The sequence below is a fragment of the Micromonospora sp. NPDC048887 genome, assembly GCF_040649715.1.
In the GTDB taxonomy this organism is placed as follows: Bacteria; Actinomycetota; Actinomycetes; order Mycobacteriales; family Micromonosporaceae; genus Micromonospora.
Genome location: NZ_JBEZGA010000002.1, coordinates 126,402 through 181,146, shown reverse-complemented (window position 1 = coordinate 181,146; position 54,745 = coordinate 126,402). Strand labels below are relative to the sequence as shown.

The 54,745-nt window shown below is 73.3% G+C and carries 57 protein-coding genes and 2 tRNA genes (1 of these 59 running past the window's edge); 28 read left to right on the top strand and 31 right to left on the bottom strand.

Going from position 1 to position 54,745, the window contains the following annotated elements:
- Positions 1-331, bottom strand: partial view of an STAS domain-containing protein gene (locus AB0C17_RS04020; RefSeq protein ID WP_354872311.1) — the 5' portion only. Its footprint begins 29 nt before the window's first position; only the first 331 of its 360 coding nucleotides appear in the window; its start codon is at positions 329-331; its stop codon lies beyond the left edge, outside the window.
- A 418-nt stretch (positions 332-749) separates the two neighbouring features.
- Here AB0C17_RS04020 and AB0C17_RS04015 point away from each other — a divergent pair, with 418 nt between their 5' ends.
- The 3 genes from AB0C17_RS04015 to AB0C17_RS04005 all read left to right on the top strand — a co-directional run bounded on the left by AB0C17_RS04015 (position 750) and on the right by AB0C17_RS04005 (position 2,648).
- Complete coding sequence (locus AB0C17_RS04015) at positions 750-1,154, top strand: hypothetical protein (protein WP_357390347.1); 405 nt, start codon at positions 750-752, stop codon at positions 1,152-1,154.
- Between the two features lie 160 nt (positions 1,155-1,314).
- Complete coding sequence (locus AB0C17_RS04010; protein WP_357476512.1) at positions 1,315-1,989, top strand: BON domain-containing protein; 675 nt, start codon at positions 1,315-1,317, stop codon at positions 1,987-1,989.
- 107 nt (positions 1,990-2,096) lie between these two features.
- The gene (locus AB0C17_RS04005) at positions 2,097-2,648 is read left to right on the top strand and encodes a thioredoxin domain-containing protein (protein WP_357391177.1); all 552 of its coding nucleotides are present in this window, start codon (positions 2,097-2,099) and stop codon (positions 2,646-2,648) included.
- Between the two features lie 6 nt (positions 2,649-2,654).
- Here AB0C17_RS04005 and AB0C17_RS04000 read toward each other — a convergent pair whose 3' ends face one another.
- On the bottom strand, positions 2,655-5,423 hold the full coding sequence (locus AB0C17_RS04000; protein WP_357391179.1) for a LuxR C-terminal-related transcriptional regulator: 2,769 nt from the start codon (positions 5,421-5,423) through the stop codon (positions 2,655-2,657).
- Between the two features lie 151 nt (positions 5,424-5,574).
- Between AB0C17_RS04000 and AB0C17_RS03995 the strand changes: the two genes are divergently transcribed.
- The 5 genes from AB0C17_RS03995 (at position 5,575) to serS (ending at position 11,227) form a co-directional block, all read left to right on the top strand.
- Complete coding sequence (locus tag AB0C17_RS03995) at positions 5,575-6,018, top strand: hypothetical protein (protein ID WP_357476509.1); 444 nt, start codon at positions 5,575-5,577, stop codon at positions 6,016-6,018.
- Entirely contained in the window at positions 6,015-7,151 is a 1,137-nt protein-coding gene (locus tag AB0C17_RS03990; protein WP_357476507.1) for an alcohol dehydrogenase catalytic domain-containing protein, read from the top strand. The genes AB0C17_RS03995 and AB0C17_RS03990 overlap by 4 nt, the downstream gene beginning before the upstream one ends.
- A gap of 31 nt (positions 7,152-7,182) precedes the next feature.
- Positions 7,183-8,358: a saccharopine dehydrogenase NADP-binding domain-containing protein gene (locus AB0C17_RS03985; RefSeq protein WP_357391185.1), complete on the top strand. Its 1,176-nt coding sequence runs from the start codon at positions 7,183-7,185 to the stop codon at positions 8,356-8,358.
- Between the two features lie 31 nt (positions 8,359-8,389).
- The gene (locus tag AB0C17_RS03980; protein ID WP_357476505.1) at positions 8,390-9,526 is read left to right on the top strand and encodes a MerR family transcriptional regulator; all 1,137 of its coding nucleotides are present in this window, start codon (positions 8,390-8,392) and stop codon (positions 9,524-9,526) included.
- 417 nt (positions 9,527-9,943) lie between these two features.
- Positions 9,944-11,227, top strand: coding sequence for a serine--tRNA ligase (serS, locus tag AB0C17_RS03975; protein ID WP_357476503.1), 1,284 nt, complete (start codon positions 9,944-9,946; stop codon positions 11,225-11,227).
- Here serS and AB0C17_RS03970 read toward each other — a convergent pair.
- Genes AB0C17_RS03970 through AB0C17_RS03955 form a run of 4 tightly spaced genes read right to left on the bottom strand, consistent with a single transcriptional unit; the run spans position 11,214 to position 15,838 of the window.
- Positions 11,214-12,158, bottom strand: coding sequence for a cytochrome c biogenesis CcdA family protein (locus AB0C17_RS03970; protein ID WP_357476501.1), 945 nt, complete (start codon positions 12,156-12,158; stop codon positions 11,214-11,216). The two genes, serS and AB0C17_RS03970, sit on opposite strands and share 14 nt — an antisense overlap.
- Entirely contained in the window at positions 12,155-12,745 is a 591-nt protein-coding gene (locus AB0C17_RS03965) for a redoxin family protein (protein ID WP_357476499.1), read from the bottom strand. The genes AB0C17_RS03970 and AB0C17_RS03965 overlap by 4 nt, the downstream gene beginning before the upstream one ends.
- A gap of 16 nt (positions 12,746-12,761) precedes the next feature.
- On the bottom strand, positions 12,762-14,228 hold the full coding sequence (locus tag AB0C17_RS03960; RefSeq protein WP_357388538.1) for an NADH-ubiquinone oxidoreductase-F iron-sulfur binding region domain-containing protein: 1,467 nt from the start codon (positions 14,226-14,228) through the stop codon (positions 12,762-12,764).
- Complete coding sequence (locus tag AB0C17_RS03955) at positions 14,225-15,838, bottom strand: hypothetical protein (protein WP_357470528.1); 1,614 nt, start codon at positions 15,836-15,838, stop codon at positions 14,225-14,227. The genes AB0C17_RS03960 and AB0C17_RS03955 overlap by 4 nt, the downstream gene beginning before the upstream one ends.
- Positions 15,839-16,129: 291 nt before the next feature.
- Here AB0C17_RS03955 and AB0C17_RS03950 point away from each other — a divergent pair, with 291 nt between their 5' ends.
- Together AB0C17_RS03950 and AB0C17_RS03945 are read left to right on the top strand one after the other, a co-directional pair.
- Positions 16,130-17,575, top strand: a complete 1,446-nt coding sequence (locus AB0C17_RS03950) for an alpha-amylase family protein (protein ID WP_357476497.1) — start codon at positions 16,130-16,132, stop codon at positions 17,573-17,575.
- Between the two features lie 73 nt (positions 17,576-17,648).
- On the top strand, positions 17,649-18,539 hold the full coding sequence (locus AB0C17_RS03945) for a L,D-transpeptidase (protein ID WP_357476495.1): 891 nt from the start codon (positions 17,649-17,651) through the stop codon (positions 18,537-18,539).
- A gap of 40 nt (positions 18,540-18,579) precedes the next feature.
- Here the strand turns inward: AB0C17_RS03945 and AB0C17_RS03940 are convergent, their stop codons facing one another.
- A complete protein-coding gene (locus AB0C17_RS03940; protein ID WP_357476493.1) occupies positions 18,580-19,323 on the bottom strand; it encodes a 3-oxoacyl-ACP reductase family protein in 744 nt (247 codons plus the stop codon).
- Positions 19,324-19,460: 137 nt separating this feature from the next.
- On the opposite strand from AB0C17_RS03940, the gene AB0C17_RS03935 reads away from it, so the two are divergent.
- The 3 genes from AB0C17_RS03935 to AB0C17_RS03925 all read left to right on the top strand — a co-directional run bounded on the left by AB0C17_RS03935 (position 19,461) and on the right by AB0C17_RS03925 (position 21,032).
- Positions 19,461-20,312 carry an alpha/beta fold hydrolase gene (locus AB0C17_RS03935; RefSeq protein ID WP_357470541.1) on the top strand — a complete coding sequence of 284 codons (852 nt, stop codon included), beginning with the start codon at positions 19,461-19,463 and terminating at the stop codon, positions 20,310-20,312.
- 94 nt (positions 20,313-20,406) lie between these two features.
- Positions 20,407-20,616 (top strand): type II toxin-antitoxin system VapB family antitoxin, encoded by a 210-nt coding sequence (locus AB0C17_RS03930; RefSeq protein ID WP_357388550.1) that lies wholly within the window; start codon positions 20,407-20,409, stop codon positions 20,614-20,616.
- Entirely contained in the window at positions 20,613-21,032 is a 420-nt protein-coding gene (locus AB0C17_RS03925; protein WP_357476491.1) for a PIN domain nuclease, read from the top strand. Before AB0C17_RS03930 ends, AB0C17_RS03925 begins: the two co-directional genes overlap by 4 nt.
- A gap of 13 nt (positions 21,033-21,045) precedes the next feature.
- On the opposite strand, the gene AB0C17_RS03920 is transcribed toward AB0C17_RS03925, so the two are convergent.
- The 4 genes from AB0C17_RS03920 to AB0C17_RS03905 all read right to left on the bottom strand — a co-directional run bounded on the left by AB0C17_RS03920 (position 21,046) and on the right by AB0C17_RS03905 (position 22,379).
- Positions 21,046-21,456: a PIN domain-containing protein gene (locus tag AB0C17_RS03920; RefSeq protein ID WP_357388554.1), complete on the bottom strand. Its 411-nt coding sequence runs from the start codon at positions 21,454-21,456 to the stop codon at positions 21,046-21,048.
- Positions 21,453-21,737, bottom strand: coding sequence for a hypothetical protein (locus AB0C17_RS03915; RefSeq protein WP_357470550.1), 285 nt, complete (start codon positions 21,735-21,737; stop codon positions 21,453-21,455). The genes AB0C17_RS03920 and AB0C17_RS03915 overlap by 4 nt, the downstream gene beginning before the upstream one ends.
- 76 nt (positions 21,738-21,813) lie before the next feature.
- Positions 21,814-22,068, bottom strand: coding sequence for a hypothetical protein (locus tag AB0C17_RS03910; RefSeq protein ID WP_357476489.1), 255 nt, complete (start codon positions 22,066-22,068; stop codon positions 21,814-21,816).
- The gene (locus AB0C17_RS03905) at positions 22,065-22,379 is read right to left on the bottom strand and encodes a DivIVA domain-containing protein (RefSeq protein ID WP_184687305.1); all 315 of its coding nucleotides are present in this window, start codon (positions 22,377-22,379) and stop codon (positions 22,065-22,067) included. The genes AB0C17_RS03910 and AB0C17_RS03905 overlap by 4 nt, the downstream gene beginning before the upstream one ends.
- Before the next feature lie 366 nt (positions 22,380-22,745).
- Here AB0C17_RS03905 and AB0C17_RS03900 point away from each other — a divergent pair, with 366 nt between their 5' ends.
- Both AB0C17_RS03900 and AB0C17_RS03895 read left to right on the top strand, forming a co-directional pair.
- Positions 22,746-23,624: a helix-turn-helix transcriptional regulator gene (locus AB0C17_RS03900; protein WP_357388560.1), complete on the top strand. Its 879-nt coding sequence runs from the start codon at positions 22,746-22,748 to the stop codon at positions 23,622-23,624.
- Positions 23,617-23,817, top strand: a complete 201-nt coding sequence (locus tag AB0C17_RS03895) for a DUF397 domain-containing protein (RefSeq protein ID WP_357388562.1) — start codon at positions 23,617-23,619, stop codon at positions 23,815-23,817. The genes AB0C17_RS03900 and AB0C17_RS03895 overlap by 8 nt, the downstream gene beginning before the upstream one ends.
- Positions 23,818-23,872: 55 nt before the next feature.
- On the opposite strand, the gene AB0C17_RS03890 is transcribed toward AB0C17_RS03895, so the two are convergent.
- Positions 23,873-24,154 (bottom strand): type II toxin-antitoxin system RelE/ParE family toxin, encoded by a 282-nt coding sequence (locus AB0C17_RS03890; RefSeq protein WP_357388564.1) that lies wholly within the window; start codon positions 24,152-24,154, stop codon positions 23,873-23,875.
- Entirely contained in the window at positions 24,151-24,420 is a 270-nt protein-coding gene (locus AB0C17_RS03885; protein WP_174361730.1) for a type II toxin-antitoxin system prevent-host-death family antitoxin, read from the bottom strand. The genes AB0C17_RS03890 and AB0C17_RS03885 overlap by 4 nt, the downstream gene beginning before the upstream one ends.
- Before the next feature lie 93 nt (positions 24,421-24,513).
- On the opposite strand from AB0C17_RS03885, the gene AB0C17_RS03880 reads away from it, so the two are divergent.
- Entirely contained in the window at positions 24,514-25,653 is a 1,140-nt protein-coding gene (locus tag AB0C17_RS03880) for a site-2 protease family protein (RefSeq protein ID WP_357476487.1), read from the top strand.
- Between the two features lie 2 nt (positions 25,654-25,655).
- Here AB0C17_RS03880 and AB0C17_RS03875 read toward each other — a convergent pair whose 3' ends face one another.
- On the bottom strand, positions 25,656-26,882 hold the full coding sequence (locus AB0C17_RS03875; protein WP_357470553.1) for an FAD-binding protein: 1,227 nt from the start codon (positions 26,880-26,882) through the stop codon (positions 25,656-25,658).
- A 67-nt stretch (positions 26,883-26,949) separates the two neighbouring features.
- On the opposite strand from AB0C17_RS03875, the gene AB0C17_RS03870 reads away from it, so the two are divergent.
- Positions 26,950-27,378, top strand: coding sequence for a hypothetical protein (locus tag AB0C17_RS03870; protein WP_357470556.1), 429 nt, complete (start codon positions 26,950-26,952; stop codon positions 27,376-27,378).
- Positions 27,379-27,552: 174 nt separating this feature from the next.
- On the opposite strand, the gene AB0C17_RS03865 is transcribed toward AB0C17_RS03870, so the two are convergent.
- Positions 27,553-28,482, bottom strand: a complete 930-nt coding sequence (locus tag AB0C17_RS03865) for an LLM class F420-dependent oxidoreductase (protein WP_357388573.1) — start codon at positions 28,480-28,482, stop codon at positions 27,553-27,555.
- Between the two features lie 87 nt (positions 28,483-28,569).
- Between AB0C17_RS03865 and AB0C17_RS03860 the strand changes: the two genes are divergently transcribed.
- Both AB0C17_RS03860 and AB0C17_RS03855 read left to right on the top strand, forming a co-directional pair.
- Positions 28,570-28,878, top strand: coding sequence for a metalloregulator ArsR/SmtB family transcription factor (locus AB0C17_RS03860; protein WP_357388575.1), 309 nt, complete (start codon positions 28,570-28,572; stop codon positions 28,876-28,878).
- Positions 28,879-28,881: 3 nt separating this feature from the next.
- Entirely contained in the window at positions 28,882-29,403 is a 522-nt protein-coding gene (locus AB0C17_RS03855) for an SRPBCC family protein (protein ID WP_357388577.1), read from the top strand.
- Positions 29,404-29,424: 21 nt separating this feature from the next.
- Here the strand turns inward: AB0C17_RS03855 and AB0C17_RS03850 are convergent, their stop codons facing one another.
- Together AB0C17_RS03850 and AB0C17_RS03845 are read right to left on the bottom strand one after the other, a co-directional pair.
- On the bottom strand, positions 29,425-29,982 hold the full coding sequence (locus AB0C17_RS03850) for a Uma2 family endonuclease (RefSeq protein WP_357476485.1): 558 nt from the start codon (positions 29,980-29,982) through the stop codon (positions 29,425-29,427).
- Between the two features lie 47 nt (positions 29,983-30,029).
- Positions 30,030-30,413, bottom strand: coding sequence for a hypothetical protein (locus AB0C17_RS03845; protein WP_357470559.1), 384 nt, complete (start codon positions 30,411-30,413; stop codon positions 30,030-30,032).
- A gap of 124 nt (positions 30,414-30,537) precedes the next feature.
- On the opposite strand from AB0C17_RS03845, the gene AB0C17_RS03840 reads away from it, so the two are divergent.
- Positions 30,538-31,494, top strand: coding sequence for an ATP-binding cassette domain-containing protein (locus tag AB0C17_RS03840; RefSeq protein ID WP_357388583.1), 957 nt, complete (start codon positions 30,538-30,540; stop codon positions 31,492-31,494).
- Positions 31,491-32,315, top strand: coding sequence for an ABC transporter permease (locus AB0C17_RS03835; protein WP_357388585.1), 825 nt, complete (start codon positions 31,491-31,493; stop codon positions 32,313-32,315). Before AB0C17_RS03840 ends, AB0C17_RS03835 begins: the two co-directional genes overlap by 4 nt.
- Positions 32,316-32,348: 33 nt before the next feature.
- On the opposite strand, the gene AB0C17_RS03830 is transcribed toward AB0C17_RS03835, so the two are convergent.
- Positions 32,349-35,492: a BTAD domain-containing putative transcriptional regulator gene (locus tag AB0C17_RS03830; protein ID WP_357388587.1), complete on the bottom strand. Its 3,144-nt coding sequence runs from the start codon at positions 35,490-35,492 to the stop codon at positions 32,349-32,351.
- Positions 35,493-35,551: 59 nt separating this feature from the next.
- On the opposite strand from AB0C17_RS03830, the gene AB0C17_RS03825 reads away from it, so the two are divergent.
- On the top strand, positions 35,552-36,235 hold the full coding sequence (locus tag AB0C17_RS03825) for a hypothetical protein (protein ID WP_357388672.1): 684 nt from the start codon (positions 35,552-35,554) through the stop codon (positions 36,233-36,235).
- 38 nt (positions 36,236-36,273) lie between these two features.
- Here the strand turns inward: AB0C17_RS03825 and AB0C17_RS03820 are convergent, their stop codons facing one another.
- The gene (locus AB0C17_RS03820) at positions 36,274-37,044 is read right to left on the bottom strand and encodes a GNAT family N-acetyltransferase (RefSeq protein ID WP_357476482.1); all 771 of its coding nucleotides are present in this window, start codon (positions 37,042-37,044) and stop codon (positions 36,274-36,276) included.
- Between the two features lie 52 nt (positions 37,045-37,096).
- Between AB0C17_RS03820 and AB0C17_RS03815 the strand changes: the two genes are divergently transcribed.
- On the top strand, positions 37,097-37,564 hold the full coding sequence (locus tag AB0C17_RS03815; protein ID WP_357388591.1) for an SRPBCC family protein: 468 nt from the start codon (positions 37,097-37,099) through the stop codon (positions 37,562-37,564).
- A 33-nt stretch (positions 37,565-37,597) separates the two neighbouring features.
- Here the strand turns inward: AB0C17_RS03815 and AB0C17_RS03810 are convergent, their stop codons facing one another.
- Positions 37,598-38,185, bottom strand: coding sequence for a GNAT family N-acetyltransferase (locus AB0C17_RS03810; RefSeq protein WP_357388593.1), 588 nt, complete (start codon positions 38,183-38,185; stop codon positions 37,598-37,600).
- Positions 38,186-38,363: 178 nt separating this feature from the next.
- Here AB0C17_RS03810 and AB0C17_RS03805 point away from each other — a divergent pair, with 178 nt between their 5' ends.
- Positions 38,364-39,155 (top strand): AAC(3) family N-acetyltransferase, encoded by a 792-nt coding sequence (locus AB0C17_RS03805; RefSeq protein ID WP_357470574.1) that lies wholly within the window; start codon positions 38,364-38,366, stop codon positions 39,153-39,155.
- A gap of 472 nt (positions 39,156-39,627) precedes the next feature.
- Here AB0C17_RS03805 and AB0C17_RS03800 read toward each other — a convergent pair whose 3' ends face one another.
- On the bottom strand, positions 39,628-40,428 hold the full coding sequence (locus AB0C17_RS03800) for a helix-turn-helix domain-containing protein (protein ID WP_357388596.1): 801 nt from the start codon (positions 40,426-40,428) through the stop codon (positions 39,628-39,630).
- Positions 40,429-40,527: 99 nt separating this feature from the next.
- Entirely contained in the window at positions 40,528-41,367 is an 840-nt protein-coding gene (locus tag AB0C17_RS03795) for an alpha/beta fold hydrolase (RefSeq protein ID WP_357470577.1), read from the bottom strand.
- A 568-nt stretch (positions 41,368-41,935) separates the two neighbouring features.
- Between AB0C17_RS03795 and AB0C17_RS03790 the strand changes: the two genes are divergently transcribed.
- Positions 41,936-42,310 (top strand): hypothetical protein, encoded by a 375-nt coding sequence (locus tag AB0C17_RS03790; protein WP_357470580.1) that lies wholly within the window; start codon positions 41,936-41,938, stop codon positions 42,308-42,310.
- A gap of 312 nt (positions 42,311-42,622) precedes the next feature.
- Here AB0C17_RS03790 and AB0C17_RS03785 read toward each other — a convergent pair whose 3' ends face one another.
- A complete protein-coding gene (locus tag AB0C17_RS03785; RefSeq protein ID WP_357470583.1) occupies positions 42,623-42,913 on the bottom strand; it encodes a hypothetical protein in 291 nt (96 codons plus the stop codon).
- 426 nt (positions 42,914-43,339) lie between these two features.
- Between AB0C17_RS03785 and AB0C17_RS03780 the strand changes: the two genes are divergently transcribed.
- The gene (locus AB0C17_RS03780; protein WP_357470586.1) at positions 43,340-43,864 is read left to right on the top strand and encodes a site-specific integrase; all 525 of its coding nucleotides are present in this window, start codon (positions 43,340-43,342) and stop codon (positions 43,862-43,864) included.
- 14 nt (positions 43,865-43,878) lie between these two features.
- On the opposite strand, the gene AB0C17_RS03775 is transcribed toward AB0C17_RS03780, so the two are convergent.
- The 4 genes from AB0C17_RS03775 to AB0C17_RS03760 form a co-directional block, all read right to left on the bottom strand.
- Positions 43,879-43,955, bottom strand: a tRNA-Ile gene (locus AB0C17_RS03775).
- Between the two features lie 123 nt (positions 43,956-44,078).
- Entirely contained in the window at positions 44,079-45,314 is a 1,236-nt protein-coding gene (locus tag AB0C17_RS03770) for an NAD(P)/FAD-dependent oxidoreductase (RefSeq protein ID WP_357476480.1), read from the bottom strand.
- The gene (locus tag AB0C17_RS03765; RefSeq protein WP_357388604.1) at positions 45,307-47,442 is read right to left on the bottom strand and encodes an MMPL family transporter; all 2,136 of its coding nucleotides are present in this window, start codon (positions 47,440-47,442) and stop codon (positions 45,307-45,309) included. The genes AB0C17_RS03770 and AB0C17_RS03765 overlap by 8 nt, the downstream gene beginning before the upstream one ends.
- A 176-nt stretch (positions 47,443-47,618) precedes the next feature.
- Positions 47,619-47,691: transfer RNA gene (locus tag AB0C17_RS03760), tRNA-Asn, on the bottom strand.
- A 270-nt stretch (positions 47,692-47,961) separates the two neighbouring features.
- Here AB0C17_RS03760 and AB0C17_RS03755 point away from each other — a divergent pair.
- Complete coding sequence (locus AB0C17_RS03755; protein ID WP_357388606.1) at positions 47,962-48,354, top strand: hypothetical protein; 393 nt, start codon at positions 47,962-47,964, stop codon at positions 48,352-48,354.
- A gap of 96 nt (positions 48,355-48,450) precedes the next feature.
- The gene (locus AB0C17_RS03750; protein WP_357476478.1) at positions 48,451-49,635 is read left to right on the top strand and encodes an ROK family transcriptional regulator; all 1,185 of its coding nucleotides are present in this window, start codon (positions 48,451-48,453) and stop codon (positions 49,633-49,635) included.
- Positions 49,636-49,780: 145 nt separating this feature from the next.
- Here the strand turns inward: AB0C17_RS03750 and AB0C17_RS03745 are convergent, their stop codons facing one another.
- The 4 genes from AB0C17_RS03745 to AB0C17_RS03730 all read right to left on the bottom strand — a co-directional run bounded on the left by AB0C17_RS03745 (position 49,781) and on the right by AB0C17_RS03730 (position 54,577).
- Positions 49,781-50,788 carry a sugar phosphate isomerase/epimerase family protein gene (locus tag AB0C17_RS03745; protein WP_357476476.1) on the bottom strand — a complete coding sequence of 336 codons (1,008 nt, stop codon included), beginning with the start codon at positions 50,786-50,788 and terminating at the stop codon, positions 49,781-49,783.
- Positions 50,789-51,117: 329 nt separating this feature from the next.
- A complete protein-coding gene (locus tag AB0C17_RS03740) occupies positions 51,118-52,323 on the bottom strand; it encodes a Gfo/Idh/MocA family oxidoreductase (protein WP_357388612.1) in 1,206 nt (401 codons plus the stop codon).
- Between the two features lie 20 nt (positions 52,324-52,343).
- Positions 52,344-53,396 (bottom strand): substrate-binding domain-containing protein, encoded by a 1,053-nt coding sequence (locus AB0C17_RS03735; RefSeq protein ID WP_357476474.1) that lies wholly within the window; start codon positions 53,394-53,396, stop codon positions 52,344-52,346.
- A 92-nt stretch (positions 53,397-53,488) separates the two neighbouring features.
- Positions 53,489-54,577 carry an ABC transporter permease gene (locus AB0C17_RS03730; protein ID WP_357388616.1) on the bottom strand — a complete coding sequence of 363 codons (1,089 nt, stop codon included), beginning with the start codon at positions 54,575-54,577 and terminating at the stop codon, positions 53,489-53,491.
- Positions 54,578-54,745: the final 168 nt, after the last annotated feature.

Here is a 54,745-nt window from a genome sequence, read left to right as displayed (position 1 = left end):
CGTCGGCGAACCACGGCTCGGGCGCGCCGAAGAGGCCGAGCAGGCCGGTCACCCAGAGCTGCCGGTGCACGAACCGGCTCGGCTCGGTGACCACGAGCTTGACGCCGCTGACCTCGCAGGTCTGGAAACCGGCGACCATGGCGCTGATGCCGACCGAGTCGATGAACGTGACAAGCCGCATGTTCAGCTCGATCCGCGCGGGGCGGGCCTTCGCGAGCACCTCGGCGATCGCTTCCCGCACCTCGTACGCGGTGTCGACGTCGATCTCCCCACGGGGCGCGATCTCGACGACACCACCCGGCCGCACCGACTTCACGATCGACAGGCTCACGCGAGCACCTCCACTCGCCCATGACGGGCGCCTCATCAGTACGCGGGCCGCGACCGAGAGTATTCCTCCCACGCCCCGGTCGCCACCCCCCGGGATGAGCAATTCGCGAACTGGGCACACCTGGGCGTACCCAATCCGGACCACCGGGTTCCAGTTTCCCCCTGTGGCGGGCCACGGCCAACCGTGCGACCGGGCGGGCCCGCCGATCCCGCGGACCAGGGTAGCTGGCGCACGCACGTCCCGTCCGCACCCGTCCCGGCGCGTTCGGGTGCTTCGTCCCGTTCACCGGCCGCACCCGCCATGACCCGGGCGTGGTTTGCCGCCGGGTCCGGTGGGGCACTGCCCGGGACAGTGACCGCCGGATGGACACCGGAGTCCGAAGTGGCCGCCGGCCTTCGGCACCCGAGGAGGTAGAACGATGTTCGGAACCAACCTGCTGGACCGCCGGGGCAAGGCCGAGCGGGTCGCCGACCAGGCGTGGCAGCACCTGCTCTCCGCCGTCGGTTCCGCCGGTGACAGCATGCGCGACGCCACCCGGACCGCCCGCCGCAGCTCCTCCGGCCTGGCCGACGACGCCACCGACCTGGTCGGCTCCGCCGCCGAGGAGGCACGCCGCCGGGCCGGTCTCGCGTTCGACGCGCTCGCCGGCCGCCGTCCCGCGCTGCCCTGGACGCTGCTGATCGCGGCGGCGCTCGCCGGCGCGGCGATCGGCTGGGCCGCCGGCACCGCGGCACGCGCCGCCGGCAGCCGGGACCGCGCCGCCGACGACATCGAGTTCGTGGACGTGGACCGGCCGAACTCCCCGGCCGGCCTGGACGGCTGACCCCAGACGCGCCAGACACGGTGGCCGCCCCCGGGACTCCCGGGGGCGGCCACCGTGCTGCCTCACCCGGATCGGGCGAGGGCCGCTCACCCGGAACGCGCGCAGGATCGCGGGTGCGGGACCACGTGCCCGTGCCGCGACCGACGGGAGGGAGAGCCGGATGGCCACCGACACGATCACGCGTACCGACCGGGACATCCAGTCCGCCGTGCTCGACGAGCTGACCTGGGAACCCCGGGTCGGCCCGGACGAGATCGGGGTGACTGTCACCGAGGGCGTGGTGACGCTCACCGGCCGGGTGGACAGCTACGCCAAGAAGTGGGCCGCCGAGCGGGCCGCGCACCGGGTCACCCGGGTCCGCGCGGTCGCCAACGACCTCGCCGTCCGGATCGGCACCGCGGCCGGGCGGGAGGACCCGGAGATCGCCGTCGCCGCCGTCCGGGCGCTGGAGTGGGACGCGTTCGTGCCGATCGAGACGTTGCAGGTGACTGTGGCCGACGGCTGGGTCACGCTGCACGGCGAGGTCGAGTGGGAGTACCAGCGGCGGGCCGCCGAACGCGCGGTCGCCCGGCTCACCGGCGTGTGCGGGGTGAGCAACGGCATCGCGGTGCGTCCCACCGCCCACCCGGACGGAGACGACCTGGCCGAGCGGATCGTGGACGCGCTGGCCCGCAACCGCGCCACCGAGGCCGAGGAGGTCGACGTGCGGGTGCACGGCGACACGGTGCTGCTGGACGGGCAGGTCCACTCGGCCGGCGAACGCGAGGAGATCGAGCGGGTGGTGTGGAACGCCCCCGGCATCCGCGAGGTGCGCAACCACCTCGCCGTGCGATGAGGCGGAACCACCCCGCCCGGGTGAGCCCGGCTCACCCGGGCGACCGCCACCGTGGTAGGCATGAGTGATCCGAACCGGCTGACCACGAGCGGGCGGGTGAGTGCCGGATGACCACGCCACTTCAGGTCACCACCGCGCGGCTACGGGTCCCGGTGACCGAACGCGACCATGTCCGCGGGCCGGTGGACGCGCCGGTCACAGTCGTCGAGTACGGCGACTTCCAGTGCCGGTTCTGCGGCGCCGCGTACCCGAACCTGACCGAGGTGCTGCGTCAGCGGGCCGACGTGGTGCGGCTGGCGTACCGGCACTTCCCGATCACGAACGTCCACCCGTACGCGGAGAACGCCGCGGAGACCGCCGAGGCCGCCGCCGCGCGGGGCCGGTTCTGGGAGATGTACGACTGGCTCTACCAGCACCAGGACCAGCTCGACCCGGTGCACCTGTCGCTCGGCGTCGAGCAGATCGGCCTGTCGCCGGAGGAGGTCGCCGCGGAGGTCGGCCGCCAGGAGCACGCCGACCGGGTCCGGCAGGACTTCGTCGGCGGCATCCGCAGCGGCGTCGACGCCACCCCGACGCTGTTCGTGAACGACATGCGCCACGACGGCGGCTACGACCTGGCCGAACTGCTCGCAGTGGTGGACGCCGCCGCCGACGCCTGAGAGCTGTCAGATCAGGCGCAGCTCGCGCGCCCGCCGGACGGCGTCCCGCCGGCGGGTCGCGTCGAGCTTGCGATAGATGTTGCGCACGTGCGTCTTCACTGTATTCACCGACAGTGACAGCTCTGCGGCGATCTCCACGTTGGACAGGATGCTCTGGAGGTAGCGCAGGACGGTCAGCTCCCGCTCGGTGAGCGGCTCGTCGAGCGTGCGGGCCGGACCGTCCGGCGCTGCGGTGGCCGGTCGCGCGTCCACGCCCCGGACCAGCTCGGTCACGGTGGCCCAGTACGCGGTGCCGGAGTCCAGGCGCGCGGCGAGCAGATCGCGTACCCCCGGGTCGGCCCGGGTGAAGACGCGCCGGAAGCCGTCCGGCTCGGCGAGCGCCAGCACCTCCTCCAGCAACCGGCCGGCCCGCCGGGCGTCACCGGCGGCGTCGGCCAGCGCCGCGTCGAGCAGCCCGGCGCCCAGCCGCACCGGCAGCGGCCAGTCCGCCGCGCCGGGCCCGGTCCAGTCGGGCAACGCACGCTCGGCCGCGTGGGCGTCACCGGCGCGCAGCCGCAGCCGCGCCGACGCGAGCGCCGGCGCCGGCCCGTCACCCGCCGCGTCGAGCAGCGCCCGGGCACCGTCGAGGTCGCCGACGGCGGCGCGTACCTGTGCCTCGGCGGCGGCGAGCCGTCCGCCCAGCTCCGGGCCGGGCGCGGCCGTCCGCGCCTCGGTGAGCGTGCGCAACGCGCCGCCCGGGTCGCCGCCGTCGGCCAGCAGTCCCGCGCGGCAGAGCGCGGTGAGGGCGGCGCCGCCCGGCTCCGCGCCGGCCGGCCCGGCGAGCGCCAGGTGGGCGGTAGCCTCCGCCGGCCGGTCCCGCTGCCAGTCCACGAACGCCAGCGCCAGATACGCGTAGCCGCAGTCGGACCGCGACGACCAGCCCTGGCAGGGCGGCATCGCCAGCGCCTCCCGGGCCAGGTCCTCGGCGGCCCGCAGCGCGCCCCGGGCCGCCTCCAGCAGCGCCGCACGGCTGACGCAGAGCAGTTCGGTACGCGGTCGCCCGGCCCGCCGCGCCGCCTCCCGCGCCGCGGCGAACCGCTCCCAGGCCGTGGACAGGTCCCCCTCGGCCAGCGCGACCAGCCCGTGCGCGGCGCCGGCCACCGCGCGCACGTCGTCCCGCTCGGCCGTCCCGGCGCGCGGGTCACCGGCTCCGGCCTCCGGGCCGCCCGAGGACTCGTCCGCGGCGACGGTGGACAGCAGGCGGTCGGCGGCCCGGCGTACCTCCTCGTGGTCGCCACCGGCCCGGGCCAGGCTGAGCTTCACGGCGGCGGCCAGCCGGCCGAACCGGTCGCGGCGCGGCGCGGGCAGGTCACCGGCCCGGGCGAGCGCCCGCCGCAACTGCGCGTCGGCGGCGGCCCGGTCCCCGGCGTACGCCCGCTCGGACGCCGCGGCCAGCGCCAGCTCCGGATCGCGGCGGACCGCCTCGGCGGGCGGCTCGGGCGGGGCCGGAGCGGCGGCGGATTCGTCCGGCGCCAGCTCGGGCCAGCGGGTGACGAGCAGGTCGGTGGCGGCGGTCCACTCGCCGGCCAGGAGCGCGTGCCGCAGCGCGTCGGCCGGGCGGCCGTGGGCCCCGTACCAGCCGGCTGCCCGCCGGTGCAGCTCACGCACCTCGTCGGCGGGCAGCCGGTCCAGCTCGTCGCGCAGCACGTCGGCCAGCAGCGGGTGCGGCCGGAACCACTGCGGGTCGCCGCCGTCCTGGTGGAGGAAGCCGCCCTCCCGGGCCGTCTCGGCGAGCAGGTGCCCGGCGTCGGAACGCCCGGTCAGCGCGGCGGCCAGGTCGGCGTGGACCGCGCCGGCCACCGCCACCCGGCGCAGCACGTCGCGGGCCGCCGGTGCCAGCGGGGCGAGCACCTCGTCGCGCAGGTACGCGGCGACGTCCGGCTGGTCACCGGCGAACCGGTCCACCGCGCGCGCCGGGTCGGCGTCGGCACCGAGCGCGAGCGCGGCGAAGCGCAGCCCGGCCGGCCAGCCGGTGGTGCGCTCGGCCAGGCGGCTCACGGCCGGGGCGGGCACCGACAGTCCGTGCGCGACGAGCAGGTCGGCCACCTCGTCGGCGGTGAACGCCAGGTCGGCGGGGCCGATGACGGTCAGCTCGCCGGACAGCCGCCAGTGGTGCAGGGCCAGCGGTGGTTCGCGGCGCGCCCCGGCCACCAGCCGCAGCCGGCCGTCGGCGTGCCGGAGCAGGAACTCCAGCCCGGTCAACGCGTCCGGTTCGGTGACCCGGTGCAGGTCGTCCAGGACCAGCAGCACGTGCCGTTCCCGTGCGGCGAGCGCGGCGGCGAGCGCTTCGAGCTGCTCGGCCCGGGGCGGGCCGTCCGGCACCGGTGGCGGTCCGTCGTCCGGGTCGTCGGCGGCGGCGGTGCGCAGGGCCGCGGCCAGGTAGCCCCAGAGCCGCCCGGTGGTCTCGCCCTCGGCCACCGTCACCCAGGCCGGCGACGGCCCGTCCCGCTCCCCCTGCGCCCAGGTCGACAGCAGCGTGGTCTTACCCCAGCCGGCCGGCGCGCAGACGAGCGTCACCGGACCGGACGCGCCCTGCTCCAGCCGGTCGAGCAGCCGGGGACGCAGCAGGACCGGCTCGGGCGGCGCGGGCGGCGCCAACCGGGACGCCAGCAGCGGCGGCCCACCCGGCAGCGCGGCACCGGCGGGTGATTCGACGCCGGCGGTGAGCAGATCGGGCGTACCGGTGATGTCGCTCGTGTCGCTCGGTGCGACGACCTGGTCTGCCTCCTCCGGCATGCGTCCCTCCCCCGTCGGTGCGGGCAGCGGTTACCCGGACCGGGCCGGTTCACCCCTTCCGGGCGAACCCGGCTCACCCGGCCGCCCCGCACCCTGTAGGCACACGGGACGGCCGGCCGACGCCGGCCACCCGGAGACGGCGGGAGGTCGGGTGGCGCGGAGCGGACGGCTGGCGATCGGCGCGCTGGCACTAGCGGGAGCGCGGGTGCTGGCGCCGGCGGGGGCGCGGATGCTGGCACGCCGCCGGGCGCGGCGGGCCTGCGTCGATCCACGGCCGGGCCGGTGGCAGGTGGTGACGGTGGCCGCGCCGCCCGAACAGGTGCTCCCGGCCGGGCGGTGGCCCGAGCCACTGCGCCGCCTCGACGGCGCGGTCGAGGTGTGGGCCCGCCCGGCTCCCGGCGGGCGCGGCACCGAGCTGGCGGTACGCCCGCTGGGCGGGGAGTGCGCGCTCCCGGGGTTCGCCGCACACCTGGTCGGCGACGACCCGGGCCGGTTCCTGCGCCACGTGCTGCGGCAGACCAAGCAGCTCCTGGAGACCGGCGAGGTGCTGCGCGCGGACCGTTCGCCGCTGGACCGGCCGGGAGCCGTGAGATGAGGGCGCTGTGCTGGGCCGGAGCCGACCTGCTGGAGGTGTGCCGCGTCCCGGACCCGGAGCTGCGCAACGCCCAGGACATGATCGTGCGGGTCCGGCGGAGCACGACCTGCGGCGCGGACCTGCCGCTTCTGGCCGGGCGGGTGCCCGAGGCGTCCGCCGGTGAGGTGCTCGGACGCGAGTTCCTCGGCGACGTGGTCGAGGTCGGCCCGGAGGTACGCCGGCACCGCGTCGCCGACCGGGTGGTGGTGAGCGCGGCGGTGGCGTGCGGGGCGTGCTGGTTCTGCCGGCAGGGGCTGCCGGCCTGCTGCGACAACGGCACGAGCGGCGTGACGGCCGAGCCGGAGTGGGGGCAGCCGTCCGCCGGCGGCTACGGACGGCCGGCCCGGCTCGGTGGCTTCGCCGGTGGCCACGCCGAGTACGTGCGGGTGCCGTACGCCGACATGGGCGCGTTCGCCGTGCCGGAGTCGGTGAGCGACGACCGGGCGGTGTTCGCCGCGGACGCCGCGCCGGCCGGCTGGTACGGCGCCGAGCTGGGCGAGGTCGCCCCCGGTGACGTCGTGGCGGTGTGGGGCGCGGGAGCGGTCGGCCAGCTCACCGCCGGTGCTGCGGTGGCCCGGGGCGCGCACCGGGTGATCGTGGTCGACGACCGGGACGACCGGCTGCGGATGGTCGCCGGGCACGAGGGCGTGGAGGCGCTCAACCACAGGTACGTGGACGTGCTCGCCGAGCTGCGCGAACGCAGCGGCGGCCGGGGCCCGGACGTGTGCGTCGACGCCTCCGGGGTGGCGACCGTACCGGTCCGGTGGCCGGTGGCCGAGCCGGACGGCGGGGCGGCGCTGCGCGAGGCGGTGCACGCCTGCCGCAAGGGCGGCGTGGTGGTGGTGCTCGACGCCCGGCCCGGGTTCGTGGACCGGTTCCCGCTCGGCGCGCTCGCGGACAAGGGGCTCGCCGTCCGTGCCGCCCGCCGCCGGGGCGGGGCCGCGATCCCGGCGCTGCTGGCGCGGATGGCCCGCGACGAGCTGGTCACCGAGCACCTGGCCACGCATCGGATGCCGCTGGAGCGCGGCGCCGAGGGGTACGCGTTGTTCCGGGACCGGACCGACGGCTGCGTCCGGGTGGTCTTCACGCCGTGAAGGTGAGCGTCATCGGTGGCACACTCGGCGGATGCGCGCAGACCGTCCGTACGACCTCGTCCTGTTCGGCGCCACCGGCTTCACCGGCGGGCTGACCGCCGAGTACCTGGCCCGGCACGCGCCGGACCGGCTGCGCTGGGCGCTGGCCGGGCGTAACCCGGAGAAGCTGGCCGCCGTACGGGACCGGCTGGCCGCGATCGACCCGGCCCTGGCCGAGCTGCCGCTGCTCACCGCCGACGTGACGGACACGGCGTCGCTGCGCGCGGTGGCGGAGTGCGCCCGGGTGGTGGCCACCACCGTCGGCCCGTACGTGCACCACGGCGAGCCGCTGGTGGCCGCCTGCGCCGCGGCCGGCACCGACTACCTGGACATCACCGGTGAGCCGGAGTTCGTGGACCGGATGTACGTGCGGCACCACGCCGAGGCGGTGCGCACCGGGGCACGCCTGGTGCACGCCTGCGGCTTCGACTCGATTCCGCACGACCTGGGCGTCTGGTACACGGTCAAGCAACTGCCCGCCGACGGGCCGGTCGCCGTGGACGGGTACGTGCGGGCCGGTGGCCGGTTCTCCGCCGGGACGTACCACTCGGCGCTCACCGCGTTCTCCCGTACCGGTGAGATGAGCCGCGCGGCGCGGGCCCGCCGGGCGATGGAGCCCGGCCCGGACGGGCGCCGGGTCCGCGCGGTGCCGGGCAAGGTCGGCCGGGTACGCGAGTTCGGCCAGTGGGCGGTGCCGCTGCCCACCATCGACCCGCAGGTGGTCCGCCGATCGGCGGCGGCCCGACCGGAGTACGGCCCGGACTTCCGCTACCGGCACTTCGCGGCGATGAAGCGGCTGCCCACTGTGCTCGTCGCGGGTGTCGGGCTGGCCGGCGTGATGGGGCTGGTGAAGGTGGCGCCGACGCGGCGCTGGCTGCTCGGGCGGCTCGCCTCCGGGCAGGGGCCGACCGCCGAGCAGCGGGCGAAGTCGTGGTTCCAGGTGCGGTTCGTGGGCACCGGCGGCGGCCGGCGGGTGGTGACCGAGGTGTCCGGCGGCGACCCGGGTTACGACGAGACGGCCAAGATGCTCGCCGAGTCGGCGCTGTGCCTGGCCTTCGACGACCTGCCGGAGACCGCCGGGCAGGTCACGCCGGTCGCGGCGATGGGCGACGCGCTGCTGGACCGGCTGGTACGCGCGGGCATCACGTTCCGCACGCTGTCGGCGTGAGGTTGACCCTCGACCCGCTTGAGGTCACAGGATGACGGCCGTGGAGAGCGAGCTTCGCAGCATCGGCGAACTGGCCCGGGCCAGCGGGTTGACGGTCAGCGCACTGCGTTTCTACGACCGTTCCGGCGTGCTGGCGCCGGCCCGGGTCGACCCGGTGACCGGCTACCGCTGGTACACCGAGGAGCAGGTGGGACCGGCCCGCCTGGTGGCCGGGCTACGCCGGGTCGGGATGCCGCTGACCGGCATCGCCGAGGCGCTGCGGCACCGGCACCGGCCGGCCGAGGTGCACCGGCTGCTGGACGCGCACCTGCGCCGCCTGGAGGACGGCCTGGCCGACGCGCGTCGCGAACTCTCCCGGATCCGCAGCCTGATCGACCCGGAGGAGACCATCGTGACCACCCGACTCGTGCTGTCCCGCACCGACCTCGCCGCCGCCTTCGACGCCGTACGTTTCGCCGTCGGCGCCGACCCCGGCCTGCCGGTCCTGTCCGGTGTGCTGCTGGAGGTGGCCCCGGACGGGGTGCACCTGTTCGCCACCGACCGGTTCCGGCTGGCCGTGGCCCGGGCCGGCGGCACCGTCGACGGCCCGCCGGTGAGCGCGCTGCTGCCGGTGGCCGCCGTCGACGAGCTGCGGGCGCTGCTCGGAGCCGACGGCGCGGGGGACGCCGAAGTCGTCGTCGCCCCCGACCGGGTGACTGTCACGGTGGCGGGCCGGCCGCTGACCGCCGCCCCGCTGCCGTACGACTTCCCCGACTACCGGCGGCTGCTGCGGGCGCAGCTCGGCGACGCGCCCGCGTACCGGATCCCGTTCGACGGCGCGGCGCTACGGGCGGCGCTCACCGCCGACGGCGTCCCGGTCTGCCGCCGCGCGCACGAGGGCGTCGAGCACGAGGTGGTGGCGCTCGGCCTGGACGGCCGCGGCGAGCTGCGCCTGGTCGACCCGAGCGGCGCGGGCGGCGTGGGCGGCGCGGGCGGCGCGGGCGGCGCGGGCGGCGCGGGCGGCGCGGATGCGCTTCGGGTGGCGGTGAACCGGGAGTACCTGCTGGACGCGCTGGGCTCCGGCGACGGCCAGCTCGTGCTGGAGCTGGACGGCCCGATCACCCCGCTGGCCGTGCGGCGGGCCGACGACGCGAGCGCCTTCTCCGTCCTGATGCCGGTACGCCTCTGAGGTTCCGCGCGCAGCGCCACCTTGCGACGCCGATCTGTGACCGTGCGTGACGCCGCCACTCTCCGGATGCTTCACCCCTTGCGCACTTTGCTCTGCAGCCATCCGCGCATCGCTTACGGTCCGTCGAACGTCGCGTCGATGGCTGCAGAGCAAAGTCGCCGGAGGGACATGCCCGTCGGGGAGCGGAGCCGCGAGATTGACCAGCTCAGGGCGCTCGTGAGCCGAAGCGGGGCGACGAGTGCATCAATGCGCCATCACGGAAAGTGAGCACCCTCCGCCGACGGCACCGTCACCACGCACAGTCACCGGAACGGGCCCCGCGACGGCGGGCTGCGCGGGCCGGGCCGGGGCGGCGGGGGCGCGACGGTAGCATCTGGAGGTCCCACCTGACTGCCTGGACGGAGGCGTACGAGCAGCATGCTCGACATGGAGTTGATCCGGAAGGATCGCGAGGCGGTGGCGACCGCGCTGGCGAAGCGTCTGGATCCCGCCGAGGTCACCCGGGCGCTGGACGATATCCAGCGGCTCGACCAGGAACGACGCGCCCTGATCACGGAGATCGACGCCGAGCGGCAGCGCCGCAAGGCCGAGGCGCGCGCGTACGCGGAGGCGAAACGGTCCGGCGGCACGCCGCAGCCGGTCGCCCCGGAGGCCGAGCGCAAGCAGCTCGCGGAGCTGGAGTCCCAGCTCGACGAGGTGCAGTCCCGGCTGCGCTCGGCGATGAGCGAGCTGCCGAACCTGCCCGCCGACGACGTGGTCCCCGGCGGCAAGGAGGCCAACCGGGTGGTGCGCACGTTCGGCGAGGTGCCGGCCATCGAGAAGGTACGCGACCACGTGGAGCTGAGCCGCGCGCTCGGCCTGGTCGACCACGAGCGGGGCGTGAAGCTCGGCGGCTCGGGCTTCTGGATGTACACCGGTCTGGGCGCCCGGCTGGAGTGGGCGCTGGTGAACTGGCTGATCGAGCAGAACATCCAGGCCGGGTACGAGTTCCTGCTCCCGCCGCACCTGCTGCTGGACAGCGCCGGTTTCGCCGCCGGCCAGTTCCCGAAGTTCCACGACGACGTCTACCACATCGACAAGCAGTCGTCCTCGCGCGGCCAGTTCCTGCTGCCCACGGCGGAGACGGCGATCCTCGGCGCGTACCAGGACGAGATCCTGGAGACGCCGAAGCTGCCGTTGAAGGCGTTCGCGTACACGCCGTGCTACCGGCGTGAGGCGGCCGGTTCGCACTCCGACGAGCGCGGCACCGTACGCGGCCACCAGTTCAACAAGGTGGAGATCTTCCAGTTCACGCTGCCGGAGCAGGCGGGCGAGGCGCTGGAGGCGATGGTCGGCCACGTCGAGGGCCTGGTCGGCAAGCTCGGCCTGCACTTCCAGACCAGCCTGCTGGCCGCCGGTGACGCGAGCGCCTCGATGAAGAAGACGCTCGACGTCGAGGTGTGGATGCCGAGCACCGGCAAGTACAAGGAGGTGTCGTCGGTCTCCTGGGCCGGCGACTACCAGGCGCGACGGGCGGCGATCCGCTACCGCGAGCCGGGCGCGAAGCAGACGCGTTTCGTGCACACGCTCAACGGTTCGGCGCTCGCCACCAGCCGCCTGTTCCCGGCCATCCTGGAGCAGTGCCAGCAGCCCGACGGCTCGGTGGTGGTCCCGGAGGTCCTCCGCGACAAGCTCGGCACCGACCGCCTCACCCCGCGCTGACCCGCTCCCCCGCACACGCCGCACACGCCTCTCCCCCGCGATCTTGCACTTGCAGCCCGCCAGAAGTCCGGTTCACCCCTTCCGCCGGGGCACCAAGTGCAAGATCGCGGGGGCGGGGGCGGAGGGCGGCTAGGAGCAGCGCGGTCAGGAGCAGCGCCGCCAGGACGGCGGGGCCCAGCGTGTTGACAGCGCTCACCAAGGACTGCTGGATAGCGGCTGCGGTGCGGATGACCGGGTCGGTGAAGGCGTCGTAGCGGCCCCGGGCGAGGCGTACCTCGTACCAGCCGTACCAGGCGACGTAGCCGCCCGCGACCACCAGCACCAGGCCGCTCAGCCGCGGCACCCACGCGCCCGCGCCGCGCAGCCGCGCCACCACCCGACCGCGCAGCAGCGCCACGGCGAGCGCGGCCACGCCGACCACGAGCGCCATGCCCAGCGCGTACGCCCCGAACAGCGCCAGCCCGCGCCACGGCGACCCGGCCCGCAGGCTGGTCACCACGATCGCCAGGAACGGCGCGATCGCGCAGGTCAGCGACGTGAGCGCGTACGCCGCGCCGAACAGCGCCATGGACGGCCAGGTGCGGGTGAGCCGGGGCGCGACGCGCAGCGGGCGCGGCGCGGGCAGCCGACGGCCGGCGAGCAGCCAGCACCCGGCCAGTGCCAGCAGCACGCCGAGCGTCACTGTGAGCCACGGCAGCCGGGGCCGCAGCCAGTCCGCCGCCGGTGCCAGGGCCAGCCCGAACGCGCCGAACACCAGCACGTACCCGAGGGTGAGCCCGGCCGTCGCGGTGAGCGCGCGGCCGACCGCGCCGCGCCCGCCGTCGGGGCCGGCGACGAGCAGCGAGAGGTACGCGGGCAGCATCGCGAAGCCGCACGGGTTGACCGCGCCGAGCATGCCGGCGGTCAGGGCGAGCAGCAGCGCGCCGGTCATCCCCGGGCCAGCGTCTCGACCTGCCGGGTCAGCGCCTCGCCGTCCAGGAATCCCTTGTGGACGACCCGGCCGGTGCGGTCCAGGACGACGAACGTGCTCTGCTCGGCCACCTTGAACCGGCGCCACAGCGCGCCCGCCCGGTCGTCGATCTGTGTCGTGCCGCCCAGGTCGAACTCGGTGACGAACGACCTCATGGCCTTCTGCTCGCCGAGCCCGGCGACGCCGACGATCGGGACCGTGTCGCGGTAGGTGGGGGCGATCTCGGCCACCGTCCACGCCTGGCTCGCGCAGGTGGCGCACCAGGGCGCCCAGAACCACAGCACGACGGGCCGCCCGGCCAGGGCGGCGGCGTCGAACGCCGTACCGTCGAGGGTCTTGCCGGTGAACGACAGCGCGGCCGGCACCGGGGCCGGTGACGCGGACGCCGGCGCGGCGGCCGGCGACCCGGTGGCCGGGGAAGCAGGAGCAGGGGACGCGGAGACGACCGCGCCCGCCGGTGCGCCGCCCTCGGGTCCGGCCGCGCAGGCGGTCACGGCGGCGAGCGTGGCGGCCAGCAGGGCGGCGGTGACACGAACGGGGGTACGCATCGGCGGCTCCTGGGTTCTACTCGGCCCGGACCAGCCGGAGCGCGAGTTCGGGACAGACCTTTACCGCCTTGAGCGCTCCCTCGCGCAGCCACGTCGGCACCGGGGTGGGCGGGAACGCCGGGTAGCCGTTGCCGTCGAGCCGGATGAAGTCCGGCACCACATGCGCGCACAGCCCGTGCCCGTCGCAGCGCGACCAGTCCAGGGTGAGCTTCTGCGGGTTGGCGTCGGGCGCGCCGGGCAGCCCCATCATGCCCTTGACCCGCTTGCCGCAGCCCTCGCCGGTGGCGTGCAGCCGCAGGTCGTCGGCGAACACCTCCATGGCCGACAACGCGAACCGGGCGGTGCCGTCCGGGTGGCTGCACGCGCCGCGGCCCTTGACGTCGCCGGCCGCGGCCCGGACCAGCTCGACCGGGGCGCTGCCGGAGACCGCGAGGTCGACCGAGCGGGCCAGGTCGGGCAGGCCCATCTTGCACGGGCCGCACTGCCCGGCGGACTCGCCCGCGAGGTACCGCACCACCTGCGCGGCCTCGCCCAGCGGGCAGGTGTCGGCGCCCAGCGGCACGATGATGCCGGCGCCGAGCGTGCCGCCGACGGCGGTGAGCCCCTTGCGGGACACCTCGGCCCGCTCCGCCGCCGCCGAGGTGATCCACTTGCCGTGGTAGCCGCCCATCAGGATGCCCGGGCCCGGCGGCACCTCGCACAGGTCGAGGATCTCCCGCAGCGGGGTGCCGGCGGCGCACTCCACCACGGCGGGGCGCTTCGCCGAGCCGGTGACGGTGAGCAGCACGGTGCCCGGCTCGTCGTCGGTGCCGAGCGCGGCGTACTCGTACGGGCCGATCCGGGCGGCGACGGCGAGCTGGGAGTACGTCTCGGCGTTCGACAGCAGCGTGGGCAGCCCGCCGACGCCGGAGTCGCTGGAGCGCTTCTTCGTGCCGGGCGGGATGTGCGGCAGGCCGTTGATGCCGTTGACGAGCGCGCCGCCCTCGCCGGAGATGAACCGGTGCGGCACCGTGACGATCGTGGTCGGCACCGGCATGCGCCGTTCCTGCAACGCCTCGGCCAGCGAGGGGCGGCCCACGTCGTCGTCGGCGACGCCGATCACGATCTCCTCGGCGTCGAGCGCGAACGCGGCGAGCGCGGCGCCGTCCAGGATGAGGTGCGGGGCGCGGGTGAGCAGCACCTTGTCCTTCCAGCTCGCCGGCTCCCCCTCGGTGGCGTTCACCACCACCACGGCGCCGAGGTCCTGCCGCTCGCAGGACTCCAGCACGGCGCGCAGTTTGCGGGCGAACGGGAAACCGGCGCCGCCCTTGCCCTTGAGGTCGATCGCCTCGGCGAGCCGCAGCAGCGCCGCCGGTTCCATCGGGCCGATCGGACCGTGCACCTCCTCGTGGGCCAGCAGGTCGAGCCGGCCGAACTCGGCGAAACCGGCGGTCAGGCGGGGCTCGCCGACACAGGCGACAGGTGGGATCGTCGCGCGCTTCACCGGGCCTCACCCCGCAGTCCGGCCCAGTACGCGCCGTCGACCGCTTCCGCGTCGGCCCGCTTGCGGCGGCCGGGCCGGCTCTCCTTGCCCGCGCGCATGGCGCGGCGAGAGGCGAGGTCGACGAGCGTCGGGGTGTCGTCGACGAACGCCTCGTCGGCGGCGTAGCGGGCCGGCGGGCGCCAGTAGTCGGGCTCCTCCGGCACGTCCTCCTCGTCCCGGTAGCGCCGGCCGGACCCGCTGAGCGGCTCCGCCGAGAGCGGGGTGCCGGAGATCGGGCCGGCCGAGATCGGCTCGCCGGAGACCGGGCGGGTCTCCCAGCGGCGCGGGCTGTCCCAGGGCTCCTCCGGCTCGTCGCCGGCGCGCGGCGGCGCGGAGTAGCGGGCCACCTCGGAGGCCGTGGCGTACCGGCCGCTGTCCGGGGGCGCGGAGTGGCGGCCACCGGTGTCCGGCGGCGCCGAGTGCCGGCCGCCGCTCTCCGGCGGCGCGGAGTACCGGGCGACCAGGTCCTCGTCGTCGCGGGAGCGGCGGGCCACCCGCTCCTCGGTCCGGGACCGGCGGGTCACACGCTCCTCGTCGTCGCGGCGACGGCGGCGGGCGGGCGCCTCCTGGGTGCGGGCCCGCCGGGTGGGCGCGTCCGGCTCGGCCTCGCGCCGCCGGGCGGCGGCCGCGCGGACCGGCTCGCGCAGGGATCCGGGTTCCGGCACCACGGGTACGGCGAACCGCTCCGGATCGCGCCGCCGGGCGGTGCCTGCCGGTGCGGTCCAGGTGGCGCTCGCCTCGGCCCAGCGGCCCCGGCCGGCTCCGCTGTCCTCCTTGTCGGCGGCCTTCTTGCGAGTGAGCGCGGCGAACACGCCGGTACGCTCCTCGCCCTTGCCGGCCATCGCCTTGTTCAGCGCGACGGCCTGGTGCTGCTCGCGGCTGCGCTTGCCGAGGTGGACCGAGACGCGCACCAGCAGCGCCATCACCACCAGCAGCACGCAGGCGAGGTAGCTCAGCACCACCCAGGCGGCGGCGGGCCGGCCGGCGTTGAGGCCGTGCACCAGCGCGAACGGCCAGGACACGTACGCCATCGAGTGCAGCGCGCGCCAGAACCACCTCGGACCGACTCCGGCGAACCGGACCCGGATCAGGCCGGTCCAGAGCACGCCCACCATCAGCAGCGCGGCGACGGTGCCCAGTCCGATGTAGAGGCCGCTGCCGCTGAGGAACGGCACCACCGCGTCGGTCGGCCCGGCCCGGCCGATCGCCACCTTGGTGATGACGTGGAAGACGAGCCCGGCGACGCCGAGCACGCCGGTGGCGCGGTGCGCCGACTGGAGCAGCACGCGGTGCCGGATGAGCAGCACCAGGCGGTCGGTGGCGAGCAGGCCCAGCATCACTGTGATGCTGAGCGAGACCAGGGCGACCACCCCGGCGAAGAACTCGGTGAAGAAGAATCCGTACGAGTACATGACGCCGCCGGCGCCGGCCAGTTCCACACCGGCCCACGCGAGGCCGAGCGCGGAGGCGGTCAGTGCCACCATCGCGGACTTCGACATCGTCCGGGCACCACGGCTGGTGGTGGTGGTCCGGACGGTCGTCGCCTTCTCGTTCTGCTGTGCCCGGGCCATCTGCTCCTCGATCGTCTCGCGGCGGCGCCCCCACCGGCCGACCCTGCTCCCACCTCAGGTACGGAGGGACGGCGCGCACGGATCACCTCCGGTGGCGAATTTCTCGGCCGGATTCTCGAACCGTCCGGACCGGACGCGCGTGTAGCGACCGACGCAGCGACGGATGCCCATACGTTGACAGCTCTTGCAACATTCTCGTAACCTTGCCGCAAACTTTCAGGTCGGCTGCAAGAACCCGGCACTGATACAGGCTCCACTCCCCCGCATCCCCCGCAACCCGCAGGAGTCCTGATGCATCGACGCCGATGCCGCGCCGCAGCGCTCGCCCTGAGCCTGGCCGCGAGCCTGCTCGTCCCCCTCACCGCGGCGGCACCCCCGGCCGCCGCCGCCACCCCGGGCACCAAGAAGGTGATCGTCCAGCTCTTCGAGTGGAACTGGACCTCGGTGGCCGCCGAGTGCACCAGCACGCTGGGCCCGAAGGGCTACGGCTACGTGCAGGTGTCCCCACCCCAGGAGCACGTCAACAGCAGCCCGTGGTGGGTGTCGTACCAGCCGGTCAGCTACCGGATCGAGTCCCGCAAGGGCACCCGCGCGCAGTTCCAGTCCATGGTGAACACCTGCCACGCGGCGGGCGTCAAGGTGATCGTCGACGCCGTGGTCAACCACATGTCCGGCCAGGAGAACGGCGGCACCGGCTGGGCCGGCTCGTCGTACGGGCACTACAACTACCCGGGCGTCTACTCGGCGCAGGACTTCCACTACTGCGGCCGCAACGGCAACAACGACATCGCCAACTACAACGACCGGTACGAGGTGCAGAACTGCGAGCTGGTCAACCTCGCCGACCTCAAGACCGAGTCGGAGTACGTGCGCGGCAGGCTGGCCGCGTACCTCAACGACCTGCTCTCGCTCGGCGTCGACGGCTTCCGCCTCGACGGCAGCAAGCACATGCCGGCCGCCGACATCGCCGCGATCAAGGCCAAGCTGAACCGCGGCGCGTACCTGGTGCAGGAGGTCATCTACGGCGCGGGTGAGCCGATCCAGCCCACCGAGTACACCGGCAACGGCGACGTGCACGAGTTCCGGTACGGCAAGGACCTGGCCCGGATGTTCAACAACGAGCGCCTGGCGTACCTGCGGAACTTCGGCGAGTCCTGGGGCTACCTGTCGAGCGCCAAGGCGGTGGTCTTCACCGACAACCACGACACCCAGCGCGAGGGTGGCGTGCTCACCTACCGCAACCGTGGCACGTACGCGCTCGCCAACGCGTTCATGCTGGCCTGGCCGTACGGCACCCCGGCGGTGATGTCGAGCTTCACCTACAGCGGCCGGGACCAGGGCCCGCCCTCCGACGGCAGCAACCGGATCACCAACGTCACCTGCTATTCGGGCTGGGAGTGCGAGCACCGCTGGCCGGTCATCGCCAACATGGTCGGCTTCCGCAACGCCACCGAGGGCGCCGGGGTCTCCAACTGGTACGACAACGGCTACCAGCACATCGCGTTCAGCCGTACCGGCAAGGGCTACCTGACGATCAACGACGAGGACAGCGCGGTGAACGGCCGGTCGTACTACACCGGGCTGCCGGCGGGCCGCTACTGCGACGTCGTCCACGGCACGTTCAGTAACGGCTCGTGCAGCGGCCCGGTGATCACCGTGGACTCGTCCGGCTGGTTCGCCGCGAACGTGGCCGCGCACGACGCGATCGCCATCCACGTCGGCGCGAAGCTGAGCTGAGCCGATCCGGCGCGGAAGCCCTCGTACCCGCAGTACCGGGTATGAGGGCTTCCGTTCCGTTACAGTCGGTTTCGTGCTGTTCGACCGGTTTGCCACGCGCCGGCCTCCCGGCTGGCTGATCGCCGCGCTCGCCGTACCGCTGCTGCTCGTCACCGCGCTGCTGGTCGGCCGCGCGCTCACCGTCACGCCCGAGCGCCAGGCGGCGCCGCCCGCCGCCGCGCCCCCGGCCACGACCGCCGCTCCGAGCCCGTCGCCGCTGGAGTCGGTGCCGCCCGCCGCGCCGGCACCGGACGACCTGCCGGTGGTCACCTACGACCCGGCCCCGCGCGGCTTCCCGCCCGACCCGGACCCGGCCGACACCCGCCCGCTCAGCGAAGGGCTGCGCCCGAACCGGAACGTGGCCGCGTACGACGCGCCGGGCGGGCGTCCGCTGGCGTTCCTCGCGCCGACCATCAGCGGCGTACGGCTGACGGTGCCGATCGTCGACCGCCGCGCCGGCTGGACCGCGGTGCTGCTCCCGTCGGCCAACCGCACCATCGCGTGGCTGCCGTCCGGCGGCTGGACCACTGTGGCGCTGCGCGACCAGATCGTGGTGGAGCGGCGCACCCACCGCCTCACCTGGAGCCGGGACGGGCGCGCGATGCGCACCTGGCCGGTCAGCCTCGGCATGTCCGGGCAGCTCACCCCGCTCGGGCGCACGTTCGTGCTGGGCCGCACGCCACCCCCGCAGGCCGTCTACGGCGGTGTCGACATCTTCGCCCTCGGCGCGATCCCCGACGACCCGGACGCGGTGCCGACCGGCCTGCGCGGGGCCCACATCGGACTGCACAGCTGGTACAACGACGACACGCTCGGCAAGAACGTCACGAACGGCTGCATCCGGCTGACCCGCAGCGCCCAGCGCCTGCTGCTGACCGAGGTCGAGCCGGGCACCGCCTTCGTGGTCGTGGACCGCCTGCCCTGACCGGGCTCAGCCCAGCAGCCACCCGTCGGCCCGGATCCGCTCAGGCCGTCGCGCCGCCGTCGATCGCTATCGACGCGCCGGTGATGTGCCGTCCGCCGGCACCCACCAGGTGACTGACAGTCGCCGCCACGTCTTCCGGCTCCGCGTACCGGCCGAGGGCGATGTGCGACCGCTGCCCGTCCGCGCCCGCGCTGTCCGCCGGGTTCATGTCGGTGTCGGTCGAGCCGGGCAGGATCAGGTTGACGGTGATCCCGCGCGGACCGAGTTCCCGGGCGAGCGCCCGGGTCAGCCCGTTCACGGCGCTCTTGGTCATCGCGTACGCGCTCACCCCGGGAGCCGGGACACGGCTGGCGAAGCTGCTGCCGATGTTGACGATCCGCCCACCCGCACCCATGTGGCGTACCGCCGCCTGGGTGACGAGGTAGACCCCGCGCACGTTCACCGCGATCGCCCGGTCCAGGGCGTCGAGGCTGACCGACTCGATCGGCCCACCCGCGAACACCCCGGCGTTGTTGACCAGGATGTCCAACCGCCCCAACTCGGCGACGGTCCGCTCCACAGCGTCGACCACGGCCGTCGCGTCGGTGCTGTCCGCGTTGATCGCCAGGCCGGTCCGGCCGTACGCCTCGATCTCGGCCACCACGGACTTCGCGCTGTCCTCCGCGGTGCGGTAGGTGAACGCGACGTGGATGCCGTCCTCGGCCAGCCGACGCACGACGGCGGCGCCGATGCCACGGCTCCCGCCCGTCACCAGGGCAACCCTGTCGGCAGGTCTGACCGTCATGCCGTCATCCTGACAGTCGCCTCAGGACGCTGACCATCCGGGTCACCCGTCCGTTTCCGTCCGTTCGATCAGACAGGATTGTCAGCACCCAGGCCGGGTACGCGCGGGCCGTCCAGCGGCGAACGGGGAGACTAGACATGAGCGCACCGACGGGACGGGTCGACACGATCGTGCTCATCCACGGGCTCTGGATGACCTCGCGGAGCTGGGAGCACTGGGCGCAGCGGTACGCCGCGCGCGGCTTCCAGGTGCTCACGCCCGCCTGGCCCGGCATGGACCGCGAGGTGGAGGAGCTGCGGGCCGACCCGGCCCCGATCGCCGCGCAGCGCATCGCCGACATCGCCGACCACTACGAGGCGATCATCCGGGACCTGCCGCGCCCGCCGATCATCATGGGCCACTCGTTCGGCGGCCTGATCGCCCAGTTGCTGGCGGACCGGCGCCTCGGCGCCGCCGTGGTCGCCGTGCACCCCGCGCCGGTACGGGGCGTGCTCAAGCTGCCGCCGAGCACGCTGCGCTCCGGGTACTCCATCCTGCACAACCCGGCCAACCGGCACCGCGCGGTGCCGTTCACCCCGGAGGACTTCCGGTACGCCTTCGGCAACACCATCAGCCAGGAGCAGTCCGACGCGGCATGGCAGCGGTACGCCGTACCGGGCGCCGGGCACGTGCTGTTCGAGGCCGCGTTCGCCAACCTGGACCCGAACTCCGCCACCGAGATTGACAAGAAGCGCAGCGACCGCGCCCCGCTGCTGATCACCGCGGGCGGCGAGGACCACGTGGTGCCCGCGTCGCTGGCCAGCAGCATCGCCAACCTCTACCGGAGCTCCACGGCGCTCACCGGCTACCGGGAGTTCCCCGGCCGGTCGCACTTCGTCGGCGGCGAACCGGGCTGGGAGGAGGAAGCGGACTTCGCGCTGGAGTGGGCGGTCGAGGCGGCGAACGAGTTCTCCCCGACCGTGGTCGCCGAGGCCCCTCGACGGCGCTGACCACGCCGGAACCATCGCTCGCTTGCGTAGATATCAAAATCTGCCCAACTTGATATCATCGACTCGTTCGACTGGCCGGACGAGGAGGCGCAGCGTGTCCCGAACCATCCTTGACGTCGATGACGAACTCCTGGCCGAGGCCGCCGAGATCCTCGGCACCGGCACCAAGAAGGCCACCGTCAACGCCGCGCTTCAGGCAGTGGTCAACCGGGAGAAGCGCCGGGAGTTCGCCGAATGGCTCAAGAGCGGCGGCCTGCCAGACCTCACCGACCCGCAGCAGGCGTCGAAGCCCGAAGCGGCATGACGCGGGAGCGCTACCTTCTCGACAAGTCCGCGCTGGCCAGGTGGCCGAAACCTGCCGTGGCAGCCGTCCTGGACGAGTTGTCCGAGCGCGGCCTGCTGGCGGTCTGCGGCGCAATCGAGATCGATGTTGTGCACAGCGCCCGCTCGGCCAAGGACGCGAAGCGCGCGCGATGGCTGCTCCGCGGCTTCGACTGGCTCGCCATGCCCGACGACATCTGGGATCGGGCGATCGACGTGCAGGTGCAGGCGCTGCACAAGGGCAACCACCGCGCGCTCTCGATGGCCGATCTGCTGATCGCCGCGACGGCCGAACGGCATGGCGTGACCGTTCTGCACTACGACGGCGACTTCGATCTGATCACCGCGATCACCGGCCAGCCGACCACGTGGGTCGTCCCGGCCGGAAAGGCCGACTGACCGACTCCGGCCCTCACTCCCACGAGTCGGAGATGTCGAGGACTTCGAGATCGGGTGGGGCCGCTGCCGCCACCGTCTCGGCGTCCCGCGTCACCAGGTAGCAGCGGTAGAGCACGGCGGTGGCGACCGCATGGGCCACGTCGAGCGGCACCTTCCGGCTCGCCGCGATCCGGGCCACCCGCCGGCTGGTCGGGCCGTCGTAGACCGCGATCCGGATGTCCCGGTCCGTGTCGAGGAGCAGATCGAGCAGGTCGGCGGCCGGAGTGCCCGCGACCTGAAGCTGCGCCTGCCCGAGGCAGAGCGCCGGGATCCACACCTCCTGCTCGGGATCCTCCTGCGCGAGGGTCAGCAACGCGCCCGGTTCGACGCTGTCGCCCGCGGCGTACGCGAGCAGTGCGGACGTGTCCAGGACGAGCCCGTTCACGCGGCGGCCGCCCCGTCACCGTCCCCGAACTGGCGCAGCCACTCCATGTTCCGTTCGTGCTGCTCGTCGCTGATCGGTGGCTGTTGGGCCAGCCTCCGGCGGGCCCGCTCGACGTCCTCGTCGGTCACCACGTAGCCGTGCTCGGCCCATCGAGCCCGCAGGCCGTCCGCGCGCATCTTGCGACGGAGCACGTCGGCGATGAAGCCGGACGTCGTGCCGTGCGACCGCTCGACGTACTCGGCCACGTCGTCGGGCAAACTGATCGTGATGCGCCGCGTCATACTCTCACCATAGCTCGTGCATACTCCGCTTGCGGTGCGGCACGCGGGTGTCGTCCGACCCTGCTCCGGCGCATGCTCATCGCGGCCGGAACCGCCGGGAACACTCACCGTCGTGTCCGGGCCGGAGCAGACACCGCTGCCCACCGGGCAGCAACCGGTCGCAGAACACCCAGTGGCGGACGTTCTGGTCGTCCTCCGCCGAGACGGTGGTGCCGCCCGGCTCGGTCTGCGGCAGGACATACGTCCAGTGCGCCACCACCCGCGCCAGCCGCTGAGCGGAGAGCAGGTCGTTGACGACGACCGGCAGGTGGATCACCCATCGCTCGGTCACCTGTCGTACCCCCGTTCGTTGCGGGCCCGAGCCTGCTCCGACTGCCAGCGACGCAGCGCGTTCTTGATTCGGTCTGTCTCCCGGCGGCTCTGCGCCAGCGCGTCGTAGACGGCGGCCAGGTCACCGGCGACGCGGTCGAGGAACTCCCGCACCTCCTGCGGGTCGAGCCCGCGCCGGCCCAGTTGGGTCGTCCGGAAGCTCCGCTCACGGACCTGCCACGGGCGCAGGGGTTGGTAGGCGGACGAGCGGTAGCAGGTCGATCCGAGGACCGATCGCCGGCGACGCCGGACACGCCGGAGGAAGACGCGCATGACAGGACCTGCCCCTCACCGTCGAGATCGAACCGTGGAAGGGCGGGCCCACCGGCCCGCCCCGCACCGGCGGACCCACCCCGGGCACCTGCCACCGCAGCCTTCGACCAGCAGTACGTCAGCAGGGCTCACATGGCCATTGAGCAGGAGAACTCCACAGTGGCCGCAGGGGAAGTGAAGCACCGCATCTAGTCAAATGCAACGTCTAACAGAGAGCGTCCTACTAGAGCCACATGCATTTAGTAGAACTCAGCGTGACGTGTCTATTGTTTCTGATACATCAGCGGCGTTTAATTGAACGGAGGCGCGTCAACTATGACCTGACCATCGGAGGCAGGGGTGTCACAGGCCGTAACGGGATCGACCATGCTTCGGCGACAGCTGGGCAGGAAACTCGAATCCCTCCGCAAGGCTGCCGGGCTGACGATGGAGAAGGCCGCCGAGGAACTGGACCGGGCGAGGGCAACCCTCTATCGCATCGAGAGCGGCGCCGAGAACGTCCGGTTCCGCGCGGCGGACGTCAAGGAGATGCTCAAGCTCTACGGCGCTTCGGAGGAGGACGGCGAACTGGTTCTCGCCATGGCATCGGCCACGCGAGAAAACAAGAACTGGTGGCACGACTACATCGGCTCGGGCCTTCCGCGCTGGTTCCAGCTCTACATCGGCCTTGAAGCAGCGGCGTCCAGCATCCGGCAGTACCAAGCCGAGTTGGTTCCCGGCCTACTCCAGACGCGCGCCTACGCCGAGCAGCTCTTCCGGATGCCCGGCGGCGCCATCGAGGCAGGTGACCGCGAGGGCCAAGAGCGAGCCATCCAGCTCCGCGTGGAGCGGCAGGCACTTCTCACCCGCTTCTCCGCCCCACAACTCAGCGTGATAGTCAACGAGGCGGTGTTGCGGCGTCCGGTTGGTGGAGCGACCATCATGACCGAGCAGCTACATCAGATCCTGAAGGCCGCAGAGCTACCCAACGTAACCGTGCAGGTTCTAGCTTTTTCTTCCGGGCTGCACGCCGGAGCGATGGCCGGGGCTTTCTCGATCCTGGAATTTCCGCGAGACAGCAGCGGCAAGGAGGTGGAACCGCCGGTGACATACCTGGAAGCCGCTACCGGTGCCATCTACCTCGACAAGCCACACGAGACCGACGCCTACAACACCATCTGGACTGACATAGCGAGCCGCGCGCTGAGCGAGTCCAAGTCGAAGAGCCTGATCCAGCATGTCGCAGAGGAGTACTCCCGTGCCTGACCTGACCGGCGCCGTCTGGCGCAAGTCGACCCGCAGCAACAACGGCGGGGAGTGCGTGGAGGTGGCCGACAATCTCCCCGACGTGGTCGGCCTGCGCGACAGCAAGAACCCCGCTGGCCCGGCCCTCGCTTTCCCGCCGGGCACTTGGGCCGCCTTCATCCGGGCCGTCAAGAGCGAGACGCTGAGCCGCTGACCGTTGCCCGCGCCGACACCGGAGCGGCGGCATCATGATCTCACCGGAGTCAGGCTCAGAGCGTGTCATAGACATCGCCACGATGGCCGAGGTGAACCACGAGGACGATCAGTTCACGATCGCGGACGGTGTAGATAATGCGGTAGTCACCGACCCGGATGCGCAGTAGACCGGGATGCCCGGCTAGCGCCTTCACCCCGGCCGGACGGGGCTCGATGGCCAGCGAGGCGACGGCGTCGACAAGGCGGGCCTGCACGGGTCTATCGAGCTTGCGCAGCAGCTTGGCAGCGGCTCGATCGACCCGGACGGCGAAGACCGGCTCCGGTGGCAGCGTCACAGGCCGAGCTCGTCGCGCAGGTCGGCCAGCGGGACGGGGGTGTCGCCGGCGTCGATACGGGCCAGGGCATCGCGGGCCGCCGAGACATCTGCGGCGTCCTCGGCTCGCTCGATCGCTTCGGCAAGCTCGGCGGGGACGATGGCCGCCAAGCGCTGCCCCCGGCGGGTCACGTAAGTGATCCGCCCGGCGTAGTGGGCACGTGACACGACATCCGCGAGGCTGTCTCGGGCATCGGAGATCGGCAGTTCGGCGGCGGGCTCGCTCATATCCCGATTGTACAACTCGTACGACTCGTACGAGTGCAAAGTGCCGCCTGCTGGCTCTGGTGTGCGGGTGGGTGCGCCGGGTATGACGGAAACATGAGGGCGAGTTTCCGGCTGGGCCGGATTGCGGGTGTACCGGTCGGCGTCAACTGGAGTGTCCTGGTCATCTTCGTCCTGATCGCGTGGGCGCTGTCGGCGAGCCTGTTCCCCGCCTCGTACCCCGGTCACTCCCCCGTCGCCTACATCGCGGCCGGCCTGGCCGCCGCCGTCGTCTTCTTCGTCGGCCTGCTCGCCCACGAGGTGGCGCACGCGGTCGTCGCCAAGCGCAACGGCATCGAGGTCGAGGGGATCACGCTGTGGCTGTTCGGCGGTGTCGCCGAGCTGAAGGGCGAGGCGAAGGACCCGGGCGCAGAGCTGCGGATCGCCGGAGTCGGGCCGCTGGTCAGCCTGATCCTCGGCGTGTTCTTCGCGGCGATCGCGGTGGCGGTCGCCGCCGCCGGCGGGCACGGCCTGCTGCTCGGCGCGCTGGCGTGGCTGGCGGGCATCAACGTGCTGCTGGCGATCTTCAACGTGCTTCCCGCCGCCCCGCTGGACGGCGGGCGGCTGCTGCGCGCGGCGGTCTGGAAGTTCACCGGCGACCGGACCAAGGCGTCGGTGGTGGCGGCCCGCGCGGGCTGGGTGCTCGGCGTCGTGCTGATCGGGCTCGGGCTGTGGCGGTTCTTCACCGGCGCCGGGTTCGGCGGGCTGTGGCTGGCGCTGATCGGCTGGTTCCTGCTCGGCGCCGCCGGCCAGGAGGAGCGTGCCGCCCGGATGGGCGACGCGCTGCGCGGCATCCGGGTCGGCGACGTGATGACGCCGCAGCCGCAGACCGCGTCCGGCGACCTCACAGTTGCCGACTTCGTCGACCACTACCTGTTCGCGTACCGGCACTCGGCACTCCCGCTCACCGTCGACGGCAGGCCGGTCGGTCTGGTCACGCTCGATCGGGTACGCGGCATCGCGGCGGACCGCCGCGCCTCGACCACGCTGGCCGAGGTGTCCTGCCGCGCCGACGAACTGGTGCTCGCCCGCCCGGACGAGCAGCTCACCGACCTGCTGCCCCGCCTCAACGAGTGCACCGACGGCCGGGCGCTCGTGGTGATCGACGACCAGCTTGTCGGCATCGTCTCGCCCAGCGACATCAGCCGGGCCGTGCAGCGCGGCAGCCTGCGCCAGCAGGTACCGGCCGGGCGCTGACCTCAGTCCCGGGGGAAGTAGCGGTCCATCTCGGCGGTGCGGAACTTCCCCTTCGGGTCGAACTCGCGCAGCAGCGCGGCGAAGTCGGCGTGCCGGGGGTACGCGGCGGCCGGATCGCGCTCGAACAGCTTGCCCCAGTGCGGGCGCGGCGCGAACGGGGCGAGCCGCTCCTCCACCTCGGCCAGCACCGGCGCCACAGCCACCGGGTCGCCGATCCAGGTGAAGTGCAGCGCCAGCGAGTCGCGCCGGAAGTTCGGGCTCAGCCACAGCTCGTCGGCGGCGACCGTACGCAGCTCACAGATCTGGAGCACGGCGGCGATGCGGTCGGCGACCGGATCGAGCGCGGCGAGCGCCGCCGAGGCGTCGGCGCGGGCCACGTGCCACTCGGACTGCAACTCGTCGCCGCTGCTCGGGGTGAAGCCGAGCCGGAAGTGCGGCAGCCGCTCGTGCCACGGCCCCGGCTCACCGAGCTGAGCGGTGCAGTGCTCCGGTGACATGCCGGGCACCGGGTGCCGGGGCGAGTCGGCGGCCACCGTGTCCAGCCAGTCGGCCGGCGGCGGCGGCTCGTCGGCGTGCTGCTTGACCCACACCTGGTCGAAGCGCTCCGAGCGCCACGAGGTGAAGACGCTGACGCTGTACGCGGCGTCGAGCGCCTCGTCCAGCGCCGCGCGGGGCAGGCCGAGGCGGACGTGCTGGCGCACCGCGTACGTGGGCACCACGTCGAGCGTGAGCCGGGTGACCACACCCAGCGCGCCCAGATTGACCACCATCCCGGCGAAGCGCGGGTCACTACGGTCGACGGTGATCAGGTCGCCGTCGGCGGTGACCAGTTCCAGCGCGGCGACGGCGGCGGCGAGGTTGCGATTGCGCGCGCCGGAACCGTGGGTGGCGGTGGCGACCGAGCCGGCCACCGAGATGTGCGGCAGCGAGGCGAGGTTCGCCAGCGCGTACCCCTGAGCCTGGAGCGCGGTGGCCAGGTCGCCGTAGCGCAGGCCGGCCGCGACGGTGACGGCGCCGCGGTCGGGGTCGAGCGCGACGGTGGGCGGCAGGCCGTCCAGCGTGATCTGGGTGCCGGTGGTGTCGCCGAGCCGGTTGAACGAGTGGCCGGTGCCGACGGCCCGGACCAGGTCGGCCTCCGCGACCAGCCGCCGCAGCTCGTCGGTCGAGGTCGGCCGCGATCGGGTACGCGCCGACCAGCTGACGTTTCCGGCCCAGTTGGTCTCCGTCATGCGCTGCATCATCCGCCATCATGCGCCGGCAGGGTTGCCCCGGCCACTCGGCGGGAATCCTGGCGGGATGAGCAGCTACCGCGACCCGAGCCTCCGCGGCGACGTGTACCCGTCGGAGGAGGAGATCGACCCGACCGGCGTGGACCCCGACGCTGCGGAGATGCCGCCCGCCGGTGTGGGGCCCGCCGCTGCGGAGATGCCGCCTGCCGCTGTGGGGGTGGTGCCCGCCGCGACCGCGCCGGTGCCGGGGCCCACGCCGGAGCCCGAGCCGGTCCCGGTGCCCCACCCGGGGCCGCCGCCACGCCAGGCCTCCGGCCGGTCGATCGTGACCCGGCACCTGGACGGCTCCGTCGAGGTGGTGACCGACCTGGACGGCGACGGCGTGGCCGACGTGGTGCAGGTCGACCTGGACGGGGACGGTGTGCCCGACGTGACGTACCTGGACAGCGACCGCGACGGCCGCCTCGACACCGTCCGCCGCGCCACAACAAGCTGACCCGCCCGAAACTCACGCGACTCGGCGACGATCTTGGAGTTCTGGCGCGGGAGCGCCTCCCGTAAAGCGAGATTGTTGTTCCGCAAGGTGGGATAGATGGAGATCTTGGCATGAAAGGGCCCCTATGGGGCCGTTTGGTACCAAGATCTCGACGGGGGGCGGGCAGGGGCCGGGTCAGAGCTGGGGCATGACCTCGGCGGCCACCAGCTCCAGGTGGTCCAGGTCGGTCAGGTCCAGCACCTGGAGGTAGGCGCGCGAGCTGCCCGCCTCGGCGTACCGGCTGAGCGTCTCGACCACCTCGGCGGGCGTGCCGGCGGCGCCGTTCGCGCGCAGCTCCGCCGGGTCGCGCCCGATCGCCTCGGCGCGACGCTTCACCTCGGCCTCGTTCCGGCCGCAGCAGAGCACGAGCGCGTTCGACCAGATCATCGTCGACGGGTCCCGGTCGATCGCGGCGCAGGCGTCGCGTACCCGCCCGAACTGCGTGACGGTGTCCTCGACCGAGACGAACGGCAGGTTGAACTCGTCGGCGTACCGGGCGGCCAGGCGGGGCGTGCGCTTCGGTCCCATGCCGCCGAGCAGGATCGGCGGGCGGGGGCGCTGCACCGGCTTGGGCAGCGCGGGCGAGTCGCTGACCGGGTAGTACGTGCCGGGGAAGTCGAACGTGGCGCCGTCCGGGGTGGACCAGAGCCCGGTGATGACCGCGAGCTGTTCCTCCAGCCGGTCGAACCGCTCCCCCAGCGGCGGGAACGGGATGCCGTACGCGGTGTGCTCCTCGGCGTACCAGCCGGTGCCGATGCCCAGCTCGACCCGGCCGCCGCTCATCTGGTCGACCTGCGCCACGGTGATCGCCAGCGGGCCGGGCAGCCGGAACGTGGCGGCTGTCATCAGCGTGCCGAGCCGGATCCGGGTGGTGTCGCGGGCCAGGCCGGCGAGCGTCGTCCAGGCGTCGGTCGGGCCGGGATCACCGCTCACCGAACCCATCTTCAGGTAGTGGTCGGAGCGGAAGAACGCGGCGAAGCCGGTCTCCTCCGCGCGGCGGGCCACGGCGAGGAGCTGGTCGTATGTGGCGCCCTGCTGGGGCTCGGTGAAGATCCGCAGTTCCATCCCCCGAGCATAGGGAGCCGGCCGGCGCGGGGCAGCGCCACCTTTGATTCCTTGCCGGGCATATAACGGATGCGGCATATTGAAGTCGTGACCGTCGACGCCTTCGCCGTGCTGGCCGAGCCCGCCCGGCGCCGCATCCTGGACCGGCTGCGCCGGGCGGAGAGCAGCGTCGGCGAGCTGGTGGACGCGCTGGGCATGAGCCAGCCGGCGGTCTCCAAGCACCTGCGCGTGCTCCGCGACGCCGGCCTGGTCACCTGCCGCACGGCCGCGCAGCGGCGGATCTACCGGGTCGACGTGGCGCCGCTGCGGGCAGTGGACGACTGGCTCGGGCCGTACCGGTCGATGTGGACCGCGCATCTCGACGCCCTGGAAAGCCATCTCGACAGTCAGGAGTGACAGATGGACCGCGACTCGTTCCGTCCCGGCCCGCTCGCCCGGGTGGCGCTGACCCCCGAAAACGAACTGATCTTCGTCCGCGCCCTGCGGCACCCGCCGGAGAAGGTGTGGGCCGCGCTCACCGACCCGGAGCAACTTGCCGGGTGGGCGCCGTTCCTGGCCGACCGCGGCCTGGGCCGCACCGGCGACGCCGTGCTCAGCACCGTCGACGGCGAGCAGACCCACCCGGCGCCGGCCCGGGTGCTGCGCGCGGACCGGCCGAACCTGCTGGAGTACACCTGGGGCGACGACCTGCTCCGCTGGGAGCTGACCGCGACAGGCGACGGCACCACGCTGACGTTGCGGCACCGGGTCGCCCGGCCCGACCTGGCCCCGTCGATGGCCGCCGGCTGGCATCTGTGCCTGGACGTCGCCGCCCATCTGCTCGACGGTGACCCGGTCGGCCCGATCCGGGGCGCGGAGGCGAAGGACTTCGGCTGGGCGGAGCTGCGCGACGCGTACGCCGAACGCCTGGACCGCGACTGACGCACTCCCGCGCGGCTCGTCCTACCCGTCGAGGTGGTCGGCGGGGGCGGTCTGCAGCAGCCACGCGAGCGGCATCCGGGCGTGCTCGGCGTACCGGCCGTCGCCGGTGAGCTCCTGGAGCGTGACGGTCTGCGCGCCGTCCCGCTCCACGACCCAGTAACGCGGGATGCCGGCCGAGGCGTACTCCCGGGCCTTGGTCGCCGAGTCCATGGTCTCCGAGCCGGGCGAGACGATCTCGACCACCAGCACGAGGTCGGCCACGGCCGACCAGACTCGACGGGCGGGCGGCTTCCGCCACACCGTGATGTCGGGAATCCGGCCACCGTCACCGCTGGGCCCGGGCACCCGAACGCCGACGGCCTGGAGCACCTGCTCGGCAGGCCAGCCTGCCATGATCAGCCAGGCGAAGATCCGGCTCGCGATGATGGCGTGCTCCGAGTCGGGCGGCGGCATGACCGACAGAACCCCCTCGGGGCTGGTCTCGTAGCGGTGACCGTTCGGGTCGACGGCGTTCATCTTCGCGACGTCGTCGAGCGTCACGACGGCGGGCATGTGCATGCCGACTGCCTCAGCGCTCATGACGCCATCCTATGGCAGCAGCCGGCATCACCGCGGCATCCAGCCCGTCACGCGGTCCGGCGGCGCAGCCACCCGGCGGCGCCGCCGACCAGCGTCGTGCCGATGGTGGTGCCGATGGCCACCAGCGCCGCACCGACCGCCCACAGGCCGGTGTCGTCTGTCGAGGCGGCGTGCACCGCCCACGGGACGGTGAACGCCACTGTCATCACCGTCGCCACCAGCCAGACGTTCAGCCACCAGCCGCCGACAGCGGCCAGCGCGCACAGGGTCAGCACCGCGGCGGCGACCTGCCAGACCGCGTACGGCCCGCTCATGTCGCCCGTCTCCGGGTCCGTGGTCCAGCCTGATTCCCAGCTCAGCCAAGCCGCCCAGGCACCGGCCGTGGCGAGCGCCAGGAACAGACCGCCGAGCAGCGTACGTCTCCTTGTCACGCCTCCGATCCTGCCCGGTCGGCGGCCCGCGCGAATGAGCACGCGTACTCGATTCCGGCAGCGCACACGGCCGTGTGCGCGGCGTGTGCGCCGGGTGCCAGCGGCCCCGGTCATCGTCGGCGTCATGAGTTACGCATTCGAAGCGGAGGGCCTGGTCAAGCGGTTCGGTACGACCACCGCGCTGGCCGGGATCGACCTCGCCGCACGCCGGGGAACCGTGCTGGGGGTGCTGGGGCCCAACGGCGCCGGCAAGACCACTGCGGTACGGATCCTCGCCACACTGCTGCGCCCGGACGGGGGACGCGCCACCGTCGGCGGCCACGACGTGGTCACCGACGCCGCCCGGGTACGCCGGCTGATCGGGCTGACCGGCCAGTACGCCTCGGTCGACGAGGACCTGACCGGCACCCAGAACCTGGCGCTGATCGGCCGCCTGCTCGACCTGAGCCGCCGCGAGGCACGGGCGCGGGCGGCGGAACTGCTCGCCTGGTTCGGCCTGACCGACGCGGCCGGGCGACCGGCCAAGACGTACTCCGGTGGCATGCGCCGTCGCCTGGACCTGGCCGCGAGCCTGGTCGGCCGGCCGGAGGTGATCTACCTGGACGAGCCGACGACCGGCCTGGACCCGGCGAAGCGGGAGGAGATGTGGGGCGTGGTCCGTTCGCTCGTCGACGACGGGTCGACGGTGCTGCTCACCACGCAGTACCTGGACGAGGCCGACGCGCTCGCCGACGAGATCTCGGTGATCGACCACGGGCGGGTGATCGCGCACGGCACGCCCGGCGAGCTGAAGCGGATCGCCGGCAGTCAGACGATCGTGGTCCGGCCGACCGATCCGGGCCGGATCGGCGCTGTCGCCGAGATCCTGCGCGTCAGCACCGGGGCCGATCCCGAGCTGCCCCGGCCGGGCCTGCTCACCGTGCCGGTGGACAGCGACGCCACGTTCCCGACTGTGGTGCGCCGTCTCGACGAGTCCGGCATCGGGGTGGCGGAGCTGGCGCTGCGGCTGCCCAGCCTCGACGAGGTGTTCTTCACGTTGACCGGCCACGGTGCCGAGGAGTCCACGGAGGTGGCGGCATGACCACGACGACCCGCGCGGCGGCGACGCCGTCCCGGACCGGCACCGCCCACGTCGCCGGCCGCCCGTTCGGGCTGTTCCGGCACAGTCTGGCGCTGGCCGGCCGCAGCCTGGTCAAGACGGTACGCACCCCGGAGCAACTGCTGGACGTCACGCTCCAGCCGATCGTCTTCGTGCTGATCTTCGTCTACCTGCTCGGCGGCGCGGTCGCCGGCTCACAGCACGAGTACCTCCAGCTCCTGCTTCCCGCGATCATGGTGCAGACCGTGCTGTTCGCGTCCATCGCGACCGGCGTCAGCCTCAACACCGACGTCGAGAAGGGCGTCTTCGACAGGTTCCGCAGCCTGCCCATCGCCCGGTCCGCGCCGCTCGTCGGCTCGGTGGTCGGCGACCTGGTCCGGTTCGTGGTCTCCATCGTGGTGCTGCTGGGCTTCGGGTACGCGCTCGGCTTCCGGGTCGGCACCGATCCGCTGTCCGCGCTCGCCGCCTGCCTGCTGACCATCGGGTTCGCGTTCGCGGTCAGTTGGATCGGTGTGCTGCTCGGCGTGGTGATGCGCAGCCCGGGCGCCGTGCAGGGCACCGCCTTCCTGCTGCTGTTCCCGCTGACCTTCGGCACCAACATGATGGTGCCGACGGACACGCTGCCCGGCTGGTTGCAGTGGTGGGTCGGGGTCAACCCGGTGGCCGACGTAATGGAGGCGACCCGGGGCCTGATGATCGGTGGTCCGGTGGCCGGGCCGGTGAGCCGGACGCTGCTCTGGACCGTGGCGATCATCGCGGTGTTCGCGCCGCTCGCCGTCCGCGCCTACCGCCGCCGCGCCTGAGCAGACCGCACCGGCCCGGACCGGGCCGCACGATCACCGAGCCGGGTCGCCGCCCACGAACGTGAGGGCGTCGGCCCGGCTCCGGCCGCTGCCCCGGGCGTACGCGGCGGCGTATCCGTCCTCGCCCAGCTCGGCGCGCAGCCGCTCGGTGAGCCGCTGCGCGTCCGGGTTGGACCGGTCCGGCCGGCCGCGCAGCGAGTCGGATACGCCGAGCAGCTCGGCCGCCCGCTCGTACCGGCCCTCCGCCGAGGACAACGCCGCCCAGCCGACCGCGATGATCGCGACCACCGGCATGTCCCGGGCGGCGAGGCTGCGCGTGGTCGCCTCGTCGAGGCACCGGCGTGCCCCCGGCAGGTCACCGCGGGCCAGCGCCAGGTGACTCGTCTCGGTCAGCAGCAGGGCGTGGAACTGCGGGGCGGGAAGCGGCGTCTCCGCCTGGTGGCGCGTCGCCTCGGCGAGGCACTCCCGCGCCTCGTCCAGCGAGCCGTCGGAGCGGGCGATGCTGCCGAGCATCATCAGCCCGAACGCCGCGTCCCGCCCGTCCCGGCCGGTCACGAACCGGCGCAGTTCGGCCTTGGCGCCGGTCACGTCGCCGGCGCGGGCGCGGATGGCCGCGAGCCAGATCAACTGGAAGCCCGGCTCCGAGGCCGGGTTGAGTTCCCGGGCCAGCCGCACCGACTCCTCCAGAGCCTCGGTCGCCGCCGCGAAGTCGCCGCGTTTGGTGAGCGCGTCCGCGTACTCGCTGAGCACGTGCGACAGGCTCATCCGCTCACCGACCGCGCGCAGCTCCCCGGCGGCGTCGGTCAGGTCGCGCAGCGTGCCCTCGGCGTCGCCGTCGTTCTCCTTGAACTTGCCGCGGATCGCCAGCAGCGTGCCGTCGGTCCACGGATCGGGGTGCCCCCGCGCCCGGTCGATCGCGGCGATCCCGGCCGCTGTGTCCTCGCCGAAGATCGACAACATCGGCGCCAGCAGCCCCACGATCGGGTGCCCGGTCCCCTCCGCCGCCCGCAGCGCCGCCGTCAGCTCCGCGATCTGCTCCGGCGACGGCCCCCGCTCCCCGTTCGCCAGCTCCGCGCCGATGCGGATGGCGAGCACCACCGCCCGCTCCTCCGCCGGCGCCGGGCCGGGCAGCGCCAGCGCGCGGGCCAGCACGTCGCCGCCGATGCCGCCGGTGTCGCCCCAGATCACCAGCGGCAACGCGAGCCCCGCACCGATCCGCAGCGCGGTGTCGGCGTCACCGGCGTCGCAGGCGTAGTGCAGCGCGCCGACGATGTTCTCCCGTTCCGCCTCCAGCAGGCGCAGCCACGGCAGTTGACCGGCGGTGCGCAGGTGCGGCTCCGCGGTCCGGACCAGGTCCCGGAAGTACGCCGCGTGGGCGGCGCGCGCCCCGGCCGTCGCCCCGGCGGCGGCGAGCCGTTCCAGCCCGTACTCCCGGATGGTCTCCAGCATCCGGAACCGCCCGTCGCCGACCACCTGGAGCAGCGACTTGTCGACGAGCGCGTCGAGCAGCGCGGCGGCGGCCGGGCCGGCGACGCCGGCCGCCGAGTCGGCGGTGACCGACGCCGGGAAGACGGCGAGCCGTTCGGCGAGCCGGCGCTCGTCGTCGGTGAGCAGCCCCCAGCTCCAGTCCACCACCGCCCGCAGCGTGCGGTGCCGGGGCAGCGCGGTGCGGCTGCCGCCGGTCAGCAGCCGGAATCGGTCGTCCAGACCGGCCGCGACCTGCCGCGGCGACAGCGTCCGCAGCCGCGCCGCGGCGAGTTCGATGGCCAGCGGCAGGCCGTCGAGCCGCCGGCAGATCTCCACCACGTCCGCCACGTTGTCGCCGGTCACCCCGAACCCGGCCCGCACCGCTGCGGCCCGGTCGCGCAGCAACTGCACCGACGGGTACGCGAGCGCGTCGCCCGGCGCCGCGTCCGCCGGTGGCAGCCGCAACGGGGGTACGGGGTCCAGCGCCTCACCGACGATGCCCAGCGGCTCCCGCGAGGTGGCCAGCACGCGCAGTCCCGGGCAGTGCCCGAGCAGTTCCTCGGCGAGCCGGGCGGCGGCCTCGACGACGTGTTCGCAGTTGTCCAGCACGATCAGCGTCTCGTCGGCGGCGATCGTCTCCACCAGGCGGCCGAGCGTGTCGCGGGCCGGCTGGCGTGCCGGTTCCAGCGTCCGGTCCCGCCGGCCGAGCGTGTCGAGCACGGCCCGTGGCACGTCCGCCGGGTCGGTGATCGGCGCCAGCTCGACCAGCCAGGCCCCGCCGGGTACGCCGTCCGCCAGCTCGCCCGCCGCCACGCTGGCCAGCCGCGTCTTGCCCGCTCCACCCGGCCCGAGCAGGGTGACCAGCCGGTTGCCGGCGAGCAGCCCGGTGAGCCGGCGCAGGTCCTCGTCGCGCCCGACGAACGTGGTGAGCGCGGCCCGCAGGTTGCCCCGCCGCGCCACGGGCGCCGGCCGCGGCAGGGCCGCCTCGCCGCGCAGCAGCTCCAGGTGCGCGGCCCGCAACTGCGGCGACGGGTCGACGCCCAGCTCGTCGGCGAGCCGCTGCCGGATCCGCTCGTACGCGCCCAGCGCCTCGGCGGGCCGCCCGGCGGCGGCGAGAGTCCGCAGGTGCAGTTCGGCCAGCCGTTCCCGCAACGGATGCGCGGCGGTCAGCTCCTCCAGCTCGGCGACCAGCAGCTCCGGCCGCCCGGTACGCAGTTCCGCCTCGATCCGGTCCTCCTGCGCGGTGAGCCGCAGTTCCGCCAGCCGCGCCACGGCCGCCGCCGCGTACGGGACGTCGGCGACCTCGGCCAGCGCCGGCCCCCGCCACAGCGCGAGCGCGTCGCCCAACGTCGTACGCGCCGTCGCCGGGTCCCCGTCGCGAAGCGCCGCCCGCCCCTGCCGGGTCAGCCGTTCGAACCGCCCGGCGTCCACGTCGTCCGGGTCGAGATCCAGCCGGTAGCCGGCCGGGCCGCTGCGTACGCCGAGCCCGGGCACCGCCCGGCGCAGCCGCGACACCAGCGTCTGCACCGCGTTCGCGGTGTCGGTCGGCGGCTCGTCACCCCAGAGCGCCTCGGCCAGCGCGGACACGCTCACCGGCCGGCCTGGGTCGAGGGCGAGACGGATCAGCAGCGCCCGCAGCCGCGCCCCGGCGACGCCGACCGGCCGATCGCCGTCGCGGACCTCAAGCGGCCCGAGGATCCCCACCTGCACCGTGCCACTCTCTCATTCCCCGCAGACCCGATGCTGGCAAGATCGCGGGCGTGACGAGTGTGTCCCGCCCGCTGCCCCGGCTCGTACCGGCCGAGGCGTTCGCGGACGTCCCCGCCGACCGGCTCCTGGCGGTGCTGGAGGCGGTCACGATGGTCCTCACGCTCCCCCACCGCGCCGCCGAGCGGGTGGACGCGCTCGTGGTGCCCACCGGCCAGGGCGAGGACTGGCGTCTCACCGACGCGATCCGCGCCTGGGAGACCGGCCCGGCAGTGCGGCACCTGCTGGTGGCGAACACCGATCCGGCCGAGCGGACCTACCACCCGCTGACGCTGGACCGGCTGCGGGGACTGGGCCTGCGCCGGGTCGACGGGGTGGTGCTCCAGGCCGAGCCGGTCACCGGCACCGGCCGGCAGGCCGTGTGGATCGTGGAGCGGGTACGGGCGCTGGGCATCGGCAGCGTCGCGCTCGTCGTCTCGCCGTACCACCTGGTCCGGGTCTACCTCACCGTGCTGCGGGCCTGCGACGACGCCGGCCTGCGGATCCCGATCGTCCCGCTGCCCGTGGCTGTCGCACCGGACGCCCCGGTGCCGGAGACCGGCGCGGCCGGGTACGACCTGGTGGCCGGCGAAGTCAGCCGGCTGCTCCGCTATCCCGGCGAGGGTTGGATCGCCAGCCCGGAACGGCTGCGCGACTACCTGCGCTGGCTCTGGTCCGAGCACCGCCTTCTGCTCACCGGCGCCTGAGGGTTCACCGCCGCGGGAGCGCGTCGACGGCCGGCGGGCTACGCGTCGGGGATCCGGACCGTGAGCACCCGGGTGAGGACGTGGAAGCCGGCGGCGTCGTACATCCGGCGGGCCGGGTTGCCGTCGACCACCGACAGGCCGGCCGACGGCAGTCCCGCCTCGCGTGCGCCGCGCAACGCGTGCACGAGCAGCGCGCGGCCGAACCCCCGGCGCTGCGCGCGAGGAGCGACGCCCAGGTTGAGGATCCAGGCGCAGTCGTCGTCGGTCCACGGCACCGGCCCGGCACACAGCACGTGCCCGGCGCTGCGGCCGTCCGGGTCGATCAGCCGGGCCGAGGCGGGCACCAGCGGCGGCACCGGCTCGCCGGTGTCGAACATGGCCCGTACCTCCTCGGTGTCGCCGGGCTGCCAGCGGCCGTCCGGGTGGTCCGGGCCGTACGCGGCGTCCAGCCCTTCGGCGAGGTCGTCGTCCCAGCCGGGGGCGCCGAGCGACCAGCCGTCCGGCAGCACCACCGGCTCGGGTACGTCGGCCAGGGCGTGCCGCATGTCCGTGGCGGCCCGCTCCAGGCGCAGGCCGTCGGCGATCAGCGCGGCGGCCAGTGCGTCGTCGGGTGTCTCCAGCCGGTGCCCGGCGAGGTCACGCCGCACCTGCGCGACGAGCCCGGCGAGCGGTGCCCCGGGCAGTGGCCGGACCTCGGCCGCGACAGGCGTGCCGTCGTCGTCCCGCAGCCGCATCCGGGCCAGCTCGGTGTCGTCGTCACCGAGCAGCAGCGAGTCTTCCGGGGCGTCGCGGTGCGGTCCTACCGGCATTCGCGGGAGCGTACCGTCCCCCTGCCGTGGGGCCTGGGCCTAGGGTTGGGGGGTGGGCAGGGTCGATCGGGGTGGACGGACGATCGCCGCGAGCCGGGCGGCGGTGTACGACGCGCTCGTCGACCGGGCCGCCCTGGAGGCGTGGCTGCCGCCGGACGGGATGCGCGGACGCATCGAACACTGGGATCCGCGCCCGGGCGGCGGGTTCCGGATGGTGCTCACCTACCTCGACCCGGCCGGCGCCCCCGGCAAGACGTCGGACGCCACCGACGTGGTCGACGTCGGGTTCGCCGAACTCGTACCGGGGCGGCGGGTGGTGCAGACCGCCGTGTTCCAGGCCGACGACCCGGCGTACGCGGGCACCATGACCATGACCTGGCACCTCGGCGCGGCGGGCGGCGGCACCGAGGTGACTGTCACCGCGACCGGCGTGCCGCCGGGTATCGACCAGACGGCCCACGAGGAGGGCATCGCGTCCTCGCTGGCGCACCTGGCCGCGTACCTCGAACCAGGCGCCTGACCACGACGGAGGCGGCCGGGCGGTCGTGGCCCGTCAGTCGTCGCCGCGGACCCGGGCGTGCAGATGCATGTCGTGCCGCCCGTCGTCGTGGACGGCGGCGCTGCGGGTGGTGCCCTCCAGCCGGAACCCGGCCTTGACCGCGACGCGGCACGACGCGAGGTTGTGGGTGGAGTGGTCCAGCCAGAGCCGGTGCAGCCGGCCCTCGGCGAGCGCCCACGCGCTCAGCGCCCGCAGCGCCCGCGAAGCCACGCCCGCGCCCCTGGCGGCCGGGACCACCCAGTACGCGCACGCGGCCACGCCGTCGGCGAGGTCGACGCCGCCCATGGCGATGCGGCCCACCACCTCGCCGCCGCCGCGCGTCACCGCCCAGCCCGCGCCCGCCTCCTGCTGCCAGGCCCGGTGGAGGTGGGCGAACCAGTCGAGCACCTGCTCCTCCGACGCGGGCCGGCGGGTGTGCCAGCGGCGGATCTCTGGATCCTGGTACGCGGCCAGGACAGCGGGCGCGTCGGCCGGCTCCCACGGGCGCAGGATCAGGCCATCATCGGCGGGCAGCGTCGGTTGCGGGCCTGCGGCGAGGCTGCCGGCGGGGACGGCGGGCGGTGTCGACAGGGGAAAGCGCATGCCTCACCTTCCACTACGGACCGTCGGCTTACCACCCGCCCGCGTGAGCGTGGGCGGGCCTGCTGCGTCACTCTCGTCTCCTCGTTCACCGGCAACAGACGCCGGACGGCACCGCAGCTATCCCGGAACCGGAGAAACGATCCACCGGCACCGTCACCGGCCGCCTACACTGCGCCGCGTGGACCAGGCCGCGCCGCACACCGTCAGCTCCCTCGCGTACGACCTGCGCGCGCTCGGCGTCGCCCCAGGTGACGTCCTGCTGCTGCACTCGTCGTTCCGGAGTCTCGGGTTCGTCGCCGGCGGCACCGAGGCGGTGGTGCGGGCGCTCCTCGACGCGCTCGGGTCGGGCGGCACCCTGGTCGTGCCGACGCACACACCGGAGAACACGGACCCGGCGCAGTGGCGGCATCCGCCCGTACCAGAGGCGTGGTGGCCGGTCATCCGCGAGCAGACGCCCGGCTTCGACCCGTCGTGCACGCCGAGCCGGTGGATGGGCGCCGTCGCCGAGACGGTACGCACCTGGCCGGGCGCCCGGCGCAGCGACCACCCGCAGGTGTCCTTCGCCGCGCTCGGCGCGCACGCCGCCGACATCGTGGACGGACACCGCCTCGACGACGCGCTGGGCGAGCACTCACCGCTGGGCGCGGTGTACCGGCTCGACGGCACGGTGCTGCTACTCGGCTGCGACCACAGCTCGAACACCTCGCTGCACCTGGCGGAGTGGCGCCAGGCGTCGCCGCCGCGGGCGGTGACGGGCTCGGCGGTACGCATGCCGGACGGCACGAGCCGGTGGACCACCTGGACCGACGTCGTCACCGACGAGGACGACTTCGACCGGCTGGGCGCCGACTTCGAGGCGACAGGCGACGCGACGACCGGCCGGGTCGGCAGCGCGCCGGCCCGGCTGATGCGCCAGCGCGCACTGGTCGACTTCGCAACCGCCTGGATGGCCGCGAACCGCACACCCTGACCCGCCCGCCGCGCCCGCCGCGCCCGCTCCGTCGATCTTGGACTTATGGTGCCTCGGATGTCCCGCTAGTGGCGTTTGCGAGGTGCCACAACTCCAAGATCGATAACGGGTGGACGCTCGGACGGGACGGGGCGAAGGGGTTACGGTGGGCCGCTAGACTCCCCGGCTCACCAGCAGGACGTGGGAGCGTACGTGATCAGACTGTTCCGGAGCAGGAAGCCGGCGTGCCGCTGCCGTCCCCAGTGGCCGGCCCTCGTCACGGAGATGAACGGCTACCTCATGCCGTGCCTGCCGTCCGAACACGGCAGCCCGTTCACCACGATGATGGAGCTGTCAGCCCGGTGTGCCGAGTGCTCCGCGGCGTACCCGGGCAACTTCGTCATCGATCCCGACACGCCACCCCCGTTCGACTGGGCACACGAGCCGGAGAACACCGTGTGCTCCTGCGAGCCCCGATCGCCGAAGCTGATGGTCAAGTTGCGGGGTCAGTGGTTTCTCGGCCACCCGGGCACAGATGGCGGGTCAACGGCGAAGCCGGCCATGCGACGTGGTCGATGGCGAGCCACGGAGCGGCGGCCACGGCCGTGGGCGTGAGCCCGGTGATCGCGGTGACGTCGCGGTGGAGGTGGGACTGGTCGGCGTACCCGCTCTCGGCGGCGACGCCGGCCGGGGTGCGGTCGGCCGCGAGCAGGTGGGCGGCGTGGTCGAACCGCACCAGCCGGGCGGCGCGTTTGGGTGTGATGCCGAGCTGGGACCGGAAGCGGGACCACAGACGCTTACGGCTCCAGCCCACCTCGTCCGCCAGGCCGTCGACCCGCAGGCGCCCTCGGCTGGTCAGCGTCCGCCGCCATGCGTGGGCGACCTCGGGATCGATCCTGCGGAGTGCGGGCCGCCGGCCGAGGATCTCCGCCACGATCGCGAACCGCTCGTCCCAGGACGTGGCGGCGCGCAGCCTGTCCTCGGCTCGCCCGGCGTCGCGGCCCCAGATCTCCTCAAGCGGCACGACCACCCCGGTGAGCTCGGCCGACGCGTGGAGAACGGTGGCCGCCACGGCGGGCTCCAGCCGAATCTGGAGGCAGTCGACCCGCGATCGGCCGGCTGCCCGGAACCCGCCGGGAAGCAGCCCGACGGCGACGCTGCCGCGATGGTCCCGGCCGTGGGCGTCGTAGACGGTGTAGTCGCCCTTGCCCAGGTCGAGCAACAGGGTGACGGCTGGATGCGCCACCATCGCGATCTCCCACGGCACGCCCGCACGTCGGCGGAACCCGGCCATGCTGATCCCCGGCAGCCGACATGACTGGCGCGGGACCGCGACGTCCACGTCCGACCACGCCCAGTCGGATGAGGGCCCACTTGACGGCACGTGACCAGCCTATGCCTGAGGGGTGACGGGCGGGGTGCCGCCGCTACTCGCCGCCGCGAAGTCCAGCAGCAGTTCGCCGGTGGTCGCGGGCGCTTCGAGGACGGACATGTGCCCGACGCCGGGCAGCAGCTCGACCCGCGCGTTCGGCACCGCGTCGTACCGGTGCACCGACGCCGGATCCCAGCGCGGGTCGGCAGCGCCGAAGATCACCAGCACCGGCACTTCGAGCGCGGCGATCCGCTCGGGCACGCCGCGCTCGGCGATGTACTCGGCGTTGTGGCGGAGAACCGTCCTCATCGTGCGGTAGGTGAGGCCGCGTACCTCGGCCACCATCTCGTCCGGGATGTCCACCGGGCGAGCGGCCGTCGCACCGATGCCCCTGCGGATCCACCCGTCCGGCCGGATCGACCAGATGAGCGGACCGAGCAGCGGCCCCAGCAGTACGCGGAGGACGACCGGCTGCGGAAGGAGCACGTCAAGGCTCGGACCGGTGCTGATCAGGGCGAGCGACGCCACCAGGTCGGGGCGCTGTTCGGCGAGCGCGGTCCCGACGTAGCCGCCGCTGGAATGTCCGGCCACCGCCGCCCGGCGAACGCCGAGGTCGTCGAGGACCGCTGCCACCCGGTTCGCCTGGGCGACCACGTCGTACGACGGCGCGGGCGCGGACCGGCCGCACCCCGGGAGGTCGACCCGAATGACGTGATGGTGGGCGGCCAGTGCCGGGACCATCAGGCCCCAGGAGGCGCTCGCGGCACCCGAGCCGTGGATGAGTACCAGCGGCGGCGCCTGCCGCGGGCCGTCGTGGACGACATGTATGCCGTGCGGGTGCTCGACGTCGTGCTGGGTCATGTAGGCGATGGTGCGCGGGGCATCGGGTGCTCGTCTTGGACAAATGTCTGAGTCGGTCGCCGGCCCGTCGACCTGGCCCGGCGCGATCATTCATCCGGACAACGCGCCGTCACAGCGGGTCGCCGAGGCTCATCCGCCCCGGCCGGTCTCTGGCGAGGCGTGGCTCGGGACAGAGCCCTGGGATCGCCGAGGTCCTGCCGACCGGCGCCCGGTCCAGCCGGCCCATGGTCGGCACTGCGTCCGCCATGTATCGTCGCGCTTCCGCAAGATCGAGAGACAGGAATAAGACGTGACGGTACGACGGCTCGGGCTCTGCGTGGCGGTCGCCGCGATGCTGCTCACCGCTTCGGCGTGTGGCAGCGCCGACGAGATGCCGAGCACGCCCACCGTGGCGGCGAGCACATCCACGGAGTTCCCCCTCGCGACGCCCGCGGCGCCGACTGCGACACCGAGCCTCGCACCCGAGCCCTCGTCGACCCCCCGGCCCTCGGAGACCCCACGGACTGCGGGGACCTCCAGGTCCTCGACGGCCCCTGCGGCGCCGCCCACGACCAGGAAGGCCACTCAAGTGGCCACCGCCAGCAACAAGGCGGCCTGCACCGCCCTCAAGGGCCCGTTGGAGAAGGCCATCGCCGGCCTGATCACCCTGGCCGGGGTCGCCGCCGCCTCGACAGTGGAGGCCGAGATCGTCAACGCTCGGGCGGAAGCGCTCGACCGGTTGCGCAACCTCGAGGTGGTGACGAACCGGGTGGCCGGCGAGCAGGCGGACCGCACGCTGCGGAGCAAATTCGCGCCGCTCATGATGGCCGCAGGCCGGAAGGCCGCCGAGATCCGCTCGATCAAGCCGACCCAGGTGGAAGGGCTCGTGAAGGTAGCGAGCGACACGGCTGCCCTGGAGGCTGCGGTCGACAAGCTCGAGCCGACCTGCGGCAGGTACTGGTAGCTCGGCTGAGCAGGAGGTTTCGCGTGGTGAGGCGGGCGGGGTTCGAACCCGCGACCGAGGGATTATGAGATCAAACTGCCCGTCCCGCCGACCTCGTCGGACGGCGGTCTAGCAGCGGAAACGCCTCTCGACATCTCACACCACTCCTCCGCTGTCGATCGACCTCTTGCGGACCAGATGCGGACCGCGGGCGAGCCGCCCGAACCGTCAGTTTGGAAGAGCGACCTCAACCGGTTCTGATGCCTGAAACGCCTGCGACCGGTGGCTGATCCGGGTACGCCTCGTGCCCGCTCGTGACCGCTCAGCCTCTGGCTACGGGCCCGTGGATGGCCCATCGGATTCAGCCTGACCCTCGGCTTGCCAGATGGCGTGCCGCTTCAGCAGGTATCCGGTCCAGTAGATCCCGAACAGGATCAGGAAGCACGTGAAGAACACCCCCGAGACGATGCTCGCGATGATGATTGCGTTGTCAGCCAGTCCATGTGCGCAGAATGCGGCGAGGCCCAGGAAGAAGAAGATGACCATGTAGATGGGCAGTGCTGGGCTGTCGGCTGGGTGGGGGACGCGAGGCAGCTGCGGGGTGTGAGGGTTTTTGCTGGTCACGTCGCGAGTATCGGGGACACTGGCCGGTAAGGCTAGCGGATCTCCTCGTCGGGCAGTCGCCAGACCGTCCAGCCTCCCCGGACCGCAACAAGGTGGAGCGCGTCCCGCTTTCGGCAGTCACGCATGCCGACGTTGGCGAGTGGGTACGCCGCATGACGCAGGCCGGTCTTGCGCCATCCACCGTTCGGCAGGCTCACCGGGTGTTCTCGCTGCTGCTGGCCCTCGCGGTGCGGGATGGTCGGCTGACTAGCAACGTCGCGTCAGGTGTGCGGCTCCCCCGCGTCGGGCGCGCGGAGAAAGTGTTCCTGACGCACGGCCAGGTGGGCGAGCTGGCGGCGGCGGCAGAGCCGTACGGGCTGATCATCCGGGTGCTGGCCTACACCGGGTTGCGCTGGGACGAGCTGGCCGCGCTGCGCGTGCGGGCGGGTGGACCTGGTGAAGCGCCGGCTACTGGTGGCGGAGTCGGTGACCGAGGTCAACGGTCGGGCGGTGTTCGGCACGCCGAAGACGTACCAACGCCGGTCGGTGCCGCTCCCCCGCTTCCTGGTCGAGCCGATCGCCGCGCAGATCGCCGGCCGTTCCGGTGACGAGCTGGTGTTCACGTCGCCTGCCGGGGAGGTGTTGCGTAACAACAACTTCCGTCGTCGGGTCTTCGACCGGGCTGCTGTGTTGGTCGGGCTTGCGGGCCTGACGCCGCACGAGCTGCGGCACACTGCGGCCAGTCTTGCGGTGGCTGAGGGCGCCAACGTGAAGGCGGTGCAGCGGATGCTCGGGCACGCTTCGGCGGCCATGACGTTGGACGTGTACGCGGACCTGTTCGAGGACGACCTGAACCAGGTGGCGGATCGCCTCGACCGGGCGGCGGGTCGTGCTGCTGCGGACTCAGTGCGGACTGAGGGCGTGGGACCGGACCTCGACGCGATCGGTCCGGGTCGTCGGCAGCATGGTTGAGCTGGGAAAACGGCTGGTGGGGCGGGCGGGGTTCGAACCCGCGACCGAGGGATTATGAGTCCCCTGCTCTAACCGGCTGAGCTACCGCCCCGTGACCGCGCCGGATCGTAACCCGCCGATCGTTGCCCGGACCACCACCCACCGGGCGGAAGTCTGCCGCGACAGCACGATGGGCAACGCGAGGATAACAACGCGCAACCCGCCCACCAACGCGTCACGCGCCCCGCAGGTCGGCCACCACGGCACCGGCCGTACGCCATCCGCTGGCGAGCGCGCCCTGGATGGACGGGCTGTCGCGGTGGTCCCCGGCCACGTACTGGCCGTCGCCGAGCGCGACCGGCTTGCGCAGCCGGCCCTGCGGTGGCGGGGCGGCGGGGAGCGCGTCCGGCACGGCGACTGTGGTGAGGTGGGTCCAGTCGGCGGTGGAGCGGCCGTAGAGGCGGTCCAGTTCGCGCCGGATCACCGGTTCGGGCGGGGCCTGCGGGCCGACCACCGACGTGGCGATGAGGTGCCGGCCGTCCGGCGCGTACGTGGGCGCGGCCCGGCTCACCACCACCGTGTTGGCGATCATTTCGCGCCGGTCGCCGTCGAGCAGCAGGATCGGCTCGTCCAGGGGCGCCGTGCCGGTGCTGTGGTAGTAGGTGGTGTAGGCGTGCATGCGTACCCGAGGAAGACCTGGCAGCAGCGTGGCCGCCGCCGGTGGGTCGACGGCGACCACGACGGCGCGGGCGGTGATCTCGCCGGACGGGGTGCGGACCCGGCCGGGGCCGACCTGGGTGACCGGGGTGTTCAGCTCGATCAGTTCGGCGGGCAGCGGCGCGGCGAGCGCCCTGGGCAGCGCCTGCATCCCGTCCGCCGGGAGGCCGATCCTCCCTCGGGCGAAGGAGCGCATGACGACCGCGAGGACGTGGCTGGAGGTGGCCAGCTCACGGTCGAGCAGCACGCCGGACAGGAACGGCCGGAGCAGTTCCTCGATGATCGCGTCGGAGAGCCCGGCCCGGCGCAGCGCCTTCTCGGCGGTGGTCTCGGGCGTGCCGAGCAGCCGCCCGACCGGCACCGTCGCGTAGCCGGCGGCGAGCGCGGCGAACCGCAACCTGTCGGTCAGCGACCCGATTCCGGCGGTGAGCGTGCCGGGCGCGCCGCTGGGTTCGCGCAACGGGTTGACCAGGCGTTCCAGCCGGTCGCCGCGACGCACCAGCACCCCGGAGGTGAACCAGCCCAGGTCGAGCGCGTCGAGGTCGACCAGGCCGCCGAGCCGCGGGTACGCGGTGTTGAGCACCTGGAAGCCCCGGTCCAGCAGGAACCCGTCGACGCGGTCGGTGGCGACCCGCCCGCCGAGCCGGTCGCCCGCCTCCAGCAGCCGCCACGGCACACCGGCGCGGTGCAGCCGCCGGGCGGCGGCGAGACCGGCCAGGCCGCCGCCGACGACCACCACGTCCGTGTCAGGCACGGTCCACCCCCGCCCCGGCGCGGTCGCCCTCACGGTGCGACCGCGACAACCGGCCCGGCCACCAGACCTTCGGCCCGATGTCGTACGCGAGCGCGGGCACCAGCAGCGAGCGGACCACGATGGTGTCCAGGAGTACGCCGACGGCCACCGCCACGCCCAGCTCGACGAGTACTACGAGCGGCAGGACGGCGAGCGCGGAGAACGTGGCGGCGAGCACGATGCCGGCGGAGGTGATGACGCCCCCGGTGACGGCCAGTCCGGCGAGCACTCCGGCGCGGGTGCCGCGGCGTACCGACTCCTCGCGGACCCGGCTCATCAGGAAGATGTTGTAGTCGATGCCGAGCGCGACCAGGAACACGAACGCGAACAGCGGGAACGACTGGTCGACGCCGGGGAAGTCGAAGACGTACCGGAACAGCAGCGCGCACAGGCCGAGCGTGGCCAGGAACGACAGCACCACTGTGGCGATCAGCAGCACCGGGGCGACCAGGGCGCGCAGCAGCAGGGCCAGGATGACCGCGATGACCAGCAGCACCACCGGGATGATGACGTCGCGGTCGCGTACCGAGGCGTCGGCGGTGTCCACGTTGATCGCGGTGAAGCCGCCGACCACGGCGTCGGCGCCGGGTACCCGGTGCACCGCCTCGCGCAGGTCGCGGATGGTGCGTTCGGCGCCGTTGCTGTCCGGCGGGTCGGCGAGCGTGACGTCGAGCTGCACCCGGCCGTCGACCACCTTGGGGGGCGCGTTCGGGTCGGGCGGCGCGTTCTCGCCCCGCTCGCCGAGCGGCAGCACCGAGGCGACTCCCGGTACGCCCTGCGCCACCTGGGCGACCTGCCGGGCGGTGGCCTGGGTGGTGAAGATGAGGGCGGGGCTGCCGGTGCCGGCCGGGAAGTGCCTGTCGATGACCTCCTGCCCGGCCACCGAGTCGGTGCGCTGGGTGAACAGCTGGGACTGGCCGAGCGTGGTGGCGCCGAGCTGGGTCACCCCGATCGCGAGGGCGGCGAGCACCACGGCGGTGACGGCCCAGACGGTACGCGCGCGGCGCGCCACGAACCCGGCGATCCGCCCCCAGATGCCGTGCTCGGTGCGCGGGTCGGCCTGGTCGTAGCGGGGTCGCCGGGGCCAGAACGCCCACCGGCCGCCGAGGACGAGCAGCGCGGGCAGGAACGTGAGCATCACCAGCAGCGTGGCGGCGATGCCGACGGCGCTGACCGGGCCGAGCGCCCGGTTGGAGTTGAGGCTGGACAGCAGCAGGCAGAGCAGGCTGACGATGACTGTGGCGCCGGAGGCGATGACGGCCGGGGCGGCGCCCTTCCAGGCGGCCCGCATCGCGTCCCAGGGCCGCTCGTACCGGTGCAGTTCCTCCCGGTAGCGGGCGATGAGCAGCAGCGCGTAGTCGGTGCCGGCGCCGAAGACGAGCACGGTGAGGATGCCCTGCGCCTGCCCGTTGAGCTTGACGATGTCGTGGTCGGCGAGCAGGTAGACGAAGACGGCGGCGAGCGAGTACGACATCCCGGCGGCCAGCAGCGGGAAGATCCAGAGGACCGGGCTGCGGTAGACGACGAGCAGGATGACAAGCACCACTGTCAGCGTGACGAGCAGCAGCGGCCCGTCGATCGCGCTGAACACCTCGATCAGGTCGCCGAGCAGCCCGGCGGGTCCGGCCACGTCGACGGTGAGCCCGTCGCGGTCCGGGCCGGCGATGTCGCGCAGGCGTTGCACCACGGACCGGATCTGTTCGCCCTCGGCGCTGTCGATCGGCACGATCACCTGGGCGGCCTGCTTGTCCTGGCTGACGACCGGTGGCGGCAGCGGGCCGACCACGCCGGGCACCTCGGCGAAGCGGTCCGCATCGGCCTGGATGCGCTGCTGGTCGGCCGGGGTGAGGCCGCCGGGTCGTTCGTAGACCACGAGTGCCGGGGTGGTCTCGCGGTCGACGAATCCGCCGGCCAGGTCCTGCGCCCGGGTGGCCTCGGCGTCGGCCGGCAGGAAGGAGGCGTTGTCGTTTGTGGAGACCTCGCCGAGCTTGCCGGAGTAGGGGCCGGCGATGCCGCCGACGATCAGCCACCCGAGCACCACCGCCACCGCGATCAGCGTCGCGGTCCAGCGACTGCGTCCTGCGGCCATCTCCACCGTCCTCGAATCGACGCATCAATCGACGCAGCGGGAGTCTAAGTCGACGCTGAACATCCTGCCGGGCGAACGAGGACTCGGGGGCGGAAACCGGGCAGCCGGGCATCGCCGGGGCCACCGGAACGACGAACGCCCGTCGGCGATGCCGACGGGCGTGACGTGGAGCGAAGCTCCCCCGATTGGACTCGAACCAATAACCTGCCGGTTAACAGCCGGCTGCTCTGCCAATTGAGCTACAGGGGACCGTGCACCGCTCGGTGCGGATCTCTCCGCTCCGTGCGACGGGGACAAGAGTACAGGACATCGGGGGGTGGTACGCCAGGGGGTTACCGGAGGAGGACCCGACCGGGCGGACGCGCCAGGATTCCGGACAAATCGTCATCTCGGCACAGGGAGGCATGAGCGGAGAGCAGGATGGGTAGTTAGCCGTCGACAGAGAACGCAGGCGCGAGACGGTCGTTCCGCCGAGCTGGCGGGAAACCGGCGAGAGCGTCAGGTACGGAAGGAGCCGCCATGCGCGGAAAGATCATGTTTCTTGGCGGGCTGGCTGCGGGATTCGTCCTGGGCGCCCGTGCCGGCCGGGAGAAGTACGAGGAGCTGGTGGTCCGCGGGCGCAAGGTGCTCGACCACCCGACCGTCCAGGAGGCGGCCGGGGTCGCGCAGGCCCAGGCGAACCGGCTCTACTCGGAGGGCAAGGACAAGCTGGGACAGACCAAGATCGGTGAGAAGCTCGCCACCGGCAACGGCGGCAAGCCGGGCATGACCGACGCCGACAAGCCGTTCGCCGGCACGCCGGCCTCGGTCGGCAGCCGCAGCGCCAACGGCACGGCCTCGACCAGCACGTCCGGCTCGACCAGCACGACCGGCACGAGCACCAAGCCGTCCAGCACCGGCAACACGCTCTGACAACAGCGGACAGCGGGCCGGTCACCTCCGGGTGACCGGCCCGCTTCCGTGCGCCTGGGCCCGGGTGTGGCACATTCTCGGTGGGGAGGTGGCCGCATGCCGATGGTCGGACCGGAGACGGTGGATCAGGCGCGGCTGCTGCGCCTGCTGCGCGACGACGGTCCACGCTCCCGGGTCGAGCTGGCCGACCTGCTCGGCCTGCCCCGGGCCCGGTTCGCCGCCGAGGTGGAGCGGCTGACCGCGCTCGGCCTGGTGGAGGGCGCCGGACCGGCCGCGTCGCGGGGCGGCCGCCGCTCGTCGCTGCTGCGCGTCGGCGCGCAGGTCCGGTTCGGCGCGGTACTCGTCGGCGGCGGCGTCCTGCGGGTCGCGCTCACCGACGGCGAACTGAACCCGCTCGCCCGGCACGACGAACCGGTGGACGTGCGGCTCGGCCCGGACGTGGTGGTCGGGCGCGTCGCCGAACTGCTCGGCAAGCTTCGCGTCGAGGCGGGACTGACGTCACTCACCGGCGTCGGCGTCGCGCTGCCCGCGCCGGTCGAGGTCCGCGACGGCACGCCGGTGTCCGCGCCGGCCCTGCCCGGCTGGCACCGCTTCCCGGTACGCGACACGCTCGCCGCCGAGCTGGGCTGCCCGGTGCAGGTGGACAACGACGCCAACGCGATGGCCCTCGGCGAACGGCACGCCGGCACCGGCCGCCCGTTCGACGACTTCCTCTACGTCAAGCTGGGTGAGGCGGTCGGCTGCGGGCTGGTGCTCGCCGGGTCGCTCTACCGGGGCGCGGCCAGCGGGGCCGGCGACATCGGCCATCTCCAGCTCACCGAGGACGGGCCGCTCTGCGGCTGCGGCAACAACGGGTGCGTCGAGGCGTACTGCGGGGATGCCGCACTGGTGCGGGAGGCGGTGACGGCCGCGCGGGCGGGGCGCTCGACGGCGCTGGCGGACCGGCTCGCGGCGGCCGGGACGCTGTCGGTGGCCGACGTGGCGTCGGCGGCCACCGAGGGCGACGCGGCGGCACAGACACTCGTCCGCGACGCCGCGCGCCGGCTCGGCCGGGTGCTGGTCGGGCTGGTCAGCTTCGTCAACCCGGCCATCGTCATCATCGGCGGGGCGCCGGCCGGGACCGGGCCGGTCCTGCTCGCGGAGATCCGGAGCGTGGTCTACCGGCGCTCCACACCGCTGGCCACCGGCAGCATGCCGATCGTCCTGTCCGACCTCGGCGACACCGCCGGCCTGCTCGGCGCAGCCCACCTGGCCAGCAGCCACACCTACACCGCCCGCTGACCCACCCCACCCCACCCTCTTCGCCCCGCCGATCTTGCAGTTGCGGCCCCTGTGATGCCGCTTATTCCCGTTTCGGGAGGGCCGCAACTGCAAGATCGCGGGCGCTAGAGGACGGAGGGCGGGGCGGGAGGGTGGGTGGGGTGGGTCAGTCGCGGCTGGTGAAGGCGGCGTCGAAGGCCGCGGACGGGGCGTCGAAGGCCAGGCGGCGGACGAACTGGAGTGCCTCCGGCGCGCCGACCAGGCGGTCCATGCCGGCGTCCTCCCACTCGACCGAGATCGGGCCGTCGTAGCCGATCGCGTTCAGCGCCCGGAAGCAGTCCTCCCACGGCACGTCGCCGTGGCCGGTGGAGACGAAGTCCCAGCCGCGCCGCATGTCGGCCCAGGGCAGGTGGGAGGAGAGCCGTCCGCGCCGCCCGTCCCCGGTACGGACCTTCGCGTCCTTGCAGTCGACGTGGTAGATCCGGTCGGCGAAGTCGAAGATGAAGTTCACCGGGTCCAGCTCCTGCCAGACGAAGTGCGACGGATCCCAGTTCAGCCCGAACGCCTCCCGGTGCCCGATCGCCTCCAGCGTGCGCTTCGTGGTCCAGTAGTCGTACGCGATCTCGCTGGGGTGCACCTCGTGCGCGAACCGCACGCCCACCTCGTCGAAGACGTCAAGGATCGGGTTCCACCTGTCGGCGAAGTCCTGGTAGCCGCGCTCGATCATGGCTGGTGGCACCGGCGGGAACATCGCCACGGTGTGCCAGATGGACGAACCGGTGAAGCCGACGACGGTGCGTACGCCGAACTTCGCCGCCGCCCGCGCGGTGTCCTTGATCTCCTCGGCGGCCCGCTGCCGCACCCCCTCCGGATCGCCGTCGCCCCAGATCCGGGCCGGGAGGATGTCCTGGTGCCGCTCGTCGATCGGGTGGTCGCAGACCGCCTGCCCGACCAGGTGGTTGGAGACGGCGAACACCTGGAGGTTGTGCCTGGCGAGGGTGTCCCGTTTGCGCTCCACGTACGAGTCGTCGGCGAGTGCCTTGTCCACCTCGAAGTGGTCGCCCCAGCAGGCGATCTCCAGCCCGTCGTAGCCCCACTCGGCGGCAAGCCGGCAGACCTCGTCGAACGGCAGATCGGCCCACTGGCCGGTGAAGAGCGTGATGGGTCGCGCCATTGTCCTTCTCCCCTGCGGTGATGGGGGATTCCGTCGCGGACCGGGGCGAGGACGACCGGAGGCGGCACGTGGGCACCGGTGGACGCCGCGGCGTCTGCTCCCGGGCGGGTTGCGCCTCCCGCCGGGTCACCGGCCACCTCGCGGTCGCCCGCCGGCGCGGCCGGGGAATCCCGGTCCGGCCCCACCGGCGGGCCGTGCTGGTCGTGCCGGCGGACTCCGGCGGCACGCTCGCCGGCGCCGGCCTCGTCCCACCGCGGGGCGCAACCGCGGCGGGCCCTCGCCGGCCGGTGCCGGTGAGTGTCGGCGGACCGCACGGGGCCCGCCTCGGGTCAGGCGGAGGCGTCGGCCAGAGCGGGCTCCACCTCCGTCCAGGCGGCCCGCTCGGCCGAGCGGGTGACCGCGTCGAGCACGAGCTGGACCTGCAACGCGTCGGCGAACGACGGGGCCGGGTCGGCGCCGGTGGCGACCGCCTCGACGAAGTCGCGCGCCTGGTGGGTGAAGGAGTGCTCGTAGCCGATGATGTGGCCGGGCGGCCACCACGCACCCAGGTACGGGTGCTCCGGCTCGGTCACCAGGATCCGGCTGAAGCCCTGTTCGGCGCTGGGTCGGGTGGCGTCCAGGAACTCCAGCTCGTTGAGGCGTTCCAGGTCGAACACGACGCTGCCGCACGAGCCGTTGATCTCGACCCGCAGCGCGTTCTTACGGCCGGTGGCGAAGCGGGTCGCCTCGTACGTGGCCAGCGCTCCCCCGTCCAGCCGGGCCACGAACACCGCCGCGTCGTCCACTGTCACCTGCCCCATCGCGCTGCCGTTGCCGTCGGCCCGCGCGGCCAGGCCGCTCGACCCGGCCACGAGGGGCCGCTGGCGGACGAACGTCTCGGTCAGCGCGCTGACCCCGGTGATGAGCTGACCGGCGACGTACTGGGTCAGGTCGATGATGTGCGCGCCGATGTCACCGAGCGCGCCGGAGCCCGCCCTGTCCTTCTGCAACCGCCACACCAGCGGGAACTGCGGATCGACGATCCAGTCCTGGAGATAGGTCGCCCGGACGTGCCGGATCTCGCCGATCCGCCCGTCCGCCACCAGTTGCCGCATCAGGGCGACAGCCGGCACCCGCCGGTAGTTGAAACCGCACATGGCACGTACCCCGGACTCGCGTGCCCGGGCCGCGGCCCCGGTCATCTCGCGGGCCTCGGCCACGCTGTTCGCCAGCGGCTTCTCGCACAGCACGTGCTTGCCCGCGGCGAGCGCGGCGAGCGCGATCTCGCGGTGGCTGTCCCCCGGCGTGCAGATGTCGACCACGTCGATCTCGTCGGACTCGACGAGCCGCCGCCAGTCGGTGGTGTAGCCGTCCCAGCCGAGCCGGTCGGCGGCCTCGGCCACCTTCGGTTCGTCCCGGCCGCAGACGAGCGCCATCCGCACCCGCGCCGGCAGGTCGAACACCCGGTTCACGGTGCGCCACGCCTGGGAGTGCGCGGCGCCCATGAACGCGTAGCCGACCATGCCGACGCGCAGGATGCTGTCGTGACTGGACAAGGTGGGTCTCCCCCCGTGTGTCAGAACCCGAGCTTCAGGTAGTCGCCCGCGTTCTCCTTGGTGATCGTCTCGGAGGCGAGCACGATCTCCTTCGGTACCTGGAGTTCGACCAGGTCGGACATGCCCTTGCCCTGGCCGATCAGGCGGGCCAGGGAGATGGCCGAGGAGGCCATCGACGGGCTGTAGGTGACTGTGGCCTTGAGGACCGTGTTGTCGGCGGCGATGTCCTCCATCGCCTTCTTCGAGCCGGCGCCGCCGACCATGATGAATTCCTTGCGGTTGGCCTGGTTGACCGCCGCGAGCACGCCGATGCCCTGGTCGTCGTCGTGGTTCCAGACCGCGTCGAGCTTCGGCAGAGCCTGGAACAGGCCGGTGGCCGCCTGCTGCCCGGAGTCGACTGTGAACTCGGCCGGCCGCCGGTTGGCGACCTTGAATCCGTACGAGGCGAGCGTGTCGGCGAACCCCTTCGACCGTTCCTGGGTCAGCTCCAGCGACTCGATGCCGGGGATCTCGCCGATCACCGGGTTGCTCACGCCCTTGGCCTTCAGCTGCTCGGCGATGTAGGTGGCGGCGGCCACCCCCATGCCGTAGTTGTCGCCCTTGATCTGGCACCGGTAGGCGCGCGCGTCCGGGAAGGCCCGGTCCAGGTTCACCACCGGGATGTCGGCCTTCATCGCCTCCAGCCCGAACGCGTTGAGTTCCTTGCCGTCGTGCGGCAGCAGCACGATCACGTCCGGCTTCTGCGAGATCAGCGTGGACAGCGCCGCGCGCTGGGCCGCCGCGTCCGCGCCGGCCTCGACCGACTTCAGCTCCACGTCCTGGTACGCCCCGGCCTGCGCCTTGGCGTTGTTGGTGATGGCGGCGATCCAGCCGTGGTCGGCGGCCGGGGCGGAGAAGCCGATGCTCACCTTCTTGCCCGGCTCGGTGCCGGCGCCGGAACCGGCCGCCTTGGTCTGCGCCTCGGTCGGGCTCTGCTCGTTGCTGGTGCAGCCGGCGAGCAGCACCCCGGCGGAGACGGCGGCCCCGCCGAAGAGCAGCCGGCGGCGGGACAGGTCATGGCGCGGTGTTCTCATGACGCCTCCTGGGATGAGGTGGTGGGGTGGTTGCGGGTGTGGCGGGCCGGACCACCGTCGGTACGACGGCAGCCGGGTGTGCGCGGGTGGGGTCAGGTGGTGGTGGCCCGGTTGCGGGCGAGGAACTGGGTGAGACTGCCGAACTGCACCTGCTGGACCAGGACGGCGGCGACGATGATGCCGCCCTTGACCATGTTCTGGGCCTCGGCGGAGAGGTTGTTGATGGCGAACAGGTTGGTGATGGTGGAGAAGATGATCACCCCGAGCAGGGAGCCGATGATCGTGCCCCGCCCGCCGCTGAGCAGCGTGCCGCCGATGATCGCGGCGGCGATCGCGTCCAGCTCGTAGAGGTTGGCCATCGCCGCCTGCGCGGAGGTGGCCTGCGCGGTCAGCATGACCGCGGCGATGCCGCAGCACAGGCCGGACAGCGCGTAGAGCAGCACTGTGTGCCGGCGGACGTTGATGCCGGCGAGCCGGGCCGCCTCCGGGTTGCCGCCGACCGCCACCGTACGGCGGCCGAACGTGGTGCGGTTCAACAGCACCCAGCCCGCCGCCACCACCGCCACCAGGATGTAGACCAGCAGCGGGATGCCGAGCACGTTCGTGCTGGCGATGCCGTTGATGAACGTGTTGCCCGACACCTGGGTCTGCTTGTCGGAGATCTCCGCCGCCAGCCCCCGGGCGGCGACGAGCATGGCCAGCGTGGCGATGAACGGCACCAGCCGCCCGTACGAGACGAGCAGCCCGTTCACCACGCCGACGGCGAGCCCGACGGTCAGCGCGGTGAAGATCATGCCGCCCGCACCGTAGCTCTGCGTGGCCACAGTGGTGCACCACACTCCTGCGAGCGCGACGATCGCGCCCACCGACAGGTCGATGCCGCCGCCGATGATCACGAAGGTCATACCGACGGTGACCACGCCGACCACCGAGGCGAGCTTGAGGATGGTGAGCGTGTTGCCCCACACCCAGTTCGGGTCGCCGTAGAGGTCGGGGCGGGTCAGGACGCCGATGACCACCAGCACGACGAGCGTGGCGAGCAGGCCGAGGTTGCGCTTGGCGCCCTCACCGCCGTCGCCGCGCCACCAGGAGAGCTTCGCCGGCGCGTCGGCCTTCGCGGTCTCCGCCCGCTCCACCGGCGGCGACTGCGCGGGCAGGGCGGATTCGGTCACGTCGCTCATGCCGGCGCCCCGCTTCGCGCGGCGCCGCCACGAGACTCTCCGGCGCCGTGTCGATGATTCGCTCGCTGTCGCTCGCTCATGCCGGCGCCCCGCTTCGCGCGGCGCCGCCACGAGACTCTCCGGCGCCGTGTCGATGATTCGCTCGCTGTCGCTCGCTCATGCCGGCGC

Coding starts and splice junctions, on each gene's coding strand:
- AB0C17_RS04015 (WP_357390347.1), top strand. CDS start 750: ATGTTCGGAACCAACCTGCTGGACCGCCGGGGCAAGGCCGAGCGGGTC.
- serS (WP_357476503.1), top strand. CDS start 9,944: ATGCTCGACATGGAGTTGATCCGGAAGGATCGCGAGGCGGTGGCGACC.
- AB0C17_RS03835 (WP_357388585.1), top strand. CDS start 31,491: ATGACCACGACGACCCGCGCGGCGGCGACGCCGTCCCGGACCGGCACC.
- AB0C17_RS03990 (WP_357476507.1), top strand. CDS start 6,015: ATGAGGGCGCTGTGCTGGGCCGGAGCCGACCTGCTGGAGGTGTGCCGC.
- AB0C17_RS03870 (WP_357470556.1), top strand. CDS start 26,950: ATGAGCAGCTACCGCGACCCGAGCCTCCGCGGCGACGTGTACCCGTCG.
- AB0C17_RS03875 (WP_357470553.1), bottom strand. CDS start 26,882: ATGACGGAGACCAACTGGGCCGGAAACGTCAGCTGGTCGGCGCGTACC.
- AB0C17_RS03765 (WP_357388604.1), bottom strand. CDS start 47,442: ATGGCCGCAGGACGCAGTCGCTGGACCGCGACGCTGATCGCGGTGGCG.
- AB0C17_RS03980 (WP_357476505.1), top strand. CDS start 8,390: ATGACGGCCGTGGAGAGCGAGCTTCGCAGCATCGGCGAACTGGCCCGG.
- AB0C17_RS03900 (WP_357388560.1), top strand. CDS start 22,746: ATGCTTCGGCGACAGCTGGGCAGGAAACTCGAATCCCTCCGCAAGGCT.
- AB0C17_RS03755 (WP_357388606.1), top strand. CDS start 47,962: ATGCGCGGAAAGATCATGTTTCTTGGCGGGCTGGCTGCGGGATTCGTC.
- AB0C17_RS03915 (WP_357470550.1), bottom strand. CDS start 21,737: ATGACGCGGCGCATCACGATCAGTTTGCCCGACGACGTGGCCGAGTAC.
- AB0C17_RS03840 (WP_357388583.1), top strand. CDS start 30,538: ATGAGTTACGCATTCGAAGCGGAGGGCCTGGTCAAGCGGTTCGGTACG.
- AB0C17_RS04005 (WP_357391177.1), top strand. CDS start 2,097: ATGACCACGCCACTTCAGGTCACCACCGCGCGGCTACGGGTCCCGGTG.
- AB0C17_RS03965 (WP_357476499.1), bottom strand. CDS start 12,745: ATGCGTACCCCCGTTCGTGTCACCGCCGCCCTGCTGGCCGCCACGCTC.
- AB0C17_RS03730 (WP_357388616.1), bottom strand. CDS start 54,577: ATGAGCGACGTGACCGAATCCGCCCTGCCCGCGCAGTCGCCGCCGGTG.
- AB0C17_RS04010 (WP_357476512.1), top strand. CDS start 1,315: ATGGCCACCGACACGATCACGCGTACCGACCGGGACATCCAGTCCGCC.
- AB0C17_RS03865 (WP_357388573.1), bottom strand. CDS start 28,482: ATGGAACTGCGGATCTTCACCGAGCCCCAGCAGGGCGCCACATACGAC.
- AB0C17_RS03855 (WP_357388577.1), top strand. CDS start 28,882: ATGGACCGCGACTCGTTCCGTCCCGGCCCGCTCGCCCGGGTGGCGCTG.
- AB0C17_RS03750 (WP_357476478.1), top strand. CDS start 48,451: ATGCCGATGGTCGGACCGGAGACGGTGGATCAGGCGCGGCTGCTGCGC.
- AB0C17_RS03820 (WP_357476482.1), bottom strand. CDS start 37,044: ATGCCGGTAGGACCGCACCGCGACGCCCCGGAAGACTCGCTGCTGCTC.
- AB0C17_RS03905 (WP_184687305.1), bottom strand. CDS start 22,379: ATGCGCGTCTTCCTCCGGCGTGTCCGGCGTCGCCGGCGATCGGTCCTC.
- AB0C17_RS03985 (WP_357391185.1), top strand. CDS start 7,183: ATGCGCGCAGACCGTCCGTACGACCTCGTCCTGTTCGGCGCCACCGGC.
- AB0C17_RS03940 (WP_357476493.1), bottom strand. CDS start 19,323: ATGACGGTCAGACCTGCCGACAGGGTTGCCCTGGTGACGGGCGGGAGC.
- AB0C17_RS03970 (WP_357476501.1), bottom strand. CDS start 12,158: ATGACCGGCGCGCTGCTGCTCGCCCTGACCGCCGGCATGCTCGGCGCG.
- AB0C17_RS03955 (WP_357470528.1), bottom strand. CDS start 15,838: ATGGCCCGGGCACAGCAGAACGAGAAGGCGACGACCGTCCGGACCACC.
- AB0C17_RS04000 (WP_357391179.1), bottom strand. CDS start 5,423: ATGCCGGAGGAGGCAGACCAGGTCGTCGCACCGAGCGACACGAGCGAC.
- AB0C17_RS03795 (WP_357470577.1), bottom strand. CDS start 41,367: ATGACCCAGCACGACGTCGAGCACCCGCACGGCATACATGTCGTCCAC.
- AB0C17_RS03745 (WP_357476476.1), bottom strand. CDS start 50,788: ATGGCGCGACCCATCACGCTCTTCACCGGCCAGTGGGCCGATCTGCCG.
- AB0C17_RS03880 (WP_357476487.1), top strand. CDS start 24,514: ATGAGGGCGAGTTTCCGGCTGGGCCGGATTGCGGGTGTACCGGTCGGC.
- AB0C17_RS03850 (WP_357476485.1), bottom strand. CDS start 29,982: ATGAGCGCTGAGGCAGTCGGCATGCACATGCCCGCCGTCGTGACGCTC.
- AB0C17_RS03935 (WP_357470541.1), top strand. CDS start 19,461: ATGAGCGCACCGACGGGACGGGTCGACACGATCGTGCTCATCCACGGG.
- AB0C17_RS03925 (WP_357476491.1), top strand. CDS start 20,613: ATGACGCGGGAGCGCTACCTTCTCGACAAGTCCGCGCTGGCCAGGTGG.
- AB0C17_RS03950 (WP_357476497.1), top strand. CDS start 16,130: ATGCATCGACGCCGATGCCGCGCCGCAGCGCTCGCCCTGAGCCTGGCC.
- AB0C17_RS03735 (WP_357476474.1), bottom strand. CDS start 53,396: ATGAGAACACCGCGCCATGACCTGTCCCGCCGCCGGCTGCTCTTCGGC.
- AB0C17_RS03800 (WP_357388596.1), bottom strand. CDS start 40,428: ATGGCCGGGTTCCGCCGACGTGCGGGCGTGCCGTGGGAGATCGCGATG.
- AB0C17_RS03885 (WP_174361730.1), bottom strand. CDS start 24,420: ATGAGCGAGCCCGCCGCCGAACTGCCGATCTCCGATGCCCGAGACAGC.
- AB0C17_RS03810 (WP_357388593.1), bottom strand. CDS start 38,185: ATGCGCTTTCCCCTGTCGACACCGCCCGCCGTCCCCGCCGGCAGCCTC.